This window comes from Streptomyces laurentii, from assembly GCF_040635425.1.
GTDB classification, from domain to species: Bacteria; Actinomycetota; Actinomycetes; order Streptomycetales; family Streptomycetaceae; genus Streptomyces; species Streptomyces laurentii.
Map to the genome: position 1 here is coordinate 1 of NZ_JBEYHT010000018.1, position 55,646 is coordinate 55,646.

Genomic DNA, 55,646 nt, shown 5'->3' on the forward strand with positions numbered 1-55,646 from the left:
GCGGCGGCGTCGGGTGCAGTCGGGGGACATCGAGGGTGGCACGCGCCTACGGATCAGAAGGTTGCAGGTTCGAATCCTGCCGAGTGCACACAGGTGAGAGGCCCGGACGAGAGTCCGGGCCTCTTGCGTTATGGGTCGTACAGCAGTGGAGTACAGCAACCGCCTCGATCGCTGTCGGCCGCTGTCAGCCGGTGGCGCCGCCCATGACGTCGGACAGCTTGCCGAGGGCAGCGCGCAAGTCGTCTTCCCCGGCCGCGGCGTAGACCTCCATCGTCATGGCGATCTGCGAGTGCCGCAGGATCCGCTGTGCCACCTTCGGGTGGACTCCCAGGAGGACAAGGAGGGCGGCGACCGTGTGGCGGGTGTTTCGGAGCGGGATCACGCGGAGGCCGGCCCGACGGGCCCGCAGCGCGAACATCCGGGTGAGGTTCCCCGGCTCGATCGGGGTCCCGTACTTCGTCGTGAAGATGAGCCCGCGGGTGTCCTGCCAGAGCTCACCGACGGCCTTCCGGTCCCCGAGCTGCTGGGCGCGGCGCATCCGGAGCGCCTTGAGGCAGACGGCGGGGAGAGGCAGGAAGTCGTCTGACTCCTCGGTCTTGGTCTCCCGGTGGAGGATCTGCCGCCCGGCCCGCTGGATCTGGTGATCCACGTACAGCTCGCCGGTCTCGAAGTCGATCGACTGCCACGTGAGGCCGAGAACCTCTCCGCGACGGAGACCGAGGCACAACGCGAGCACCCAGGCGGCGAAGAGGTGATCGTCCCGCGCTGCCGCGTCCGCGAGGAACCGTCCTGCCTCGGCGACGGACCACGGCTTGATCCGGCGCCGGCGCGGCTTGGGGACCTTCACGAGGGAGGCGACGTTCTTGCTGATCTCCTCCTCGGCCACGGCGTGCGTCAGCGCGGCACGGAGGGCATCCCGGGCGCCCTGGACGACGCGGCGGGACGGGTACGCCTCACAGCACTCCCCGATGGCGCAGCACTTCTGCCGACGCGGTTCCCGCTTGGTGTCCTTCCCCTGCGCGCAGCACTGGCAGATGCCCGCGAGCTTGGTCAGCCACTCCCGGACGTCCCGGACGGTCAGCTTGTCGAGCCGCTTAGCACCGAGGTGCGGGGCGATGTAGAGCCGGACGTACCCCTCGTACGAGACGTAGGACAGCGGGGCGAGGTTGGGCTTCACGATCGAGTCGAGCCAGTAGGCGAGGAACACGGCGAGGGTGCGGTGCCGGGTGGGCATCGGGCCCTTCTTCGCCTGAGCGTGGAGGTTGAGCCACTTCTCGTGGACTTCCTCGCGCGTCTTGCCGTATGCGTACTTCCGATCACGCTTGCCGTCCGGCTTGGTGACCCAGACGTAGGCCGCGTAGCCGTTCTTGTACGGGTAGATCGACCCCTCACCGTTGCCACGCTTCCCGCTCATGCGGCCCACTCCTCGGCGTTGGTGGCCACGCGCTCGACGTACTCGTCGACCCAGGCCGGCAGGATGCGGCGGTTGTGGCCAACCTTCACGGAGCGGATTTGCCCGGTGAGGACGAGCATCTTCGTCTTGGAGAGCCCGAAGCCGAGCATGGACGCGACCTCGGCGGTCGTGTGCCACTTGGGCTGGATCACGGTCGTGGTCATGCTTCCGTTCCTTCCAGGGGAAGTTGGTCGCGGAGGGCTTCGCGGGCGGTCTCGCGGTTGAGCTGGATGTCCCGGGCGATGGATGCGGCGAGGGCGGCTTCACCGGGGCTGTGGCCCTGGCCGGCGTACGTCCAGGAGGTGAGGACGAGGACGGTGTCCAGCTCGATGTCGTCCAGGCCGTGAGTGGTGCGTTCCTGGGCGGCGCGGTAGTCGGCGCGGGTCTGGCGCAGGTCGGTCAAGGTGGTGGAGTACCGGCGGGACTTGGTGGAGAAGTGGCCGCGGAAGCCGAGCATGTGGGCCCAGGCTCGGAGGCGGCGATCGGGGTAGAGCGGATCGAGGTCGAAGCAGGCTTCGACGAGGCGCCGGGTGTCGTCGGGGACCCCGAGGAGGAGCAGGGCTTCACGGTTGCCGATGCGGCGATCGAGGCTGCCGGTCGTCTCCGCGGCCTTGGTGGCGTACTTGGCGATGTAGGAAGCGACGGCCTGTTCCGTGACGTCGGAGCCGTCGCCGAACGCCTTCACGGGGCGGATGTCGAGTTGGGTGCCCCAGGAGAGGCGGCGGGCGGGGTGCTCGCCGGCGGCGGGGACGGTGACGGTCGTGTACGGGTGCGCGGCGGCGGTACGGATCGCGTCGGTGAGGACTTCGGTGGTGGCCCACGAGGGCGGCGGCGAGTCGGGCCCGTCAGGGCCGTCGATCCGTACGACGGCGTGGAAGTGGACGGCGCCCCGCTTCTGGAACTCGGCGACCTTCCCGTAGGAGATCCGGACGACCGCCTTCAGCTCCCTCTGCGAGAGGCCGGCCGCGGCAGCGATCTCCCGGCGCAGGCGGGTCGTGAACCGCTGCCAGAGCTGCCCGGCGTGGTTGTTGAAGAGAACGGCGGCGGCGTAGTCGTACGAATCGGGGTCGAGCGGCGTGCCGAGGACGGAGTCGTCCTCGCGGTGGTGGGCGCCGCAGCGGCAGGGGCGGGTGCCTGGGCGGTTGTGGACCGGCCCGAAGGACGGGGCGGTGAGGGTGAGGAAGACCCGGGGGTGTTCGCGGACGGCGGCGGGGAGGTCCCGGGCGTTGTCTCCGGCGAGGCCGGCGCGGATGAGGTGGAAGGTGTCGCCCGCGTACGTCCACGCGCAGGCGGGGCAGCGGGAGGCCCGGCGGTTGCCGCAGGCGATGCGGAGCCGTCCGTCCGGCTCGGTGTCCGTGGAGTAGCGGTGCAGGGTCTCGCCGGTGGTCTTGTCCCGGGTGAGGGTCCAGCCGGTGAGGTGGATGGGGTGGGAGCAGCCGCCGGTGCGGTGGATCTGCTCGCGCCAGCGGTCGAAGCCGGGTGAGCCGGCCACCCGGAGCATGTCGCTCAGGGTGGCGGTGTCCCATCCGGCCGACGAGGTGGCCGCGTCGGTCATCATGGAGTGGTTCCTTCTGGTTCTGCGAACTGGGCAGGGGCAGGGCTCCCGGGCGGCGGAGACTTGGCGGTTGAGCCGCCCGGGGCCCGACTAGCGGTGTCGGCGCGGGCCGTTGAGGAGCGAGCGCAGGACGACGGCGCACACGGCGACCGAGGCGGCGCTGATGGCGACGGCGAGGAGCATGGAGACCAGGACCGCGCCGACGACGAGGACCGCTCCGGCGCTGCCGGCGACGACCACGGCCAGGCCGGCCGGGGTGAGGCGCACAGCGGAGGAAGGTGCCGGGACCGGAGCGGGGGCCGGGGTGTGGTGGTGGTCGCAGACCGGTGCGTGAACGGTGTGGTGGGGCTCGATGTCCCCGGTCGGGGTCGGCTGGACGAGCGGGGTGACGATGCCGGTCGGGAGCGGGTTGACCGGGATGCGCGGCTGGAACATGGCGGTTCTCCCTACTTCTTGATCGTGTGGTCGATGAGCGGGGCGAAGACGCTGTCGGCGAGGAGGTAGCCGCCGAGGAGGATCACGGCGACGAGCCACCAGGGCGGGCGGATGAGCTTGACGCCGAGGCCGCCGACGACGATCAGGGCGAGCCAGAGCGGGATGTCCATGACGCGGTCCCCTTCGAGGTCAGCGGGGCTGGCAGCGGTGGGTGCGGGCGGCGAGCTGGGCGGCCGAGGAGCTGGAGTACTCGGAGGACCAGCCGCAGCCGTCGGCCGTGCACACGGCGGCGTGCTTGGTGCGACCGTGGCGGTCGCGGCGGGTGCCGGTCTGGACCGGGCCGATCCGCATCACGGAGTGGAAGTGGTCGCGGGAAGCCACTGTTCAGACCTCCCTGGTGAAGTCGTCGGCGTGGTCGAGGAGCCACTGACGGATCTGGGCCGACTCGAATTCGTCGGCGGACGTGATCACCGGCTCGGCGACGGCGACGGCGTCCACCAGCCGGTTGTTCCGGGTCAGTTCGGCGGCGCGCTCCAGGGCGAGCCGGGTCGAATCGCGCATGGTCGATCTCCTTCTCAGGCGAGTTGGGCGGCGATGGCGTCGGCCAGTTCGGGCGGCACGCCAAGGCGGGTTCGGAGGGTGTCGGTGTCGATTCGGGCGCCGGTGCGGGTGTGGTGGTCGTCGGCGACCTTCCGTGCGTGGGCGACGAGCGCGGCCGGCACGGGCACCTTCGGCGCGGGTTCAGAGGCGGGTTCGAGAGCGGGCGGGGGTGGCACGTCAGGCTCAGCCGTCGGCTCCGCTGGTGTGTCTGGTTCGGCGATTGCCGACGGGGCGGGTGCCGGTTCTTCTTGCGTCGCCGTCGGCACAGTGCTGGGGGAGTGGACGAGGAGGGTGCCGCCGAGGAACGCGAGGGCGGGCCAGCCGGCGACGAGGATGCGCAGCCAGGCGGGTACGTGTCCGAGGTCGAGGAGGCCGGCGGTGGCGACGTTCGCACCGAGGGACGCGACCAGGGCGACCGTGAACCACGTCCAGGCCGAGCGAGACGGTTCGCCCGCCGCCCGCGACGCCCGCAGCCGACGCCAGGCGGCGACAAGCAGGAGGTCGACGGAGACGGGGTAGGCCCAGGCTTTCCATCCGGTCTGTCCGGCAGCGGCGGCCAGGTCGTGGAGGTGGGCGAAGGACAGGGCGCCGGCGATCACGGCTTGTACGAGGACGGCGTCCGGCCGGCCGAGGGGACGCATCGCAGGTCCTCCCTTCTGGTTTCGGGCATGGGTGGGGTAGGGACCTGGCGTGAAACGGTCACGCCGCCGTGGAGCGGGGGGTTCAGGCGGTCACGGGAGCCGTGACGGTCGAGGGCTCCGCGGCTTTGCCCAGCGGCGGCAGGACGGGCCGAAAGGCGTCCAGCGCGGGGATTTCCGGCGTGCGGTGGGCGGAGGAGTTCGCGATGTTCACGGCTCGTCGAAGCGTGAGGTGGGGCGTACGGATGCGGACCCACCCACCGGACGAGTCACCGGTCACGGCGGTGCCGGGGCGGTCGGTGCGGATCTGAATGGTGGCGAGGACGGCGTCCGGGGCGATGTCGCCGAAGGCCATGTTGGCGGAGGTCTCGTCGTTGACGCGGTGGGCGGTGCGGCCGGTGAGCTGGGCGCGAAGCATGGTGATGCCCTTGCCGAGCTCGGAGCCGAAGCGCTGCCCGCAGACCTCCAGGTAGATACCGGCGGCACGGCCGAGCTGAGCGAGCCGGACGAGGGAGGTGACGATCCGGTCGCGGCGCTTCTCCTCATCCTTCGTGGTGTAGAAGGCGAGTTCGGCGACCTCGTCGACGAGGAGCACGATGGGGGTGGGGCGGAGATGCTGTGGGAGATCCCAGATATCGGAAGTGATCTCCGCATCCGGTAGATCAGCGCTCAACCTCTGCTCGTGACGGATGAGTTGATAGATCTCCTCCATGTGCTCGACCAGCACATCGAGCAGATCGGCGGCGGCATCAGGATTGTCGGCGAGGGCAGTGAACCGGCGTGCAAGCGGGGCGAGTTCGACTCCTTGCTTGCAGTCGATTCCGACCAAGGCGACATCGAGTGCGGCGAGGGCAGCGACGAGGTTGCGCTGATAGACGGACTTCCCGGACTGGGTGGCACCGACGTTCAGCGCGTGCGGGGTCTGGCGATAGTCGCGGTAGTAGACCTCTCCGTCCTCCCGCATGGCCACCGGGACTCGCATCACCCCAGCACGGGCAACCGCGGGCATCTGAACCCGCTTGAGGACGTCGTAGCCGGTCATCCGCAGTTCGACGACACCCGAGCGGATCTCCCGGGCGGTGACGTTCTGCATGACGAACGAGTGTCGGAGCCGGTCCGACGCGGCGGAGAAGTCGAACGCGTCCTGGCCGGGACGCAGCTTCACTCGCAGGACCAGTCCGGTACGCGTCGCCCGGAGCCGCAGGATCCGAGGGGCTCGGGAATCGGGGATGGGCCGGCCGGTCACCCGGGCGAGTGCCAGGCGCCAGCGAGGGGGCGGGACGGTCAGTCCGCACGCGTCCATGACCGAGGCGTAGCGGACGAGGACCCGCACCACGGCGAAGACGACGCCGAAGCTCATCCAGTACCAGGCCGGGCGCTGCCACCGAAGCAACAGCGCGACCACGGCGACCAGAGCGAAGGTGGCCGTTAACGCGGTCATGGGTCAGCCCACCCGTGCGGCGGAGAGCGAGGTGACCGCGACGGCGCGGAAGCTGATGCCGTGGCGCTTCTGGCCGTTGAACTCGTTCTCCCACGGCCGGGCGACGACGCCGGTCAGTGCAACCGGGGTGCCCATCGTGAGCTCCTCGGAGATGCCGGGCTTCGGCACGGTGAGGTTCAGGATCTCGGCGTTGCCGTCCATGACGAACATGACGTCGATCGTCATCAGCGGGGCGCCGGTGTCGCGGTCGGTGGCGATCTCGCCGGTCTGGCGGTTCGCGATCTTGGGGGTCGGGGGCTGGGCCACCATCACCATCGCGGCGGAGGTGTCGACGGGAATCTGACGCACAGTGGATCACTCCTCTATACAGGCTGGACTCCTTCACTCATGTACATGAGTGACATGAAGAAGAGTGCCCTACTCCTATACATGAGTCAACCCGCCACGGAGAGAATCCGCAGCGGGCTGGAGGGAGTTGAGCGCGCGTCAGTCGGTCGCGGGGATCCGGTACTGGAAGACGAACTGGTCAGCGGCCATGAGGGTGTCGCAGACCTCCACGACCCGCCCCTTCTTCGTCACGGCGTCGCGCAGCAGGTGCACCACGGGTGCGCCGGGGCTCAGCGCGAGCTCCGACGACTCCGCCTTCGTGGCCGGTCGCGCTTGGAGCGTCTCCACGAACTCGGTGAAGGTGTGGCCGTGGTCTTCGAGCCGGGCGTAGATGCCGCCGGGGCCCGGGTTCTCGGAGAACAGCTCGGGGATGTCCTTCACCACGTCCCACGGCAGATACGAGGAGGCGGTCTCTACGGGCGTCCCGTTTCGGAAGTACAGTCGGCGCCGCGCCAGCACCTGGGTCCCTGCATCAACCCCGAGGCGTGCGGCGATGTCGGCCGGCGCCTCCATGGGCCCGATGTAGAGGACGCTCACCTTGGCCGTGGCACCAGACTGCTCGGACTCGGCGAGGTAGGCGGCCTTGCCACCGCGACGATGCGAGGCGTGGAAGCGGTCGGAGGAGCGGAGCCGTACGGGAGGCCGGTCCTTCACGATGGACCCCTTGCCGTGCCGGGTCTCGACGAGCCCACTGGCCCGCACCTCGACCATGGCCTTACGGATCGTCCCGCCCGCGACGCCGTACCGCTCGACGAGCTCGGACTCACTGGGCACCATGTCGCCGGGCCTCAGCACCCCCGACCGGATCTGCTGGACGATGTCGTCCGCGATCTGCACGTACCGGGGTACGGCCTTGCCGGCGCCTGCTGGAGTTCCCACGGTCTTACTCACTCTCCTATGCTCCTGTACATGAGTAACGGGAGTTCGGGAACCAAGTCAACGCCACTCCACTCGGTCTCCGTGGCCGGGGCGGTAGTACGCGAAGACGGGCGTCTCCTGGCGATCCGCCGAGCGGACAACGGTACGTGGGAGCTCCCGGGCGGAGTCCTCGAACTCACCGAGGCACCCGAAGCCGGTGTTGCCCGCGAGGTCCTGGAGGAGACCGGCATCCACGTCGAGGTGGACGAGCTGACCGGGGTCTACAAGAACACGACGCGCGGCATCGTCGCCCTGGTCTTCCGCTGCAAGCCGTCCGGCGGCACCGAGCGAACCTCGGACGAGTCCACCGCGGTCGACTGGCTCACCCCGGCCGAGGTCGAAGAACGGATGGCAGAGGTCTACGCGGTCCGCCTCCTGGACGCCCTGGACGGAGACGGTCCTCACGTCCGCAGCCACGACGGTCGCCAGCTGATCGCGCAGCGGTGAGCACACAGCCGGCATGGCGTATGACACGTGAGGAGGCCATTCCCCTTGTCCTGCGCCTCATGAACGCAGAGGACTCCGAAGAGGAGTCATCCAAGATCCTTGCCGCCCTCGAACGGGGGTTGGCCTGCCCCCACATCATCGACTACATCTTCTGGAGCTTCGATCCAGATCTGACGCCCGAGAAGGTCGTCGACAGGGCCATGGCCTACAAGCCGATCGCCCTCTGATACCGACGCGGTAAGAGTTTCTCTACTTCATCAAGGCACCCGCCGCGCCCAGCGCGGCGCGCGCGGCCCGCAGCCCGGGCCTGCGCTCCTGTCTCCGCCCCGCTCCAGCCCGCCCGCCGGCCGCACGCCTGACAGCTCGGGTTGATGGACGTCGAACCCGCGGTGGCCGACGCGGTACGCGGGTGCGGCTCAAGGCGATGCCTCCGGCGGGGGCGCTCAGGCTCCGGGATGGAGGGGCGCCGTGCGCGGGTGCCGGCCGGTGGGGTGTGGCGGTGGGGAACTCCCATCCCGTCTGCCGTCGCCCCAGGCAGAGCCGAGCAGACACGGCACCGGGCGTCCAGGTCGTTCGTCCAGTCGGGCGCTCCACCTGGACGCCCGGCACCGCGTCCGCTCCACATACGTGTGGGTCGACGGCAGACGGGATGGGAGTTGGGGTGCGAGTCGTGGGCAATGCCAGCAAAACCACCCCATCCCCTATGGCCGGCGTATAACCTGCCACCCTGGCCTGAGGGGGAACAGTGACATCGCAGCAACACGAAGAGGACTGGGCAGACGCAGAGCCTGTCGAGGACAGCGAGGACATAAAGACTCCTCTACCTCCAGCCGCCGAGACCGCCTCAGAGTCCCGCATGATCCGCAAGCTCGCCGAGCACGACATCGGCCTCCTAAGCACGCGGATCAATTCTTTTAAATTCGGCTCCCATTCAAAATGGGGCTCGCTCAACAGGGAAACACACCTCCCCCGAGAACAGCACGCCACCCTTCTTGCCCAGCTGGAGAGCGGCGTCGAGCATTCCACCAAATGGGCAGGGATTGCAATTCCCTCCGAAGGGTATATTGAGGTACTAGTTGGCCCAAATCAGGCGCCAGTGCAAGGCAGCTTCCTCGCGCGACGACTGGGCCAGCTGGTTTCGGACAACCTTGACGAAGAGTGTGCTCGCCATCCAGAATCCAGCCGCCTGCCATCCCTAGAGTTTCCGGTGATCCGACCTACCGATCGGACACCAAGGATCCACCTGGCGGGCGAAGGTGCCTGCCTGGAGATTTCCGGACCTTCCCCGGCCTGCCACGTGCTCGCCAACATCGGGTTCCGAGAGACCCCCAGATACACACTCTCGGTGCGCGTATTTCATGATAAAAACATGCGTATCGATCAGCTCGAATCAGCGACAGAGCCTCTCTTGAATTCACTGATGTACGAGCTTGATGTGCGAAATCGACTCAACATTCGACCCGCCAAGTGGCCTGGTCAATCCGATCGCAGGCGGCCGACCAACATCGACCAACCGGAGCGGATTGTGCGATTCCCTGAAATTAAAGTGGAATCGGAAGTCTCAGTCCTCTTCGGATTTGCTGGAAGTGCGACAGGGAATTCCCCTCTGTCATTCCTTTCTTACTATCAAGTCCTCGAAAACTATTTCCCCGTCGCAGGCAAGAGAAGCGCACTCAGGAAGATCGAGCTTGAGCTGACAGATCCCCGGTTCGATAAACGCTCAGACAAAGATCTGATGCGACTCCTCAGCGTGGGTGAAAATGCGGCAGCCGCCTCCGAAGCAACCCACTTGAAGACCCTCCTCGAAGAATTCGTACGGAGCGACAATCTCTCACGCTTCTTCACGGAAAATGATTGGGGCAAGCATTTCACCAAGCAAGGCCCCATCAAGGGAATTACGGAGAATATTAATCCGGAAAACCGTCAGACACCTCTGGCCCATCAGGTGGCAGAGCGGGTGTACAGGATTCGGAACCGCATTGTGCACGCGAAGGACGATCCGAAATACCAGAATACGCCGGCGCTCCTCCCTCAAAGCGACGAAGCCGAAGCTCTTTGGCCCGACATCGATCTCGTCCGGTTCCTCGCCTGCGAAGTGATCTTGAGTGCTCAGGTACGTAGCGGGTAGATGTCACCTGACTCCAGGACCGAGCGACGGCGACGTACCAGTACGAAGCGACGCCCAAGCGTAGAAGCGTCCATCTTCCAGCCTTGCAAAGACTCTGGAATGACCCATAGTGGTCGGCATGGCCAGAGCCACGGGTCAAGTGGTTTGGCCATGCATGCCAGATGAGGCGGGGACCGCAGTCAATGGCGAGTGCCAGGGGAAATGCCAGGGTTCGCCCTGACGCCCGTTCCGCCAGGTCACACGTCACTCACCGGAGCTTGCCCGGGCCTTGTTGGAGGCCGCGAACAGCTACGTCGAGGGGTGGCTGACGCGTAGGTCCGGTGACGGTGGGGCGGACTTCGTGGGCCGGCTCGACATCGGTAGCGGGCTCGCTGGCACCAGTCTCGTCGTCCTCGGCCAGGCCAAGTGCGTGAAGCTCGATAGCCTGGTCACCGCCGAGCAGATCGCTCGCGTCGTGGCCCGGCTGCGACGGGGCTGGATCGGTGTGTACGTCACGACCGGGGCCTACTCCGTGCCTGCACAGACCGAGATGGTCGAAGATCAGTACCCGATCGTCCTGGTCAATGGCGTGGAGCTGGCCCGGGAACTTCGAAGCATGGCCCGGGACGACCACGGCGGAGACCTCGAAGCATGCATCGAGCACATACTGACCGGCCGGGAGACCGCGGTCACGAACCGCCGCCCTGAAGAGATCTTGCTTGAGTAGCTGCCCCGTGAGCCGCGGCCTATTTGCGGACAGCGGGGCCGCGGCAAGCCGCCTCTGGACCCCTGAACTGGTAAAACGCGTGGACCACACGGGCCCTCCGGAGCCGTGTGCCAACGATGCCCCGGGCCAAGGCCCGGGGCATCGGTCTGGTCGAGATGATGTCGCTAGCCGAAGGCTGCCGCTGGCAGTTGCGGGCCTTCGCCGCCTCCGCTAGCGGTGACGGTCGGTTCCGGGAGACGGTGGCCGCGGCTCACCGCGATGCGGAGTGCGTCCCGCAAGGCATTCGTGAGGTCTCTCGCCAGAATGTGGAGTTCCTTCGGCTCCGCCTTTGCGTTGGCGAGCACTTCCACGGCCTGCTCCAGAAGAGCGGCTCCGGAGTCGAGTTGGGCGGATTCCGTGCGGTCGGCCAGTCGGGACAGCGGGCCGCCTGCGGTGTCGGTGCTCAGGAAGCAGGGCTTGCCGTTGGAGTCCGACCAGGGGAGGAGCCGGAGTTCATCGTGGAGGGTCATTCGTCTGCGCTCCTCTCATCAGTTGTGAGACGGGTGGTGAAGACGGCGTCGGTGCGGTCGCTGGGGAGGACAAGTAGCGCTGCTTCGATGGCGCGTCCCGTGGTGTCGGTCGCTACGCGAGTGATGGCGAGAACGGGGAGGGTCGGGCTGATGCGGAGCAGCGATGCTTCCAGGGGAGTGGGGAGGCGGACGGAGACTTTCTCCTGGACCTCGGCCAGAGGCGGGAAGGGCTTGGGCAGGAGGTTCGCGACCTCTTGAGGCCAGGGCGGGTCGGCGGGCGCGTCGTCCGGGGCCAGGTCCCGAGGGACGTAGATGTGGGCCAGGCTGTGCGGCGACGTCCCGTCGTGACTCAGACAGCGGAATTCAGTGAGGGGGCTGCCCGTCGCTACTCGCAGGAGGGTGGCCAGGTGCCCCCGGGCCCGAAGCTTCGTAAGGCGGATGCTGACGTGCAGAGCCGCCTGCGAAGGGGTTCGACCGCCGCCGACGTACGTGATTCTGCGGAGGGGGTGGCGGACGAAGTTCCCCGTGCCGTGGATCTTCTCGACGAGTCCTTCGGCCTGGAGCAGGGCGAGGGCATTGCGCAGCGTCGGTGTGCTGACCCCGTAGCGGGCGGCGAGTTGCGCTTCGGAAGGGAGCCGCTCGCCGGCCTTGAAGGAACCCGTCGAAATCTGGCTCCGGAGGTCATCGGCGATGACGTGACGGCGAGAAGCCACGGTGTCGGTCACCCCCTCTCTGCATCCGAAGGGCGATGAGCCTGGTTCGGGAGTGCATGGTCAGCAGTTCGCCCGACTCGAAGTGGAGCTGTTTCGCTCCGCCGGGCAGCTGGACGAGATCGGCGACGCGGCACAGCTGGCCGCCGATCTGGAGGACGTCGCCGCGCTGGACGGTGGCGGAGGTGATCTCGATGTTGACTGCCACCGCGACGCCGGGTGCCAAGTTCCTCATGAGGTGGCCTCCCCCGATGTGTCCGGGGTGACCGGCGGGTGGCAGGGACATGCGCATGCCTCGTAGACCACGGGCATGCCGACCTCAGCCGGCGCGGCGGAAGCATGCGCGCACTTGTCGTGCGTGCCGATCCGGCACGAGCTTGACCAGTACGGAACAGCGCTCGCGCGCATCACACGGACGTGCTGGCGGGGAGGCATCAGTAAGCCTCCGACGCCACGAAGCAGGTGTGCGCGACGAGGTTGTGGAGCACGGCAGCCGAGCGCCGAGACGCGCGTTCCTCGGTAGCCAGTACGTACGGGCGGACGAGGGCGGTGTCCTCGCCGGCAAGGAGATCGGCGCCGGTGCGCTGTCCGGGAGCGGCGGGCGCCAGTCGGGCGGGTGTCGGGGAGAAGCAACGCGCGCCGGTCGGGGCGTGCCGCTCTCTGGTGCGCGTGATGGCGCGGCGGATACGGTTGAGCACGCTGATCAGCTCCTATCGCTGATGGCCAGGTCCCCGGACATCGCCCGTCGCGGGGACCACTTTGCGTACGACGGCCCACAGGGTGCGGCCGCCAAGGCTGGTGGCGAGGAGTCCGAACCGGTCCGCCTGCGCCACCACTTCCAAGACCTCCTGCCACGTCTCGGCAGAGAGGGACTCCGGCACCTCCGCTTCGATCGACGTGTGTCGGGCGTGCTCCTCCACGCGCGCGGTGAGCCCGACAGCGGACAGCCCGGCGGCGATGGCCTCCGCACGTACTTCTGGAGCAGGCACAGGGCAGCCTCCGTCACCGGCGATCACTTTTAGTGAAGCTGGTTAACTAGATTAGGGCTAGTGGACTAGATTTTCCATATGCCTGAGCAGCCGCCTTACCTGCGCATCGCCGAAGAGCTCCGGCGGCGGATCGCGGAGCACGAGTGGACGCCCGGAGACCGACTCCCTTCCAGGGCCCAGATCGCCCAGGGGTACGGGGTGGGCGAGAACGTCGTCCGACGTGCGCAGGAACTCCTGATCTCCCAGGGCGTACTGGAAGGCCGCGCAGGGTCGGGGACTTACGTGTCCGAGCCCCGGGAACGGCTTCGAATGGTGCGTTCCGCGGCGCGCGAGCAGCCCGACGGCTCACCGTTCCGGGCGGACATAAGGGCACTGGGCAAGCGGGGCGGCTGGGAGAGCCGGACCGATGCCAAGGTGCCCGCACCGGCAGAGATCGCCAAGCGGCTCGGCATCTCCGAAGGCGACCTGTGCGTCCGCACCACGTACGAGTTCCTCGCCGACGGCCGGCCCGTGCAGCTGTCGACGAGCTGGGAGCCGTACGACCTGACCGCCGGCACCCTCATCGTGCTCCCGGAAGGCGGACCCCACGCCGGGGTGGGCGTCGTGAACCGGATGGCCGCGATCGGCGTCACGATCAGCCACGCCGTCGAGCAGCCGGAGCCGAGGCGGGCGACCGCCGAAGAGGCGTCGCTCCTCGGGGTCCAGAAGGGCGCGCTCGTCACGCACATCCGGCGGACGTACTACAGCGACGACGGGCGACCTGTGGAGACAGCAGACATCGTCGTGCCCGCAGCGCTCTGCGAGATCGTCTACGAGGTACCCATCAGTCGGTAGTGGCTCTGGCGAACAAGTCCGACGAGCAGGCGCTGGGAGTTCTGGTTCGCGGATTGTGAAACATGGGTGCCACGCGCTTGGGGCGTCTGTCTGTGACTACTTCCGCCGCGCTTCTATCAGCGAGCCCACGACAAGATGGGGTACGCGACGGAGGTGGACATCGAGGTGCTGGGTGCCACGAGGTACGGGCAACGAGGCCCTGTGCGCCACGACATGAAGGGCTCTGGTCGTAACTGCCCTACCGGCTGCGCCCCTTAGGAGTCGGCGCGGAACCTTAGGATGAGTGCTGCGCCTCTAGCTCTTCCCCTTGTGCGTCGTCGATCTGTTCGCAGGAGGTGACGGCCTCACCCTGGCGGTCAGGGTGTTGGAAGGGAAGGAGGTGCCCGGTGATGAGCTCGGACATGAGTAAGTCCCGCAGGAAGTGGTCCGGCCCCGAGAGGTGGCAGGTGGGTCTCTCCCTGATGGGGGTGCTTGTGGCGATCATCGCCTTGGCGGTGCAGGTCATGCAGTAGCTGCACCGTGACCGCTGAGAATGGCTGTGGAGCTGGGTGCAGTTGAGCCCAGCCGAATGAAGGACGGCTGGGCTCAGTACTGCGTGGCGGGGGTCCGACCTGGGTGGTGCCGGGCCGGACCCCGGCCATCCACAAATGTGGACTTCTCTTGTTGAGGCGAATAGTACACCCATGGAAATGCCCAGGTCAGAGACGTGATCGAAGGGGCAAGAGGTGTGCGCTCGGCCGAGATCAAGGTGCTCGAACTGCTCACAACCTAGACATGCCGGAGAGATGAAGCATCCCCCAGAGGCCGGGATTCTCTGGCACGAGGGACGGCCGTCGTGCGGTACAGCAGCGGCGTACAGCAACCGCAGCAACCGCACCTGACCAAGGGCGTCCCAGAGGGGTTCCTCTCCGGCCGGTATGACCACCCCTGACCGATCCGGCTAGAGCTACGGATCAGAAGGTTGCAGGTTCGAATCCTGCCGAGTGCACAGAGTCAAGAGGCCCGGACGAAAGTCCGGGCCTCTTGCGTTGTCGCGTCGCATAGCGGCGAAGTGCCGCGACCGGTCAGGCGGCCAAGCCGCGGGCTGAAGACTCCGAGGTGTCCTCCGGGGGCTTCCGCACTTCGGCAGGCTGGGGAGGGCTCAACCGGCCGCGCGGCCCAGGGCACCGGACGGCTTCCGTCGAGCAGCCCGAGCCCGGAGACAAATCCCTGGTGGGTGAGGAATGGGTCGGCCGACAATGACGGCATGACGTTGACGGTCTGGATCGATGATTGGCAGATGCAGTGCTGTGGTGCGGACTTCGCGCCCGGGGATCTCGTCTCGTGGACGCTGCTGGAAGTCGATCCGGAGGACTATGCCGACATCGTCGGTGGCGAACGTGCGGACGAGATCGACTTCCGCGAGGAGCATCACGGCCAGGAGGAGGGGCACGCCCCCACCTCGGTGGAGGTCGTGTCGATCGTCGAAGTGCACTGCCCTTACGAGGTGCTCCCGGGCACCGCGGACAAGGCGAGCTACCCCGTTCCGGGTTCGACCGTGCTGGTTCCGGTCGAGAAAGCGGACGGGTGGGCGGAGGCGCGGAAGGGTGTTCGCTTCGCGGGATACCTGGTGACGGTGCGGCGGACCGCCGAGGCGCCGTAAAGGGGAGGTCACCCCAGCGTGGACGGGTCGATTCCGTAGAGGGCGGCGGCGGCCAGGGCTTCGTCCGCTGTGCAGGTTTTCTGGCCGTTGGCCGGGGCGGGCCACAGCGGGACCAGGGTCGACGCGAGGGATGAGGAATCCATGCGCAGGTAATGGCAGGTGGCGTTGATGCGCAGGGCGAGGACGTACATGCCGGTGGAGTCGGTTTTGCCGGGGGACGGCAGCACCGTGTCCGCGGCGGTGATCAGGCGCTTGTCCTTCAGGAAGTCCAGGGCGCCCTCGGGGGTGTGCGCGTACCCCGTGGTCGCCATCGGCTGGTAGGCGGCCGGGCCGGCGGGCTGCTGGGTGAGGGGCCCGTGCCGATGCCGCTGCGGACGATGTGGACGCCCCTGCGCGACGGCGTGACGTGGCCGGACGGCGCGGTGCGGCTGCGGTCGTATCCGATGTAGGGCGGCCGGCGGCGGTAGCGTCGGGTGGTGTGGATGTCTGGTACGTCGCGTATGGGTCGAACATGCGGGCCGAGCGGCTCGGGCGGTATCTCGCGGCGTGCCGGGATCCGGCGGCGCCCCGGGCGTCGCGGGCGGTCGTGACGGCGGGGACCGTGTACTTCGCGACCGAGTCCCGGCGGTGGGGCGGGGGCCGGGCGCTGTGCGATCCCGGCGCGCCCGGGACGGTGTGGGCGCGGGCGTATCTGCTGACCGCCGGGCAGTTCTCCGACATCGCCGCGCAGGAGATGTACCGGACCGCGGGCGAGGACCTGGACCTGAGCGAGGTGGTGGCGCGCGGGCGGGTGGAGTTCGGGCCCGGGCGATACGAGACGGTCGTGTGCTGCGGGGAGCCGGCGGGGGTGCCGCTGCTGACGTTCACCGCGCCGTGGGCCCTGGGCGAGGTGACGCTGCGCCCGCCCGCCGGGGCGTACCTGTGGCAGATCGCGGCCGGGCTGCGCGAGGCCGGGGCCTGGGACGACGAGGAGATCGTCCGCTATCTCGCCACCCGCCCCGGCGCGGCCGGGCGTTGGGGTGTGGCGGAACTTCGCGGGCTGATTGCCGGGGATTTCCCGAAAACAGGCTGATCCATCACGAAAGACCGTTAACATCCTGATTACGGAGAACCCACACCTTCGGGTGAACCGAACTGATATCCATGTCAGTTGAATATGCCTTCGGCCTAGCTTGTGCGTGGAGGTGATGACCGGTGAAGGCCACCGATGCCATCGATGTCGACGACTTCGTGTACGCCGCCACGGGGACGCGGCTCAGGAGGCTGACGCTCCCGGACGGGACGCACTGGTTCCCCGCCGTGGACGCGGCCCGTCAGCTCGGGTACGCCAGCGCCCGGCAGGCTCTCCGGGCGCATGTCGCCCCGGCCATGCACACCACGGTCGGGGAACTGCCCTGGAAGCGCGACGCCCAGGAGTCCGCCGACTCCGACCGGAAGACCCAGGACATCCCCAAGGGACTCAAGGAGTCGACCCGGGTCGTGTGCCTCGAAGGGCTCGTGCAACTCGTCACCGCCTCCGGCCGCGTCGAGGCCGGGCCCTTCAAGTCGTGGGTCGCCGAGGTGGTGATGGGCATTCAGCGGGACGGTTCGTACGGTCTGGAGCTCTCGCCCCTGCGCGCCGCCGGGTTCGTGCTGCCGCAGCACCTGCTCGACGTCCTCGTACGACTGGAGGAGGGCAACATCGAACTCGACGCCGAGCAGAGCGCGCTGCTGCGCGAGGCCGGCCGGGATCTGCACCGGATCGCCGACCGGATCTCGGAGTCCCTGGACCGGTTCGCGTTCCCGCAGATCCCGGCCCAGCGCACCCTCGGCACGCCCCCCGCGGGCCCTGCCGCGCCCCCGTCCGCCGACGGCGCCGACGAGGGCACGGACCCCGGCACCGCCCTCACCCCGCAGGAACTGCTCGACTCCTGGTCCGCGCGGAACGTCGTGGTCAGCGACGACATCCACGCCGTCGCCTCCTACCTCGCCCCCGCCCTCGTCCGCGGCGGGGTCCGCTACCGCCTGGAGGAGGTTGCCCGCCGCACCGGGCTCACCTCCGACCGGGTCCGCGACTGCGTCCGCATACTCGTCGAGCGCGGCTGCATGCGGCACGCGGGCGGCACCGGCGCCGACGGCGGACTGCTCTACGTCCTGCCCTGATCCCTGCCCCTGATCCCTGCCCCTGATCCCTGCCCCCTGATCCCTGACGGCCGACCCCCGGCCCCTGATCTTGCTGTTCCGCCTTCGCTGTCAGTGGGGCGTACGAGACTGGCCCCATGGTGGTGTGGCGAAGTGCCGGCGTGTCCTGGCAGGGCGGGCGGCCCGCGCTGCGGTGGGAGGGCCGCGGCGGCCGGCTCAGCGCGCTCGGATACGGACGGGACCTGGCCTTCCGGGCCCTCGGCGCGCGGCACTGCTCCGGCGCCCGCGGCAACCCCTGCCCCCTCGCCGCCGTCGTGCCCGGCCGCGCCACCGGCGGGCGGTGCGCCGACTGCGCGCGCCTCGACCGGGCGCACTCGGTGGCCGCCGACACGATCGCCGACGACCCCCGGCCGTACCGCGTCTACCTCGCCTGGTTCGGCCCCGGCATGGTGAAGGTCGGCATCACCGGCGAGGAACGCGGCGACACCCGCCTGCTCGAACAGGGCGCGGTCGCCTTCTCCTGGCTCGGCCGCGGGCCGCTGATGGCCGCCCGGCGTACGGAGGAGGTGCTGCGGCACGCGCTCGGCGTGCCCGACCGCATCCCGTACGCCCGCAAGCGCGCCGCCCGGTACGTCCTGCCCCCGGCCGCCGAGCGGGCGCGCGAGGTCGAGGAGCTGTACGCGCGGGCGGGTGGCGTGCCCGCCTGGAACGAGACCCTTCAGGCGCTGCCCTGCGAGGTCCACGACCACGCCGAGGCCTTCGCCCTGGCCGAGTTGGCCGCAGTCACAGACGGTGCGCCCGGACCTGCCCCCTACGGGCTCGTCGTCGCCGAACTCGTCGACGGCGGGGTCGTCGCCGGGCGGCTGCTCGCCGCCGCCGGGCCCGACCTGCATCTGCTCGACCGCGACGGGCGGGCGGTCGTCCTCGACACCCGGCTCCTCACCGGCTGGGAACTCGCCGCCGCGCCCGCCGGACACCCGGTGACCGTGCCCGTGACCGCCGCCCCGCCACCGGCCGCCGAGAGCCAAGGGAGCCCGCAGGACCCGCTGTTCTGAGGCCGCCCCGCCCTCAAGCCGGGCGGACACCGCCGCCGTACAGTCGCCTCACCTGCCAGGAGAGGAGCCACGATCATGAGCACGGCGAAGGCCGGGGGCAACGGCGCACGCGAGCCCGAGGCCGGCGAGGTCCGGGAGTTCGTACAGAGGCTCGGGATACCCGGACTCGTCGACGTCCACACCCACTTCATGCCGCGCAACGTCCTCGACAAGGTGTGGGCCTACTTCGACTCCGCCGGCCCGCTCGTCGGCCGCCCCTGGCCCATCGCGTACCGCGCCGAGGAGGACGAACGCGTCGCGTTCCTCCGCGAGTTCGGGGTGCTCGCCTTCACCTCGATGCTCTACCCGCACAAGCCCGGTATGGCCGCCTGGCTCAACGACTGGTCCGCCGGCTTCGCCGCGCGCACCCCGGACTGCCTCCACACCGCGACGTTCTTCCCCGAGGCCGGCGCGCCCGGCTACGTCCGGCAGGCCCTCGACCGCGGGGCCCGGGTCTTCAAGGCGCATGTCCAGGTCGGCGGGTACGACCCGAACGACCCGCTCCTCGACGGCGTCTGGCGGCTCCTCGAGGACACCGCGACGCCGGTCGTCGCCCACTGCGCGTCCGGCCCCGTCCCCGGCCCGCACACCGGCCCGGGACCCGTCGGCGCGCTCCTCGCCCGCCACCCCCGCCTGCGGCTGATCGTCGCGCACCTGGGGATGCCGGAGTACGGCGAGTTCCTCGACCTCGCCGAGCGGTACGAGGGCGTCCACCTCGACACCACCATGGCCTTCACCGACTTCAGCGAGGAGACCGCGCCCTTCCCGGCCGCCGAGCTGAAGCGGCTCGCGGGGCTGTCCGACCGGATCCTGCTGGGTACCGACTTCCCCAACATCCCCTATCCGTACGCCCATCAGCTGCACGCCCTCGAACAGCTCGGGCTCGGCGACGACTGGCTGCGCGCCGTCTGCCACGACAACGCGGCACGTCTGTTCGCCCTCCCTTCGCGCAGGTCCTGACCAGGTCCCTCTCCGGTTCTCAGAGAATTCACAGGGAAGCGAAAGGCTCGTCTCAGGCGGCGCGGCGAACGTCTCCCGTATGACTGCGACCACTTTCCGCTCGCGATCCGAAGCACCCCGGTCCGGCAGCACGGGCGGGGCCGTCCGCGTCCTCGTCGTCGATGACGAGGACGCGCTCGGCGAACTGCTGTCGATGTCCCTGCGCTACGAGGGCTGGCAGGTGCGGCGTGAGGCCGACGGAGCCGGGGCGGTACGGGCCGTCCGGGCGTTCCGGCCCGATGTCGTCGTCCTCGGCCTGGCCCTGCCCGACATGGACGGCCTCTCGGTCCTCGCCCGGCTGCGGAGCGAACTGCCCGAGGTGCCGGTGTTGTTCCTGGCGGAGAAGAGCGCGAGGACGACCGTCAGGACCGGCCGGGACGGCAAGGCCGTGAAGGAGGCCCCCGAGGACCGGGTCGCCGGGCTCACGGCCGGCGGGGACGACTACGTCACCAAGCCGTTCGGCATGGAGGAGGTGGTGGCCCGGCTGCGCGCGCTGATCCGCCGCTCCGGGGCCGCGCGGGCGCGCGCCGGCCGGCCGCTGCTCACCGTCGGCGACCTGACCCTGGACGAGGACAGCCACGAGGTGACGCGGTGCGGCGAGTCCGTCCACCTCACGGCCACCGAGTTCGAGCTGCTGCGCTATCTGATGCGCAACCCGCGCCGGGTGCTCAGCAAGGCGCAGATCCTGGACCGGGTCTGGTCGTACGACTTCGGCGGCAAGGCCAACGTCGTCGAGCTCTACATCTCGTACCTGCGGCGGAAGATCGACGCCGGGCGCACCCCGATGATCCACACCCGCCGTGGCGCCGGCTATCTGATCAAGCCGGCGGAGTGACGACGCGCCTTCCGAAACCGCCACCGCCACCGCCACGCCGGCCACCACGAAATCCTTCGCCACGACCACCTTCGCCACGACCACCCCCACTACGCCGCCGGAGCCGCACTTTCCTTATTTGCTATACAGCGTAAGAGGACTCCTCTACGGTGTACGAGAACCGCGCCTCGTACACCGTATAAGGAGTTGCCCATGACGGCGTCGTCGACCGCCGCGAGCGGATCCGTAGCGACAGGCGGCCATCCCCAGCGCTGGCTGATCCTCGGCGTCATCTGCCTCGCCCAGCTCACCGTGCTGCTGGACAACACCGTCCTCAGCGTCGCGATCCCCTCCCTCACCAGCGAGCTCCACGCGTCCACCAGCGACATCCAGTGGATGATCAACGCGTACTCGCTCGTCCAGTCCGGCCTGCTCCTCACCGCGGGCAACGCCGCCGACCGCTACGGCCGCAAGAAGCTCCTCGCGCTCGGCCTCGCGCTCTTCGGCATCGGCTCGCTCACCGCCGGCCTCGCCGGTTCGACCGCCCAGCTGATCGCCGCCCGCGCCGGCATGGGTGTCGGCGGCGCGCTCCTGATGACCACGACCCTCGCCGTCGTCATGCAGATCTTCGACGACTCCCAGCGGGTCAAGGCCATCGCCATCTGGGCCACCGTCGGCTCCCTCGGCTTCGCCGCCGGCCCGCTGATCGGCGGCGTGATCCTGAACCACTTCTGGTGGGGAATGATCTTCCTGATCAACATCCCGGTCGCCGTGATCGGCCTCGTCGCCGTCCTCAAACTGGTACCGGAGTCCAAGAACCCGAACGGCGAGCGCCCCGACCCGCTCGGCGCGCTGCTCTCCACCATCGGCATGACCGCGCTCGTCTACGCGATCATCACCGGCCCCGGCAGCGGCTGGACCTCCGCCGAGACACTGGTCTCGGCCGCGGTCGGCCTCGCCGTCCTCGGCGCCTTCGCGGCCTGGGAGCTGCACATCCCGTACCCGATGCTCGACATGCACTTCTTCCGCAACCAGAAGTTCGTCGGCGCCGTCGCCGGCGCGATCCTGGTGATGCTGGGCATGGGCGGTTCACTCTTCCTGCTGACGCAGCACCTGCAGTTCGTCCTCGGGTACGAGCCGCTGGAGGCGGGCCTGCGGATGACGCCGCTCGCCCTGACGATCGTCGTCCTCAACCTCTCCGGTCTCGGCCCGAGGTTCGTCATGAAGGTCGGTACGGCATCGGCCGTGGCCGTCGGCCTGTCCCTGGTCGCCGCCGGTCTGACCTCGATCGCCCTGCTCGGCGGCGGTACGGACGGCAGCTACGGCGGCATGCTGCTCGGCCTGGTCCTGATGGGCGCGGGCATCGCGCTCTCCAACCCGGCCATGGCCAACGCCATCATGAGCGCGATCCCGCCGGAGAAGGCGGGTGTCGGCGCCGGCGTCAACGGCACGCTCGCCGAGTTCGGCAACGGCCTCGGCGTCGCCATCCTCGGCGCCGTCCTCAACGCCCGCTTCGCCGCGCTCGTCACCGTCACCGCCACCTCGCTCCCGGCCGCCCTGGCCGCGGCGGGCAGCGACGCCGAGCGGCAGAAGATCTCCGACGCCTTCGCCGGCGGCCTGCAGACCAGCCAGCTGGTCGGCGCGGTCGCCGTCTTCGCCGGCGGTCTGCTGGCGGCGGCGCTGCTCAGCCGGGCCGAGCGCGCGGAGCGGCGGGCGGCGGCCGAGGCGGCCGGTGAGGGAGCGGAGGACCAGGTGTCCGCTGCTTAGCATGGGCGTGAGCCACGGACAGACGGAGGAACGCGATGGCCAAGGCAGCGGACAGGGCCAAGAACCCGGCGCGTTCCAGCGTCTGGCTGGAGACGAACAAACGCAGCCGGGCAGCCCGTGGCGGCAGCGGCCCGGCCGGGCTCGACCGTGACCGCATCGTCGTCACGTCGATCCGGATGCTGGACGAGGAGGGCCTGGCCAAGCTCTCGATGCGCAGGCTCGCGACCGAGCTGAACGTCACCGCGATGTCCCTGTACTGGTACGTGGACACCAAGGACGACATCATCGAGTACGCCCTCGACTCCTGCTACGGGGAGGTCGACCTGGCCGCGGTGCTGGCGGCCGACGGCTGGCGGGAGCGGGTCCGGGTGCTCGCGCTCGAGTACCGGCGGATGCTGGTGCGGCACCCGTGGATGTCGGCGGTCGCGGGCCAGTACCTCAACGTCGGACCGCACGCGATCGCCGTCGGCGGCGAGATCCACAAGGCCATCCGGGACAGCGGTCTGCCGGTCTCGCGCACGCCGAGCGCGACGTCCGCCGTCTTCCAGTTCGTGTACGGCTACGGGACGATCGAGGGCCAGTTCAGCCGGGTCGCGCAGCAGGCCGGCATGTCGCAGGACGACTTCTACACGGACTCGATCGCGGCGTTCCGTGAGGAGGATCAGTTCACGGGGACCCTGGAGGAGATGAGCGAGGTCCTCGACGAGCGGCTCTCGCACGGCTCCGTCGACGAGATCTGGGACCGGGACTTCGACTACGCCCTGGACGTGCTGATCGCCGGCATCGAGGTCATGGTCGAGCGCGGCCGCGCGGAGGCGGCGGCGGAGCGGGGCGCGCAAGGGTGACCGTATGACCGTACATACGGAATGACCGTACATACGTAGAAATGACGAAGCGGCGGGCCGTCCCCTGCCCGCCGCTTCGTACGTACCCGGCCGCGCCTCCGCTCGAAGCGCGGCCGGGAGCTTTTCTACTTGGCCGCGTCGGCCGGAACGGCGTCCGCCGGGGCGTCCTGCGGCTCCGGCGCGTCGGCCTTCTTCACCGCGTTGCTCTTCAGCGCGACTTCCTTGATGAAGAGCGTCACGAGGAAGGCGACGAACGCGAACGGCGCCGAGTAGAGGAAGACATCGGCCACACCGTGGCCGTACGCCGCCTCCATGACCGTACGGATCGGGGCGGGCAGCTTGTCCATGTCCGGGATGCCGCTGCCGCCGCCCTGGCCCATGGCCGCCGCGGCCTTCGGGCCGAGCTCGGTCAGGCCCTCATTGACGTACTGCGTGACCCGGTGGGCCATGATCGCGCCGAGCGCCGAGACACCCATCGCTCCGCCGAGGGAGCGGAAGAAGGTGACGACGGAGGACGCGACGCCGAGGTCGGCGGGCGCGACCTGGTTCTGGGTGCACAGGACCAGGTTCTGCATCATCATGCCGAGGCCGAGGCCGAGGACCGCCATGAAGAGGGCGATGTGCCAGTACGGGGTGTCGTACCGCAGCGTGCCGAGCAGACCGAGGCCGGCCGTGGCGAAGGCGCCACCGCTGACCAGCCAGGCCTTCCAGCGGCCGGTCTTGGTGATGATCTGGCCGGAGACCGTGGAGGAGACGAAGAGTCCGGCGATCATCGGGATCGTGAGGACACCGGACATCGTCGGCGACTCGTTGCGGGCCAGCTGGAAGTACTGGCTGAAGAAGACCGTGCCGGCGAACATCGCGACACCCACGAAGAGCGAGGCGAGCGAGGCGAGGGTGATCGTCCGGTTGCGGAACAGACGCAGCGGGATGATCGGCTCGGAGGCGCGGGACTCGACCAGGACGAAGACGAGACCCAGCAGGATCGAACCGCCGACCATGGCGGCCGTCTGCCAGGACATCCAGTCGTACTTGTCACCGGCGAAGGTGACCCAGACGAGGAGCAGGGAGACGGCGGCGCTGATGAAGAAGGCGCCGGACCAGTCGACCTTGACGTCGCGCTTCACGACGGGGAGCTTCAGGGTCTTCTGGAGCACCACCAGGGCGATGATCGCGAAGGGCACGCCGACGTAGAAGCACCAGCGCCAGCCGAGCCAGTCGGTGTCGGTGATGACGCCGCCGAGCAGCGGGCCGCCGACGGTGGCGACGGCGAACGTGGCGCCGAGGTAACCGCTGTACCGGCCGCGCTCACGCGGGGAGATCATGGCGGCCAGGATGATCTGGGAGAGGGCGGTCAGACCGCCGACGCCGATGCCCTGGACGACGCGGACCGTGATGAGCATGCCGGGGCTCTGGGACAGACCCGCCACGATCGAGCCCGCGACGTAGATGGTCAGGGCTATCTGGACCAGCAGCTTCTTCGAGAAGAGGTCGGCCAGCTTGCCCCAGAGCGGGGTGGTCGCGGTCATCGCCAGGAGCGAGGCGGTGACGACCCAGGTGTAGGCGGACTGGCCGCCGCCCAGGTCGGTGATGATCTGCGGGAGGGCGTTGGAGACGATCGTGGAGGACAGGATCGCGACGAACATGCCGAGCAGAAGCCCGGACAGCGCCTCCATGATCTGCCGGTGTGTCATCGGGGCGGTGGAGCTGTCGCCCCGGTCCCCCTGTGCACCCTTGGCAGGTGCGGTGGTAGCCATGAATGTCCTTTGCGTGAAGTCTGGCCGCGTGGTCTGGCTGGGTGAAGCCTTGGCAGGTCAGGCGTGGTGGGCCCGGCAGTCCCCGAAGTCGTCACGGAGGCGGGCGAGCAGGGTGGTGAGCAGTGCGACGTCTTCGTCGGACCACTCCGCGAGATGGCGGGCGAGGAAGACGTTCAGTCGTCGGTCGAGTTCGGCGAGCATCGCCTCACCCCCCGGGGTGAGGCGCAGGATGCGAGAACGCCGGTCCGCCGGGTCGGGCAGTCGTTCGACCCAGCCGTACTCCACCGTGTGGGCGACGTGCCGGCTGCTGACCGACATGTCGACCGACATCAGCTCGGAGACCCGGCTCATGCGCATGTCGCCGTGATGGTTGAGCAGTGCGAGGACGATCGCGGAACCGCCCGGGCATTCGGCCGGCAGGGTACGGGCGAGGCCGCGCTTGACGGCTCCGATCGCACTCACCTGCCGGCTGAGCGCCTCGTACCGGTTCAGCTGGTCCATCGGGCACCCCTCCATCTTGTTGCTTAGAGCAACGATAGAGATGGATGGTTGCTTCAGGCAAACTAAATCGGTCAAAGAGGGCTAAAGAATCGGTAAAGGCGGGGGTGTCGTGCGGGTCACGGCCGGAGGCGGGGGGAACGGCGGGGCAGGGCTTGGGGGCGTCCGTCCGACTTCGCTAGGGTCCGGGCCATGGCACACAACCCCCAAGCACCGTACGGCCAGGGCGGTCAGCCCCCCGAGGGCTCCCACGACCCCGCCGGCAGCACCCAGATGTTCCGCGCCTTCGTCGACGAGGGCGTCCCGCAGGGTCAGCAGCAGTACCAGAACGCGACCGTTCATTCCGCGTCCTCCGGCCCGCGCGTGGGCGTGATCGTCGGCGTCATCGTCGCGATCGCCGTCCTGGCGGGCGTGGCCTGGCTGGCGCTGGGCTGAACCACCGCACGAACCTGATGGCCCCCCTGTACTTCGGTACGCGGGGGCCATCGAGGTAGGTGGGGGAGGAGGGGGTACGGGAGGAGGGGGCCACGCGGAAGCCCGGGTATCGCTCCGGCAGTCGTCGGCCGGCCGCGGGCTCGAAATAACCGTTCGCCGCCCTGAGGCGGATCGGGTTGGTTGGTCGGCATGACAGAGCTGCGAACCGAACGTCTTCTGCTCCGTCGCTGGCGGGAGTCCGATCTGGAGCCGTGGGCGGCGATGAACGCCGACCTCGAAGTCCGGAGGTACCTGGGCGACCTGCTCACGCGGGAAGAGAGCGACGAGACGGTGGCCCGGATGCGGGCCGACTTCGACGCGCGGGGCTTCGGGTGGTGGGCCCTCGAGTCACGGGAGACGGGCGAGTTCCTCGGCCGCGCCGGGCTGGACGAGGTGAAGGGGGTGCCGGTGACGGGCGTGGACGTCGGATGGCGGCTGAAGCCCTCCGTATGGGGGAACGGCTACGCCACCGAAGCCGGCCTGGCCTGCCTGGCCTTCGCCTTCGAGACCCTGGGCCTGCCGGAAGTGGTCGCGATGACGAACGTCGGCAACCTCCGCTCCCAGGCCGTGATGCGCCGGCTCGGCATGACCCGCGATCCGGCCTGCGACTTCGAGGACCCGAGCGCGCCCGAGGGGCCGCTCCGCCCGTGCGTCCTGTTCCGGACCGACCGGATGCCGGCCGTGGCTTCTTAGTCGGCGCTCCGCTTTCTCTTCCAGCCCTGGCGGATCTCGTCCGCCGCGAACACCAGGGCGGCGACACACAGAGCGGCCTCGACCACGCCCCAGGCCCCGGCCCATCCGCCGCCGGAGATCCGTCCGACGGCCCCGGACGCGATGGAAGGGACGAACACGATGAGAAATATGGTCGCCCTGTAGTTCTGCACGAAACCCTCCCTTGTCCGGCGCACAGCTCATATTCGCAGGGGGGAGGGGCAGCCCCGTCGCGGCCCGGTGATCAGTGAGGGGCCTCCAGGAGTCCGCTGATCCGCTCGTGCAGTCCATGGGGGAGGGGGACGGCCCAGCGGTCCGCCGCCTCGGCGGCGAGGTCCCGGCTCCAGCGCCAACTGTCGCGGGCGGCGGCCCGTACCTCCGCGTCGCGGGCGGCGGAGGTGGTGGTGGAGACGTACCGGTCGAGGTCGGCGGCGGGCAGGTCCCGCTCCATGGCCCGGCTGGGGGTGAGCCAGTGGGCGGTGCTGTCCCGCAGGAGCCGGCAGAGCCGCAGTTGTTGAGGTGCGACGACGGTGTGCAGCAGGGCGTGGGCGCGGCCGGTCTCACCGCGGGCCAGGACGTGCGCGAGCATCAGCGTCCAGTTGGCCAGTTCGTCGGTCAGCTGCCGGGCGGTGGCCACCGCCTCGGGCGGACGGAAGCGCGCCAGCTGCCGGGCGGCCTCGGTGAGGCGCCCGGTGCGGTCCAGCAGGACGGCGTCCTCGGGGCGGGGCAGGTGCACCATCCCGGCCCAGGCCGGGACTTCGTCGATACCGGGCTTGGCGGCGACGATGTGGAACTCGCCGCGCATGAGGTCGTCGAAGACGACCGCGAGGACCCCGTACATGTTGGTGTAGGCGAGCGTGAGAGGTGCGAGGCGCGCCAGGAACGCGGGCCCGTCGAAGTCGTCGACGTGCCGGTCCTGGACGTAGAGGTACGCCTCGATGTCGGAGTGGGCGTCGGCCTCGCCCAGGGTCCAGGACCCGTAGAGAAGGACGCCTTCAAGACGGGGTTCGGATTCGGCGAGCTGCCGCAGCCGGGCGATGCGGGCATCGAGCGCGGGGCAGGCGGAAGGGTGGGACATGGGAAGCGGGAGTCTCCTGATGCGAGCGTGAGGGCACGCTGACGGCACCCGGCGGACGCCGGGTCGAGGTCTGGAACGTGCTCGCCGGTTCAGGAGAAATTGCCCATGCCCGGGATTCTACGGACGCGGTCAACGGGCGTGCCCGCATGGGCGGATGAGGAGGGAGACCGTCCCCAGGACGGCTCCCGAGCGCCCGAACAGGCAGCGTCAGGAGACGAGGAAATACACGCGAACGGAGAGGGCGGAGTCCCAGTTCACCTCTCCCCGGACGTGCACCTGACCGTCGTCCGGAGCGACGTTGTGCACCGTCATCGTGGCGTCCCCGATGAACGGAGCGCCGGTCCGGCCGTCCAGTTCGCACATCGACACCATGACGACGCTGTCACGGGTCACACCGGGGACGCTGAACGCCAAGGTGAAAAGCCCGTTGATCCCTAGGTTGTAGATGTAGGTGAACTGGTTCGGCGACTCGCTTACCGGCGTCACCCGAAGTGGCTCACTCATTGCCCATCGCCTCTCGCGCAGGGAAATCAAACCGAGGACGTGGCACGCTCGACGGCCTTGCCACCAGCGGAGAGACTGACACCGCGTGCACCCCCGAGGCAATGTCCGCCAGGGTTTTTGGTCCATACGGGTGGCCGTTTCGGAGCAATTCCCTCCCGCATTCCGGGCGAGAGGGAATTAAGTCCCTTCGCGAGCGCGCGGAGTGGAAACAGGCCGCCTCTGCGGCCACGCGAGTTCACACCCGCCCCATTCCGGCGCGGGATTCCGACTCATTTCCCTCCGGTGGTGACCAGCGGGGCATGAACCCCGGCCGGCCGACGGCGGTCGGCCGCTGAGCCGTGCCCGGATGCCCCATTCCACTGCCGCGCACCCCGAACCGGCGGACACGGCCCCACCTTCCCAGGCCGCGAACCGAGCCCCACCCCACCGGGCCGCACGTGCCACAGCCGCCGAAAAAGAAGTCCCCGTACCCGGTCACACCCCCCTCCCGCCCGGTGTCAGTGAAGCGAGCGTGCGGGAAACGCCCGCCGCGGGCCGAACGAGGAGACCGAGATGTCCACCACTGCCGCCGTCGTCACCGCTGTCGCCGCGTTCATGGCCGGGTTCTCCGGTGCTGCGATCTTCTTCCGGGCGACGTTCGTCGTCGGGCCTCTGGCCGAGTACGGGGTTCCGCGCGCCACCTGGAACCTGCTCGGCGCGGCCAAGCTGGCCGGCGCCGTCGGGCTGCTGGTCGGCTATGCCGTCCCCGCCGTCGGGGTCGCCGCCGCGATCGGCCTGGTCCTCTACTTCGCGGGCGCTGTCGTCACGGTGCTCCGCGCCCGCGCGTACGGGCACATCCCGTTCCCGCTGATCTACATGGCTCCGGCGGTGGCTGTTCTCGCCCTGGCCTGAGGTGGGACGGGAAACTATTCACAGGCTGTGGATAAAAATCCCCCACGCTTCCCCTTCGAAGAAACGGCCCTGCTTCATCGATTCCGAGGGAGATCCATTCTTCCCCGCCCGGAAGTGGGGTCGGTGCCATCGAGGTGCGGACGGTCAGGAGGAGCTGGTGGGGCCGGCCCGGCGGCTCGTCGAGCTGACCGGGGCCGCGCACGCCGTCTTCCCCGGCGGGCATGTGGGGTGCGTGGAGCGCCCGGAGGAGTTCGCCGTACGGCTGCTCGCCGCCCTGCGCCCGTAGACCAAGGGCCGCGAGGTCACCGCCACTCGGCCGTGACCTCACGGGTGTCGACCCGCATGCCGAGCGGCACCCGCCAGGCGTCCACGCAGACCGTGTACGTACGGGTCTCGGACGCCCCGGCCGCGAGGGGCGCGGGCAGGGGCTGGTCGGATGTGAGCGTGGCCCAGTCGACGCCGAGCGCGCCGATCACGTGCGTGGCGAAGGTGACGCTGCCCGAACGGGTGGCCGTGCCCCCGGTGTTGCGGAAGGTCACCGTCACCTTCTCGCACCAGCGCCGGTCGGCGGCGGACCGTACGGGAGCGGAGAGCGTGACCGCCGCGGGGGCCGGCGGGCCGGTGGGGCCCGGCGTGGTCGTCGGAGGGGTCGGAGGGGCCGGAACGGGCGTCCCGGGCTCTCCCGGCGCTTCCGGGCCCTTCGGCCCGCCCTGCGCGTCTGGTGCGTCCGATCCTCCCGACGCCCCCGGCGCAGCCCCAGCCCCAGGCGTACGAGGCGAGGTCGACGGATCCGCTGTCGCAGCCCCGCCCCCCTTCGGCTCCGCCGAGGGTGACGGCGACGGCAACCGTGAAGGCGGGGGAGAGGAACGGTCAGGCCCCAGCGGGACCATCGTGACCGAACCGGACGGTGGCACGGCGCCCTTGGGGCCTCCCGCGCCGGCGCCGACCGCCGCGTAGCCCTGGCCGTCGTCGTCCGCGCCGCACGCGGTCAGCGCTCCGCCGAGACAGAGCGCGACCACGGACACGAGTACGACTCCCGGCCGTTCCCCACACCCGCGCCACCGTCCCTGGGCTGCCATGGCGGCAGTGTGACTGACGAGGCGTCAGGAAGGAAGTGGTCGGGCGGAAGCGGGAGTTCAGTCAGCGATCAGGCCCTCGCGAAGCTGCGCCAGCGTGCGCGTCAGCAGGCGCGAGACGTGCATCTGCGAGATGCCGACCTCCTCGCCGATCTGCGACTGGGTCATGTTCGCGAAGAACCGCAGCATGATGATCTGCCGTTCGCGGGGCGGGAGTTTGGCGAGCAGCGGCTTCAGCGACTCGCGGTACTCGACGCCCTCCAGAGCCGTGTCCTCGTAGCCGAGACGGTCGGCCAAGGAGCCCTCGCCGCCGTCGTCCTCCGGGGAGGGGGAGTCGAGCGAGGAGGCGGTGTACGCGTTGCCGACGGCCAGGCCGTCGACCACGTCCTCCTCCGACACCCCGAGCACGGCGGCGAGTTCGGGCACGGTCGGGGAGCGGTCGAGCTTCTGCGCGAGCTCGTCGCTGGCCTTGGTGAGGGCGAGCCGCAGCTCCTGGAGGCGGCGCGGGACGCGCACGGACCACGAGGTGTCGCGGAAGAAGCGCTTGATCTCGCCGACGACGGTCGGCATCGCGAACGTCGGGAACTCCACGCCCCGTTCGCAGTCGAACCGGTCGATCGCCTTGATCAGGCCGATGGTGCCGACCTGGACGATGTCCTCCATCGGCTCGTTGCGGGAGCGGAAGCGGGCCGCCGCGTAGCGCACGAGGGGGAGGTTGAGCTCGATCAGGGTGTCGCGGACGTAGGTCCGCTCCGGGCTGTCATCGGCCGCGCCCTCGTCGTCCAGGGCGCGCAGCCGCAGGAAGAGGGAGCGGGAGAGCGTACGGGTGTCGATGGCCTCGGTCGTGACGGCCGTCGGCGTGGCGGCGAGGCCCGCGTCGCCATCGGCGGCGGTCGGCGCCGTCGTCTGCGCGGGCACGGGCATGGGCGTGAGCGTGAGCACCTTCGAGCTGCCCTGTTCTGCGGACATGCCACCCCCTTTGAGGTCGCGGACGGTCGTGGCGGCCACGGCCATCTGAGGAACGCAGCCTCCACCTGAATACCGGAGGTGAGGCCGTGGCAAACGCGGTTTCTGCAGAATGTCACAAGTCGGCAACGCGCTGTAGTGACTTGTCGACACAGCGGAGTCGAGTATCCGCAGGAAACAAGGGGTGTGCGGCTTTTGAGGTGCCTTAAAGGTGCTCCGGAAGGGTCTACCCGATCCGGTTACGCCTCGATCCGATTTGCGGATCTCAGGCGGGCGAAGCTCCGGGCGAGGAGCCTTGACACGTGCATCTGCGAGACCCCGAGCTCCTGACTGATCTGGGACTGCGTCAGGTTGCTGTAGTAGCGGAGCATCAGGATGCGCTGCTCGCGCTCGGGCAGCTGGACGAGCAGATGCCGTACGAGGTCGCGGTGTTCGACGCCGGCGAGCGCGGGGTCCTCGTAGCCGAGGCGGTCGAGCAGGCCGGGCAGGCCGTCGCCCTCCTGGGCGGCCTCCAGGGAGGTGGCGTGGTACGAGCGGCCGGCCTCGATGCAGGCGAGCACCTCGTCCTCGCCGATCTTGAGGCGTTCGGCGATCTCGGCGGTGGTCGGGGAGCGGCCGTGGGCGGTGGTGAGGTCCTCGGTGGCGCCGTTGACCTGGACCCACAGTTCGTGGAGGCGGCGGGGGACGTGGACCGTGCGGACGTTGTCGCGGAAGTAGCGCTTGATCTCGCCGACGACGGTCGGCATGGCGAAGGTCGGGAACTGCACGCCCCGGTCCGGGTCGAAGCGGTCGATGGCGTTGATCAGGCCGATGGTGCCGACCTGGACCACGTCCTCCATCGGCTCGTTGCGGCTGCGGAAGCGGGCGGCGGCGTAGCGGACGAGGGGGAGGTTCGCCTCGATCAGGGCGCCGCGGACGTGCTGGTGTTCCGGGGTGCCCGGCTCCAGGTTCTTGAGCCGCGCGAAGAGCACCTGGGTGAGGGCGCGGGTGTCGGCGCCGCGGGTGCCGGGGCGGTGGCCGGTGCGCGCGCCGGGGGTGCCGTCGGCGGTCTCGGGCGTGTCGGAGTCGCCGGGGTGACCGGAGTCGCCGGGGTGACCGGAGTCGCCGGACTCTTCGGTGCCTCCGGAGTCGTCGGAAGCGCTCGGGATGTCGGCGGCGGCGGCGTCGGTGTCGGGGGCACCGGCGGTGCCGGGCGTACGGGGGGCGCCGGGCGTGGTCGGGGTTCCGGGCTCGTTCTGGGGAGGGACCTGAGGCGCTGCACTGGCCGGCACGTTCACGCCACCCCTTCACGTCAACTTCGGTCGACTCATTCGTCAAAAGCGGTCATAGCATCACAAGACATGTCCACTGTGTGCAAGCACCGCATAACCACGTGTTGAGTGAGCGTCGGGCGGGTAAGAATCCGGGCCCTCCGCCGTCGACGGCGAAGGGCCCGGAAGGGTGGTGACGCGTGCGCGCCGCGGAGGACGAGGCGGGGGATCAGGCCTCGAACGGGTAGTCGGCGATCACCCAGGTGGAGAACTCGCGCCAGAGCGCGACGCCCGCCTGGTGCGCCGGGTGGTCCAGATAGCGCTGGAGCGCGTCCCGGTCGGCGACGGCGGAGTTGATGGCGAAGTCGTACGCGATCGGCCGGTCGCTGATGTTCCAGGCGCATTCCCAGAACGTCAGCTCGGGGATCCGCGAACCGAGGGCGCGGAACGCCTCGGCGCCCGCGATCACGCGGGGGTCGTCGCGCCGGACGCCGTCGTCGAGCTTGAAGAGGACCAGATGGCGGATCACTGCCGTCTCCCGTGGGCGAGTCCGGTGCGAGTCGGTCGACTCAGTTGACGAGCTCCGTCATGAACTGGCCGACGCTCTGAGCGGCGCTCGATATGCCCTCGAACCCTACCTGGACGAGGTCCGCCGCCCGGGCCGGGGACGTGATGATCGTGTACAGCACGAAAACCCCGACCGCATAGAGCGCGACCTTCTTCACCTGCGCCATTCGTCCGCTCTCCCCAGTCGCCCCTGAAACCCCTGTCACCACCGCTGCCGCCGCCGTCACCGCTCCCGGCGCCGCGTTTACGCGGTCGCCGAGTCTAACCGAGCGCCTTCCGGCCGGGTCTTTATGGACCAATGGCCCAGTGAACGGGGCCTTTCGCCGACCCCCGGAGCGGCGGGCGAACGAGCAGGATGGGTCTCGAGCCCAGCGGATCTGGCAGGAATCCGCAGGGCTTTGGAACCGGCCCTCACTGCGGGGTCCGCGCCGAGTGCGTCCCCTGATCACGGCGCTGGACTGGCAGGTCCGGTTCTCATCGGGGGGAACGGCTGTCCCCCCGATGCCGTTCCCCCCGGCCAAGCCTTTCCCCGGCCGGCCCTTCCCGGCCCGGCCACCGCACGTCACCCGCGCGCCTTCACGCTTCCTCCGCTCTCCCTTCCCGCTTGTTCCCCGCTTGTCCCTTCGCTTCCGCCTTCCCCGGCCGTCCGGGGCGCCGCTAGCCTGGCGGCACGTCATGTGCACGGCGGGCAGCGAGTCCCGAGGGGGCCGAGCGGTGAGCACTCCCGACGAGGAACGTCGGCCCGGCCGGCCGCGCGAGCGGCCAGGCGACCGGCCGGACGAGGGGCCCACCGACCCGTTGTCCGACATCCCGGGGCCGGCGTCTTCGCACGCGTTCGCCTCGGGGCGGGACATGTACGTCGCCGAGCAGGGCGACGTCCATCTCCACATCGACTACACCGAGACCGCCGACGGCCGCGAGCACCACACCGTCGGCCCGGTCACCGACGACTGCCCCTATCCCGGTCTCTCCGCCTTCACCGCCGACCAGGCCGACCGCTTCTTCGGCCGCCGCCGGCTCCTCACCGAACTCGGCGAACGGCTCGCCGACTGCCATGCCGGCCGCACCCCGCTGGTCGTCGTCGCCCCGTCCGGCGCGGGCAAGACCTCGCTGCTCCAGGCCGGGCTCTGGCAGGACCTCGACCAGGCCCGGGTGCCGGTGCCCGGATCGCGGCACTGGCCGCGGCTGCTGCTCACCCCGACGGCCCGCCCCCTCGCCGAACTGACCGCCCGTCTCGCCCGGCTCGCCGACGAGGAGCCGGACCGGATGGCGCACTGGTGGACCGCCGACCGGACGCGCTTCGCGCGGCGGCTGCGCGAGGCCGTGCCCGCACGGACGCTCGTGGTGGTCGACCAGGCCGAGGAACTCTTCACCCTCTGCGCCGACCCCGCCGAACGGCAGGGCTTCACCGAACTGCTGGCCTGGCTGGCGGACCCGGGCGCGGGCAGCGGCGACGCCCCGCTCGCCGTCGTCGTCCTCGCCCTGCGCGCCGACTTCTACGCCCGCTGCGCCGAACTTCCCTGGCTGCGGACCGCCGTACAGAACGGCCAGCTGCTCCTCCCCGCCCTGACCCGCGCCGAACTCGCCGACGCGATACGCCGGCCCGCCCGCGCCGCCGGACTGCGCCTCGAACCGGGGCTCGTCGAACTCCTCCTCGCCGACTTCTCCGCCACCGAGCCCGCGGCCGGCCCGGAAGGCCGCGGAGCGGGCTCCGGCGGCGACCGGAGCGGCGACCACCCCGAGACGGGAGCGCTGCCGCTGCTCGCCCACGCCCTGCGCGCCACCTGGCAGAACCGGCAGGGCCGCCTGCTCACCGTCGACGGCTACACGGGCACGGGTGGTGTCGCCCACGCCGTCGGGAACACCGCCGAACGGGTCTTCGACCGCCTCGACGCCGCCGAACGGCGGATCGCCCGGCGGCTGTTCCTCGGTCTGGTGACGGTCGGCGAGGACACCGCCGACAGCCGCCGCCGGGTCCGCCGCGAACAGCTTCTCGACGCCATCCCCGACCGGGCGCGCGCCGAGGCGGTGCTCGCCGCGTTCACCACCAAGCGCCTGCTCGTCCAGGACCGCGACACCGTCGCCATCACGCACGAGGCGCTGCTGACCGCCTGGCCCCGGCTGCGCGGCTGGATCGACGACGACCGGCCCCGCAACCTGATCCTCCAGGACCTGGACGCCGCCGCCCGCGCCTGGGCCGCCGCCGGACACGAGCACGACGCCCTCTACCGGGGAGCCCCGCTCGCCCGCGCCCTCGACGCGGCGCCCCCGCCCGACGACCCGGACGAGGACGACCCGCTGCGGCGCGCCTTCCTCGACACGTCCGTGCGGCGCGCCAAGCGGGCGGTACGGATCCGGCACCGGCTCACGGCCGTCCTCGTCGTGCTCGTGGTCGTCGCCGCCGCGGCCTCGTTCGCGGCCCTGCGGCAGAGTGGCTCGGCCCGCGCCGAGCAGCGCCAGGCGCTGGCCGCCCGGATCGTCTCGCAGGCCGCCGGGGTGCGCGCGACGGACCCGGCGCTCGCGGCCCAGCTGGACCTGGTGGCCCACCGCCTCGCACCGCGCCCCGAGACCACCCTGAACGTGCTCGCCGACGGCAACTCGATCCTTCCGCGCACGAGGGCGGCCCATCGGCAGAACATGGTCCACGAGACCGTCTACCGCCCCGACGGACGCGTCCTCGCCAGTACGGGTGAGGACGGCAAGCTGCGGCTGTGGGACGCCGCCGATCCGGCCCGCCTCCGGCCGCTCGGCGCACCGGTCGACGACTCCGCCTTGAGCACCAACATGGTCTTCAGCCCGAACGGCCGGCTCCTGGCCAGCGGCCGGAGCTTCAACACCCCGGCCCGGCTGTGGGACGTCACCGACCCCGCCAAGCCCGTCGTGCTTCCGCTGCCCTCGGCTGTCGCGACCAGCTACGTCGTGGCGTTCGGTCCGGACGGCCGCACCCTGGCGGGCGTCGGCCCGGACCGCCGGATGGTCCTCGTGGACCTCGGCACCCCGGCCGCCGGCCCGGACGGTCCCGCCCGGCCCGCCCCGCCCCGCCGGCTCGCCGGCGCCTACGGCTTCCCGGAGAGCCTGCGCTTCGGGGCCGACGGCCGCACGCTCACCGGGGCCTGGCGCAACGGCCCCGTACGGGTGTGGGATCTGGCCCATCCGGACCGGGCACCCGTGGAACCGGTCCCGCCGTTGCCCAGCGCGAGCGGTTACCGGATCGCCTACAGCCCCGACGGGCGGACCCTCGCGATGGGCAACGACGCCCGGGTCTGGCTGTGGGACCTCGCCGACCCGGCCCGCCCCGTCCGGCTCCGGTTCTATCTGCCGGCGGCGGGCGATGTGCTCTCCCTGGCCTTCAGCGCCGACGGCCAGACCCTGGCCGTCTCGGACCGGGGCCGGACCGTGCGGCTGTGGAACGTCACCGACCCGGCCCAGTCCCCGGCCGGTACCGCCGTCCCCGCCCCTCCCTCCAACGTCCGGGGCCTGGCCTTCAGCCCCGACGGCCGCACCCTCGTCGGCGGTACCCAGGCCGGACAGCTCCAGCTGTGGAGCCTGCCCGGGCGGGTGCTTCCCGCCGCCGCGTACGGCGCGTTGTCGCTCGCCTTCGCCCCGGACGGCCGGACTCTCGCCACCGGCGGGTCCGACGGGACGGTCCGGCTGTGGAACCTCGCCTCGCCGGCCGGCGCCCCCCGCCCGCTCGGCACGCTGAACACCGGGACGACGAAGCAAGTGACCGTCCTCGGCTTCGGCCGGGACGGCCGGACGCTCGCCACGGGCGGCGACGGCCCTCTCGTGCTGTGGGACCTCGCCGATCCGGCCCGACCCCGGGAACTCTCCCGTACGCCCGGGGCGAGCCAGGGCTCCGGTGACGACGCGAGGCTGAGCGGGGACGGCCGGACGCTGGTCTTCGAGGACGGGGCCACCGTGCGGGTCTGGGGTCTCACCCCGCCGGACCGGCCCGCCGCGACCGGAAGCCTGCCGGGCAAGGAGGACGGCATCGAGGGGCTGACGGTCAGTGCGGACGGGCGGATGATCGGCGTCGGGCGCCACGGCGGGAGCGCCGAGCTGTGGGACCGGGCGGCGTCGCACCGTACGGCCACGCTGCCCGGGCCTTCCAAACAGGACAAACTCCAGGCGCTGGCGCTCAGCGGCGACGGCCGGACGCTGGCCCGGGCCGACCAGGACGGCGAACTGACCCTCTGGGACCTCGCGGACCCGGCGCGGCCGGTCGCACGCGGCTCCTCGGACCCGCGCGGCACGACCACCGCCCTGGCGGCGACCGCGCGCGGAGACCTGGTGGCGGTGGGCAGCGGCGAAGGCGGCATCCGCTTCACGGGTGCCGACCGTGCGTCCTTCCTCAGCCGCGCCATCGCCGGCAGCGCGCAGAAGATGGTCGCTCTCGCCTTCGCCCCGGACGGGCGCACTCTGGCGAGCACCGCGGAGGACCAGCCCGTACGTATCTGGACCACCGACCCGGAGGCCGCGGCCCGCACCGTCTGCGCGGCCACCGGGAACGTCCTCACCCCGGCCCTGTGGGCGCAGTACGTCCCCGGGCAGGACTACGACCCGCCGTGCCGGGACGCCCCGTGAGCCGGACGAGACCGGGCCGGTCAGGAGTTCTTGACGCTGATGCTCCCGTTGCTGGTCTTCAGCGTGAGCCGGTGCGGGCCCGCCGGGTCGTCGGTCAGACCGATCCGCTTGTCGCCGTTGGCCGTCTGCGCGTCTATCCGGTAGCCCGTGCCCGGCACCTTCAGGGCGATGGTGCCGTTGGTCGTCGTCGCCTGGACGTCCAGGTCCGCGGCCAGGTTCAGCTCGATGCCCCCGTTGGACGTCCGGGCCTTGATCCCGCCGCCCTTGACGTCCGATCCGGTGATGCGGCCGTTGGTGGTCCTCACGTCGACCGCGCCGTTCACCCCGGTCATCTCGATCCGGCCGGACGTGGTGGTCACCTGGACCGCGCCCACCTTCGTCAGCTTGACCGTGCCGTTGGTGACCTTGCCGCTCACCGGGATGCCGGCGGGGACGTCGACGCTGTACCCGACCGAGCAGAAGTCGATGTCGTCACCGCAGTCGCCGAGGATCAGCACCCCGTTCTCGACCCGGTGGGTGGGGCCGTCGGGCTTCTTGTCCTGGTACGAGACCGTGCGGCGCAGCGACAGGGGCCCGCCGGCCTTGGTGCCGTTGACGGTGACGCGGCCCGAGCCGTTCTCCAGCCGGACCGAGGTGATCTTCTCGGGCAGCGAACTGCTGTCCTCGTACATCTCGTTCACCACCATGCCGCACCCGGAGAGCGCGCCGACGGCCAGTCCGGCCGCCGCCACGGAGACGCCGAGTAGACGGATGTTCTTGCGCATGCGAGATCCCCCTGTTGCGAACGGTCGCCCGGCCCCGGGCCGGGCCGGCGTGGCCCGACGGCGACGCCGGGCCACGACCAGACCCCCGTGGTGCCCGACGTCTGCCGTCTGACGCTCCACGACGCTAACGGCCCCGCCGGCACGCCGACATCAGGGAAACCCCCGAAGAGAACCCCTGGATTGCCCCAGGGTTCGATCAGGGTTCCGGCCCGAGGACCGGCCCGAGGACCGGCCGAGGTCCGGCCCGAGGCCGGCCCGGGTCCCGGCCGGATTCCGGTCCGGCCCCGCGGTCCGCTCCGCACTCGTCCTCGCAGGTGGTGCCGTCAGACGGCGAGCCGCCGTTCGCTCAGTAACGCGTCGAAGTCGTCGGCGCCCACGTGGAGGAAGCGGCCGGCGAGGGGGTCGAGGTCGCCGTGGGCCACGCGGAGTATCGCCGCGAGGAACAGGGCGGGGTCCGTCCAGTCGTCGCGGCCCGCGCAGACGGCCATCGACAGGGTCATGTCGGTGCGCACCATGCCCGGACTGATGTCGAACAGATGGACCCCGCGGTCCCGGAGCGGTTCCGCCGCGACCGCGTCCAGGGCGAGCAGCGTCGCCTTGGAGCCGCAGTAGGCGGAGTAGCGGGGGTCTCCCTGGACGGCGAGGCGGGAGTTGACGTTGACGACGCGGCCCGATCCGCGGCGGGTCATCTCCGGCAGCACGGCCCGGCAGGTGTTGACGGTGCCGCGGACGTTCGTCTCGAAGACCTCCCACCACCGCTCCGGATCGGCTTCCCAGAAGGGGAGTTCGCCCTGGTCCACCAGGCCGGCGTTGTTCACCAGGAGGTCGACGGGGCCGAGCGCGGCCCGTACCGCCTCGGCGGCCTCCCGGATCTCGGCGGGCGCGCGGACATCCGCCACCGCCACGGCGACACCGGCTTCCGGACCGCCTCCGGAGCCGCCTCCGGAGCCGTCCCCGGAGCCGTCCCCGGAGGCGGCTTCGCGGGCGGCGGCGCAGGCGCGCGCGGTGACGTCGAGGAGCCGCCGGTTCCGGCCGACCAGTCCGACGGCCATGCCCGCCTCGGCGAGGGCGACCGCGACCATCCGCCCGATGCCGCGGCCGGCCCCGGTGACCAGCGCGACCTGCCCGGCGAGCGGGAGCGCGGGGGCGGTCACCGGACGGCCTCCGCGAGCTCCCCGAGCGGGAGCGCGGCGCCGCTCATGATCGCCTCGCGGTCGCGCCAATGGGCCCAGAAAGCGCCCGTGTATCCCTTCCTGTTCAGGCTGGTGAGGAAGGGGTTGTCGGCGTAGTTGTTGTCGTTCTCGCTGCTGCCGGAGAGGGTCGGCAGCATCACCCGGTACTGCTCGGACTTCGGGATGCGGTCCCAGAGGAAGTCGACCGAGGCCCGCCAGATCCCGTCGGGGCTGTCCGCCGTCCCCGGAGCCTCGGGGAGGTCGGGGGAGAAGTAACAGACGAGCCGGAAGTCGCCGGACTCGTCGAACATGAACTGCCGTTCGTACTCGATGGGTCCGTCGCACTGGTGCAGCTGCTTCAGGACGATCGGCCCCGACGCGTTGTTGGACTGGAGCCCGCGGACCGTGCGTACCCCGTCGCACTGCTCGGCCAGGGACTTGGCCAGGCCCATGTAGGGGAGGAGCCGGAGGCCGAGGCTGAACCCGGTGACCGTGGCGTCGAGTTCCATCATCCGGTCGACGCAGTCGCGCATGGTCTCCAGGGTCTCCCCCGGCATGCCGAAGAGCGCCTCGACCATCGTCAGCATGCCGTTGCGGTGGCACAGCTGCACCAGCCGCTCGGTGTCGGCGAAGTCGTAGTATCGGGTGCCCTTCGCGGTCACCTTCCACCCGTCGAGCATCTCGGGACGGGTGTGGTCGGCGCCGATGTTCACGCCCGCGCAGCCGGCGGCGGCCAGCAGCTCCGCGAACTCCTCGTCGAACGGGGAAGGTTGACAGTAGACCCAGAGCCGGAGGTCGCGCAGCGGGCTGGTCGCGTCGTGGTCGCGGCGCCGCACGATCTCCCGCAGCAGGTTCTTGCTGTGCGCGATCGAGAGGTTGAACTCGCTGTCCGTGGTGTGCAGATCATGGATGCCCTGGGCGGTCAGCGCCTCCATCTCGTCCACCACCGCCGTGATGCCGCGCCGCGCGAACTGCGTTCCCTTGGCGTCCGGTTCGACGCAGAAGCTGCATTTGTAGACGCAGCCGTTCTTGGTCAGGATGCTGCCCAGGCCGCCCTCGCGGTAGTAGCGCAGGTTGTCGACCTTGTACGGCTCGCCCGACCGCCGGGTGTAGGGGAGTTCGGTCTCCGCCTGCCAGGCCCGGCTCTCGTGGTGGCCGACGGCCGCGAACGACAGCGGGACGGGGACCGGGGCGGACGAGGAAGAGGGCGCGGGCGAGGGCGAGGAAGAAGGCGCGGGGGCCGCGCGGGGATCCAGCGCGGGCGGGGCCACTCTGGTGACGTTCCCGGGGCCGCGGTTGACCAGCAGTCCAGGGATGTGGATGCGGTCGGCGGACCGTCCCTCCGCGAGCGCCCGCGCCAGATCGCAGATGATCTTCTCGCCCGGCCCCTTCACCCCGTACTCGATGCCGAAGTAGTCGACCAGGGCGAAGGGCATGGTGGAGAAGCCCACTCCGCCCGCGACGACCGGCGCGGCGGTGAGCCGCCGTACCTCGTCGATGACCGCCTTGTACCCGTCCACGAAGGGGCGTTGCTCAAGCGCGTACACCGTGTCGGTGTTGCGGCAGGTCACGCCGACGAGCAGCGGGCGCTCCGCCCGGAAGTAGTCCCGGAGGGTCTGCCGCCAGTCGTCCAGGTGGAAGGTGAGGTCCAGGACGTGCGCCTCGAAGCCGGAGGCCTCCAGCGCGGTGGTGAGCACGTCCAGCGCGTACGGCGCGATCGGGGGGTGGATCTGGTTGGGGTTGATCAGAGCGACGGTGCCTTTACGGAGCATGATCTCGTCTTCCTGCTTACGGCCGTGTGGCGGCGGCGCAGCCCTCGGTCGCTCGTGCGCGCGGAGGCTGCGAGGTCTCCAGGACGTACTCGGTGACGCGGCTGCCGGGTGCGGCGGCGGTGGTGCCGCCGGCGGGATCCGGCAGCGGTTCGGTGAAGGTCAGCGTGTCCCCGGGCGCGGGCGCCAGGGCCGGCCAGCACAGCGGCTGGGAGAAGTCGACGTAGAGGGGCTTGCGGAGGGCCGCGCCGCCGGAGGTGGAGCGGGCGGCGTCCACCGGGCGTCTGTCGGCCAGGCCGCGGACGACGTCCCAGGGGTCCGGGAGCGTCGTGCCGCGCAGGAACGAGCGGCGGGGCACGCCCGTACGCGCGCACCAGCGGTACCAGGCCAGGGCCTCCCGCGCGGTTCCGCCGGCTCCCGCCGCGCCCGGGAGGGCTTCCGCGGGCAGCGCCGCCGCGGGCACCTTCCAGGTGCGCCGGCTCAGCACGAGCCGCCCCAGGGTCAGCCGCGGATAGTGCCGTACGGCCTCCGGGTCCCGGGGCGCCGCGAGGGCGTCCACGTGATCCCACAGGGCGAGCGTCGCCCCGGATCCCGGCCCGAGGCGGCTCAGCCACCGGTACAGGCCGGGGGCCACGGTCGGCAGGGTCGCGTTGTGCGGTACGGGGAACAGCGGGCGTCCCGCGAAGCGGCCGGCACCGGCACCGGGGCCAGGGCCAGGGCCGGTGCCCGGGGCGTCGTCGCCCTCGCCGCCGAAGAGCAGCAGCCGCCCGCCCGCCACGCGCACCGCGCAGGAGGACAGGTCGACCCGGGCCCCGGGGGTCTCGGGGGCGCACTCCAGGGCGCGGCCCGGATAGCCGAGCGCGGCGGGCAGCAGCAGGGGCCGCTCGTTGACGGTGGCGCCGAGCGACGCGGCGATGTCGACCGGGACCCCGTGCTCGTGAGGGGTGGCGGCGGTCGCCGCCCAGTCGCGCAGCACGGCGAGCCGGGCCGGGTCCAGGCCGGCGGCGACGCGGGCGGCGAAGCGGCCGTAGCCGGTGCCGACCCCGTTCACCACCACGCGGTCCCCGGCGAGTTGGACCGGCCAGGCCGCGCAGGAGAGGTCCATGACCGCGTCCGGCAGATCGGCCGCCACCGCGTCGAGGAGACCGGGATCGCACGCGGCCTCCGGCGCGCCCGGGTTCCGGTCCGCCGCCGCGCGGAGCCCGTCGAAGAGCCGGTGGCGCAGGGCGAGGACCGTGGCGAGTTCCTCGGCCTGACAGTCGGCGAGCAACGCGTCGGATTCCCGGCGGCCCTCGTCGAGGAACCACGCGTAGGCGGTCAGGACGGGCACCGGATCGGTGCCGAAGCGGCGCCGGAACGCGAGGGCCGTGGCCAGCTGGAAGGGCAGCTCGAAGCCGAGCAGCGGCACGACGCGCTGGACGCGGCCGAGGTCGGCGAGGACCTCGGGGCCGAAGGGGCCCGTGCCGTCGGCGCGCGGAACGTCGTCGTCGGCACGGACGCCCATGACGCCCACGACGTCCTCGCCGACCGCCGAACGGTCGCCGCCGCCCGCCCGGACGCCGATCCCCAGCGCGGTGGCGACGGCGGCGATGCCGTCCTTCGCGTCGCGCCGGGCGCCCGCGTGTGCCGGATCGGCGGCGAGGGCGTCCTCGGCGTCACGCAACACGCCCAGCGCGTCGTGGAGTTGACGGGCCTGCCGGGCCTCGGTCGCGTCCGGGTCCAGGTCCAGGTCCAGGTCCGGTGCCGGCGCCGTCGCGTCGGCCGCCGCGTGCAGCGTCCGCCGGCCGTGGGAGGGAAGACGTGGACCGATCTCCAGGAGCCCGCGCGCGACGAGGCGCGCGAGGCCGTCGGGCAGGGTGCCGCCCGGCGCGACGGTGTCCAGGCGGACCGGTTCCCGCAGCCGGGCGAGGGTGCCGGCGAGCGCGGCGCCGCATGGCGCGGACAGCACCCGTTCGGTGCCGTCCGCCCTGCTCAGGAGCCAGGTCACGCGCGTCCCGGAGGCGTCCTGGCGGACGGCCGCGGTGGGGTTGGCGGTGAGCCACAGCCGCTCCGGCCGCAGGCTCCGGTGGCCGCCCGCGGCGATCCACTGCCGTACCCACTCGATCACCGCGCGGTCGATCCGCACATGGCTGCGCGAGGGGAGGTCCGAAGCGGCCGGTGCCGTGTTCTCGAAGAGCACGTGCGTGGTGGCGAAGCCGGCGAACGGGGTCGGCTTCGACGCGGCGCGCTGCATGAGGCGGAGCAGGGTGAGGGCCCGGCGCCGGGTCTTCTTCGCGGCGGCCGGGTCCAGTGCGCCGACGGGGCCGGCGGCCAGGAGGCCGGGTACGGAGAGCTCGACGGACCGGGCGAGGTGCGGGTCGCGCAGCAGGGCGTCGACGGTCGCGCCGGACGTACGGGCCAAGTCCGCGAGGGCCAGGTCTAGTTCGTGACGGTTCGTGTCGCGCGCGGTCAGGGCGCGCGTGTACTCCTCCGCGAGGGCGGCGGCCGGGCCCCCGAGCACGGCGCCGGAAACGGCGGGCAGCGGGCGGGAGTTGAACGCGGCCCGGCGTACCCGCAGCAGATCGCGGCGCTCCTCCTGCCGTACGGTCGGCACCGACTCCCCGACCTGGTCGGCGAGTCGGGTGCCGGTGCGCTGGACGGCGTCCTCCGCGTACGCCCAGGCCGCGGCCGCGCCCCACACCCGGTCGCTGCCCAGGTCCGCCAGGACGGAACCCGGGACGCGGCACCGGCGGCGTACCACCACCGGCCCCGGGACGACGCGGTCGCCAGCCACGGGGGCCGTCTCGTGTACGGGCCCGCTCGTCACCGCCATGCGATCTCCAGCGGCAGGCGGTCCAGGCCCCGGTGCAGGAAGTGCGGCGTCCACGCCGGGTCGTCCGCGAGCCGCAGCCCGGACCATCGCCGGCTCACGGCGTCGAGCATCACCCGGCCCTCGGTGCGCGCCAGGTGCGCGCCGAGGCACACATGGCGGCCCTCGCCGAAACTGACGCCGGTGTTGCCGTCCTTGGCGTCGCCGCTGGTGAGCAGCTCGTGGTTGGCGGCGCCGAGCATCACCCGGATGCGGTCGCCGGGCTGGATGCGCCGCGACGCCAGCTCGCACTCCTCCCGCGCCACGCGGACGGTGAACGTGAGCGGGGACTCGCCGAGCAGCAGCAGGTCGACCTCCGCCTGGGCGTCCACCGTGCCGTCGGCCAGGCCCGCGAGGAGTCCGGGGTGGGTGGCGAGGCGCAGCAGCAGGCCGCTGAGCATGTTGCGGGAGGTATCGTGCCCGGCGATGTAAAGGCTGAAGACGTTGGCGAGGACCTCGGTACGGGTCAGCGCGTCCGGGGTGTCGCGCGCCTCGTCGGCGAGCGCCAGCACGGAGTCGGGCACGAGCAGTTCCGGAGTCCGCGTCCAGCGGTCGACGAGCCTGCCCAGCGCGTCCACGTGGGTCAGCGCGCGGTCGACGTCGTCCTCGGCGGGCTTCCCGGACGCCACGCCGCCGCCCCTGCTGATCACCCGGCACAGTTCGCTGACCTCGTCGCGGTCGGCGTCGGGGATGCCGACGAGGTCGCCGATGACGCTCACGGGCAGCCGGGCGGCGAGCTCCGCGACCCCGTCCAGGGAGGAGCGCTGCTCCGCCTCGTCCAGGAGCGCCGCCATCGCGGCCTCGATCCGCACGGTGCGGGCGCGGATCGCCCGCGGGGTGAACAGCCGTCCGAGGAACCGGCGCAGGCGCGCGTGCCGCTCTCCCTCGCAGGCCAGCAGCATGCTCTGGAAGAACCCGGCGTGGCTGCCGTCGTCCGACCACTGCGATCCCGGCGGCGGGCCGGGCAGGCTGAAGCGGGGGTCGCGCAGCACCAGCCGGGCGAGCTCGTAGCCGGTCACCACCCAGGTGCGGTCGGGACGGCTCCATACGAGGGGGCCCTGGCGGCGCATCCGCTCGTAGAGGGGGGCCGGGCACTTGAGCAGTGCCTCGGTGACCGCCGCGCGGGAGGGTCCGGTCGTCGTCATCTCGTCATCACGCTCTTTCTCAACGGACTCGGCGGGCTCGGCTCGTCGGCTTCGACGGCTGGGTGACCTCGGCGTCTCGGCGTCTCGGCGCCTGGGCGGCTCGACGCGCTCAGCGCAGCACCTTGCCGCGGGCGTCGTAGGCGGTCTCGTCGGCCGGTCTGCACAGGACCCGGTGCGGGGTGACCGGGACGGGCAGGCGGGCGCAGGCGTCGCGGACCCGGTCCTCGGTCACGGCGTCGGTCCCCATGACGATCACGGTGAGGCGGTCGCCTGTCCGGGAACGGTCGACGGACACCGAGGCGTCCCGGACACCGGGCAGCGCCCGGACGGCGGCCGTGATCTCGCGCGGGTAGACGCTGACGCCGTCGACCTTGACCAGGTCGTCCGCGCGGCCGTCCAGCACGAACCCCCCGCCGCCGTCGGCCCGGTGGGCGAGATCGCCGGTGGTCACGGCGCCGTCCGGCCCGGTGGTGAGCCGGCCCCCGGTCACCGCGAACCGGGTGTCGGGCCCCCTGGTCCACAGGGTGCCGACACCGTCCGGCCCGACGTCCTCCAGCCAGACGGGTTTGCCCGGCAGGGGCGCGCCGACATGGCCGTCGGCGCGCACCGTACGCCCGACCGTGACGAGTCCCGTCTCGGTGGAGCCGAGCATGGTCAGGAAGTCGCAGCCGGGGAACCCCGCGCGGATCCGGCCCGCCCGCTCGGGGGTGAGGCCGCCGCCGGCGGGGACGAAGGAGGTGCCGCGGAAGTCGTGCCGTCCGGCCGCCGTACGGGCGCCCAGCGCGGCGAGCGCGGGCGGCGCCAGGCACACGCCGGGGCGGCCGGCCAGCTCGGGGACGGCCGTCGCCCAGGAGCCGGGCCGGAACAGGACGAGGTCGCGGCCGAGCGTCATCGCCGGGGCGGCCACCATGTAGAAGGCCGCCGCGAAGTCGATGGCGGAGCAGGTGGCGAACACCTCGGCCGCCGCGTACTCCGGCATGCCGTCGGCGTACAGCCGTACCGCCGAGGGGATCGCGTGCGGCCGGCCGAAGAGCAGTTTCGGCTGCCCGGTGGTGCCCGAGGAGGCGGTGGCGTACGTGGGGCCGGCGACCTCGGGCGGAGGCGCCGCCTGGGGCCCGGCCGCCGTCAACTCCCCGTCGCCCAGCGGCTTGTGGCCGTCCGCGGCCCAGGCCGCGGGGTCGCCGAGCACCCAGCGGGGGGCGGGGCCGAGCAGCCCGAGCGCGAGCAGCCCCACGATCGACCGCTCGCCGCCGTCCGCCGGGACGACCCAGCCGTACGGGGCGTCGGGCAGCCCCGCCGCCAGCCGCTCCGCCCGGGCGAGGAGCGACGGCCACGGATGACGTCCGCGCTCGGTCACCACCCCGGCGCGCGAACGCCGCAGCACCGGTTCGGCCTGCTTCAGCCACGCGCCGAGGCCGCCCATGTCACCCACTCCCGGATCGTCGTGGGACCGCGCAGGTCCTCGGGGACGGTCACCCCGTTCTCGGTCAGGACGACGTACGTCACCTCGCGCTCCAGCGAGGTCAACGGCCGGTCCACGTCGTCCTCTTCGAGTGCTTCCGTCAGGACGTCGGTGAGCACGTCGGTGGGTACCTCGGTGGGTACCTCGGTGTGCGCGTCGGGGAGCACACCGGATGGCGGCGGGGCGGCCTCGGCGACGGGCGGGGCGCACCGCACGGGGAGGCGGCGCGGCATGTCGAAGCGGATGTGCCGGACCCGCTCGACCGCGGCGCCGGCGTCGGCGTACGTGGCGTCCGGCGCGGCGCGGTGCAGCGCCTGGAACAGTTCCCGCGCCTGGTGGCGGGCGAGCCGCGCGCCGAGACAGCGGTACGCGCCCCAGCCGAAGGAGAACAGCGCGCGGCCGGCCACCGGCGCGTCGTCCAGCCGGTTGGCGTCCGCGACCCGGACGGAGACGACCTGGCCGGCCCGGAACTCCCGCCCGGCCAGCCGGAACGGCTCCCTGACCACCCGCTCCAGCGTCTTGAGCGGCGGCTCCGCGCGCAGGGCCGCGTCGATCCGCTCCTCCAGGAGTACGGGGTCGGCGAGCGCCCCCGGGGTGTCCAGGACCCGTACGGCGGTGTTCCCGAGCATGCCGGCGACGGTCTCCAGCGACGCCTGCACCAGCATGACGGCGTTGGCCTCGACGTCCGCGTCCGGCAGGCCGATCTCCCCGGCGTGCCAGGCGCCGAGCACCGAGTCGCGGGGCGCGACCGCCCGGGCGTCCGCGAGGATCTCCCGGACCCGGACCAGCGCGGCGTGGCCCGCCCGGACCGCCTCCGCCGGGTCCTCGACCCGGGCGGCGTAGGCGACGAGCGCGACCTGCTGGCTCAGCTTGTGCAGCAGCCGGTACTCCGCGTCGGTGAAGCCGATGAGCCGCGCGCCGGTGCGCACCGCGTACGGGAAGGCGACCGCCGTCATGAACTCGCCGCCCCCGGCCGCGGCGAAGGGCCGCACGATCTCCTCGGCCGCCTGCCGCAGCCGCGGAGCGCGGGCCTCGACCGCGTCGGCGTCGAAGAATCCGCCGAACGCCCTGCGCAGCTCCTGGTGCCGGTCGTGGCCGGTCTGGAGCATGACGCGTTCGGCGAACGAGGAGATCTCGTCGATCAGCGGGCGCAGGCCCGGATCGACCTTGGTGGCGAGGTGCTCCATGACCGGGCGCGGTTCCAGCACGCCGAGGCGCTGGTCACCGAGCAGCCGGACCGCCAGGGCGCGGCTGCCGACGACCCAGCCCATGCCGTGGGGCAGGGCGGTCAGGCCGTCGTCCGCGGTGACGGGCGTCGCGGGAGCGGGAGTCGTCGTCTCAGGGGAACGGGTGTGGCTCATGCCGTACTTCCTCGGGGGAGAACTCGACGGGGCCGTCGGTGTGCCGGGCCCGGAACGCGCGGAGCGTCGCGGGCGGCGGCAGCCGGCGGTGCCGGTGGCCGAAGGTCATCGGCACCGTGCCGGGCACGATCGCCTTCACACAGCGCAGGCCCAGGCGGTCCAGCTCGCTGGTGGTGTGGTCCACGACGACGACGTCCTGCCCGTCGCGCCGCGCGGCCGCGAGCATCGCGGCGAGATCGGCGGCGACGTCGCCGGACGGCGTGAGGCCGTCCGGGGCGGCCGGGCCGGGCACGCCCGGCGGGGTGCCGTCGAGGAGGAAGGAGAACCACGGGCGCGCCTCGGGCAGGGCGCCCACCAGCGCGTGGTCCTCCATCCGGCGGACCAGCCCGGGATCGTCCAGTGCCGCCTCCAACTCGGCCCGGCGGCGCTGGAATTCGACCGTGTTCACGGGTGCGGAGGCGGCCATCTCGTGGACGGCGCCGAGCAGCGCCCGTTCCACCGTGAGGCCCGAGCCGGCGGTGACCAGGGTCGCCGGCAGGTCCGGATCCTCCGCTGTCGACACGAGGAGGGCCACGGGGACGTCGAAGGCGCCCAGCGCCCGGAAGGCCCGCAGTTCGCGGCCGGTGCGGTGGCGCACCGTTCGTACCGCCCGCGCCGCCTCGCCGGTCAGCCGGCCGAGGTCGATCTCCGGCAGCGGCGTCCCGGAGAGCCACGCGCACAGGAAGGCGTCGCGCTCGGACACCTCCAACAGGGCGGCCAGGAGCGCCTCTTCGGTGCCGGAGCCGAGGGCGCAGCCGTTGGAGTTCTCGTAGACGAAGCGCGGGCCGGTCTCGGGGCGGCGGGTCGCGCCGTAGTACGCGACGTGGAACGGCACGAGGGTCCGCCGGCCCGTGAGCGCGGAGTACGCCTCCGCCCATCCGGTCGGGATCTCCGGGGCGTACGGCGTGTACTCGAACCCCGGTTGTCCATACGCCTCTTCGGGGTGCAGGAGCAGGGAGCGGGGATCGACGACGGCGTCGGAGGCGGCGGGTCGGTCCGGCCCGCCGGGTCCGCCGGAGGGCTCAGCGGCGTCGGCGGAGGCGAGTTCGGCGTAGGAGGCGAAGCGGACGGGGTCGCGGCCGCCGCAGTGCCAGCCGGCGTACCGTTCCAGCCCCTCCAGGATCGCCGCCGGGCGCGCGCCCGCGTAGTCCTCGGCGCGGCCGATCGCGATCTCGTCGAACCCCCAGACCGTGGGCACCCGCACCTGCGTCGACGGCAGGACGGCCCGGTCGCCGACGGCGGCGGAGCGGGTGACGCCCGACCAGCCGTCGAGGTACTCCCGCTCCAGCCGTTCGGCGAACCGGGCGGCCGGGAAGCGGCGGGCCGAGCCCACACCGGTCGCGGGCAGCGGCGTGGCCAGGTCGGGGAGCGGGGGCGGCAGCGGGCGGCGGGCGCCCCGGCAGTGCGGCGTGTCGCACAGGGTGTGCGGCAGCGCCGGATGCCAGTCGCCGGCCAGCCGGGCGGGCCCGACCGTGTAGGCGGCCTCGGTGCCGAGCGGCGGCTCACCGGCGGCGAGCCGGGCCAGTTCGGCGCGGACGACGGCCGCCACCAGGCGCGCGGTCCCTGGCGGCAGCCACGCGTCGGGCCGCGCGGACAGCCGGCGGGGGACGGCCGGCTCGCCCCGGGGGACGCCCTCGGGGCGGTCCGTGGCGCGCACGCGCAGCCCCAGACAGTGGGGGCAGCCGGGCAGTCCGGGCCGGGTCACCGGGCCGACGACGACGCGGCCGCGGAGCCCGTACACGGGCAGCACGGTGGTGCCCGCGGCGGGCAGGCCGGACAGGTCGGCGTCCCAGCCGAGGTTCACCAGGACGACCGGGCGGCCGTCCCCCTCGGCGGGGAGGCCGGCGTGGAGAGGGGCGGCGGCGGTGATCGCGGCCGGGGTGTCGACGACCCGGGCGACGTCGTCGAGCAGACGGCGCAGCTCGGCCGCCGTGTCGTCGACGCCCTCGGGCGCGTGGGGTGCCGTCGTCGGCGGCGCGCTCATCCGGTGGACTCCCCGGTCAGGACGATCGCGGTCAGATCGGCGGCGACCAGCGGCGGCAGGACGGCCTCGCGCCAGGTCAGGCCGAGCGCGGACGCGACCTCGCCGGCCCGCTCCCGGGACGGGACCGGGCCCGGCCACGCGGCCACGACCGGTGCTCCATCGGGCCGCGGTCCCAGCTGCCGGCGGGCCAGCAGGGCGGTGAGCGCGCGCTCCGCCGCCTGGTCGGGGTCGAACCCGGTCCGGACGACGGCACCCGTGCCGTCGTCGGCCCGGGCCCGCCACAAGCCGCTCGGCAGGTGCGTGACGCCGACGGCGACGTCCGTGTCGGCGAGGGCGGCCAGCTCCGCGAGGGCGGGCGCCGTGCCCGTCCCCTCGGTGCGGACGGGTTCCATGCCGCCTTCCGCGCGGGCGTCCTCCGGCGTCCGGTCGGCCCACCGGAGCAGGGCGCGCGCCAGCGCCTCGGCGTGGTCCCGGCCCACGCCCGCGACGGCTGCCTCGTCCGCCGCGGGGAGCGTCGCCTCGACGGCGGTCAGGGCCGCCTCGGCGCGCGCGTCGACCATGGACCGCGCCACGACGACCGGGCCGTCGAGCGCCCCCGTCGGCGCGGTGCGCCCCGGCGGGTTGACCCGCACCCGCAGCGCGGTGAGCGGGAACTGGGGCAGTTCCTCGGGGGTGCACGAGAACAGCGGGCCGAAGCAGCGGGCGCCGAAGACGGCGTCGGGGTACGCGGACGTCCGGCGGTGCGCCGGCGCCGGTACGCCGGACGGGCGGGCCGCGGAGCAGGCCGGGCAGTCCGGGTCCGGGTCGACGTCCGTACGCCAGACGCTGAGCCGGGTCAGGTCCACCACGACGCCCTCGCCGAGTACGGAGTCGTCGGCCCCGGCGACGTACTGGAACAGCTCCTGGGCGAGCACGGTCGCCGCCACCGACACCGGTACATGGCCCAGCGTGTCGGAGTGCGGCAGCGCGACGGCCTTGTGGGCCAGCCGCCGCCAGGCACACCGTACGCAGGCCCGGCCGGAGCCCGGCACCTGTCCCTTGAGGAGCATCGCCTGGCCGCTGACCAGGCCCGCCCAGGCGCCGCCGCCGAGCGCGCCGGCCCGGTCGAGGAACCGCCGGGCGTCGGCCTCGCCGTCCGTCCCGGGGTCGAACACCCCGATGAGCGTGCGGTCGTGGGGATCACCGTCCGGCCCGGACAGGCGTACGGGTGCGCCGCGCCGCTCGAAGTCGGCGGCCAGGTCCCGGAGTTCGGCGCTCGGCTCGGCGTCCAGGAGGGCGAAGTCGCCGAACCCGGCCTCCATGAGCGTCGTGACGAGGACGTCCGCGCGTCCTGCGGGTCCCGCGACCGCCACCCGGTGCCGCCGTACGCGGTCGAACGCCTCGGCGGGCCGCGAGGCGAAGTGGCCGAGGAACGCGGCCTGTTGGGGGAAGAGCCGGGCCAGGTCCGGGCCGAATCCGTCGGCGGCGGCCTCCCGGCGTACCACTCCCCGCTTCTCCAGCAGGGTCAGGAGCTGTTCCACGAACCCGGCCTGCTCGGGCCGGAGCGCCCCGAGGAGCCGGGCGGGTACCACCCCCTCGTCCAGGAGGGGCGCGAGCCGCTCGACCCAGGTCGCGACCGCCTTGCCGTTGAGGGTGAACGAGCCGTCCGTCGTCCGGATCCACACCCCGTTCGGCACGGGTACGTAGTAGGCGTCGGCGCGCAGCCGCAGAACGGTGCCGGTCGCGTCGCTCGTCCCGGTCGCGTCGCTCGTCCCGGCCGCCTCGCTGGTCCCGGCCGCCTCGCTGGTCCCGGCCGCCTCGCTCGTCCCGGTCGTCGTGTCGGTCGGCGCTGTCATATTCCACTCCCGTCGCCCGCCCGCGTGGCGAGCGGACTCAGACTGTTCTCGAGATAGAGGCCCCGGCGGTAACCGCCCACGGGGACGAGGAGCAGGGACGTCAGGCCCCGGGCCCGCAGCCCGAACGCGTCGTCGAGGACGCCGCTGACGAAGCCGAGCACCGGGTGCGCCGATCTGCCGTCGCGCGCCGCGCACGCGGCGAGACGCTGGGCGAGGACGCCCGCGAGGAGATGCTGGGTGCGGTAGCCGATCGGGCCGGCCGGACCGCGATGCGGATCGGCGGCGCCGATCATGACGGCGGTCAGCGGCGCCTGCCCGACGTTCATGTAGTCGGCGAACATGCTGCGCTGGACCTCGGGCCCGAAGTCCCCGGCGGCGAGCCGGGTGAGCCGGCGCCCGTCCGGGTGTGGCAGATAGGCGCCCGGAGGCACGCCGGGCACGGACCGCGCGATCAGCAGGCAGCGGGCGTGCGTCGGGGCGGCCTCGCCGGTGACGGTCCCGGTGCCGGGGCGGCCGGCCCGCTCTCCGGTGTCGGTGTCGGCGCGGCCGGCTTGCTCTCCGGTGACGTCGCAGTCCAGCGGGGCCAGCACCGTGGTCAGCCAGTCCGCCAGGACCTCGGCGGGCAGCGGCGTGCCCCGGAACTGCTCGCCGAGCGCCGACCGGGACCAGGTGTCCGCGACCGACACCGGCCGCCCGGCCGGCCGGGGCAGCTCCACGTCCGCCTGCCCGGCCAGGTCGGGCAGGACGACCGGCGGGAGGTCGACGGGCCGGCCGGGGCGGCCGGCGGCCAGGCACGCGGCGTGCATCCGGCGGGTGCCGGTGGCGGGGCCGGGCGGGACGGACTCGCCCAGCCAGCGGGGCCGCCCGACCGGGGGCGCGGTCTCGGCCGCGGATGCCGCCGGTCCCACCGGGTCTCCCAGGGAGACGTCCAGCACGGCCGGGACGGCCTCGTGTTCCGGATCGAGCCCGAGCAGGTCCGCGATCCGCCGCTCGTCCACCCCGAACGTCACCCGGCAGCGCAGTTCCCAGGACCGGGCGGCGAGCGCGAACTGGCCGACGACGGCACCGGTGTCCATGGCGCCGAGCCGGTAGGAGAAGTCGCCGTACTTGAAGTAGTTCTTCCACAGCGGCTGGGTGACGACGATCCGGACACCGCCCTCCGGCGGCGTCAGCTCCGCAGGCGGCCGGCCGGCGGACAGCACGGCCAGTGCGTGGCGTACCGCGTCGTAGTGGTACACCCCGGCGTCGAGACCGTCCTCTTCCTCCGTGCCCTCCGTGCCCGCCGTGCCCGCCGTGACGACGTAGCACTCGGCGGGGTACGTCACGCCTCCCGAGGGCACTGCGCGGCGCAGCTGGTAGTGCGGGTTGCGGTGGACGGGGGTGGGCTCGGCGGGGCTGCTCTTGGCGATGCCCTCGGGGTACCACCGCACGCCGGTCAGTCCGTAGGCGCCCTGGAGCAGCATGCCGAGCCGGCCGAGCGGCCCGGCCGCGGCGAACGTGGCCGCCGCGGCGGGCCCGCCGGCCGCGGCCGCGCGCGACAGCGCGGGCAGATCGCGCCGGGGCAGGTCGACGTACCAGCGGAAGGGGCTGGGGATGCTGCGCCAGTCGATCTGCCACTGGTCCGGGTGGACTTCGTCGAAGTCGCCCCGGAGCCGGCGGACGAAGCCGTCCACTCCGGCGGCGTCGAAGGGCCCGGTTCCGGCGGCCTCGGCGGGGGCGGCGGCCTCGACCGGAGCGGTGGCCTCGGCGGTCCCCGGGGCCGTCATCCGGCGACCTCTGCTTCCGGCCGTACCGACCGGATCAGCGCCGCCGCGTCGAGGTCGTACTCCTCCTCGAAGGCGCGGGCGATCAGGTAGAAGAGCGTGTACCGGTCGGCGAGCAGGAAGCCCAGCCGGTACAGATGCCAGTTGGTGTACGCCTGCGCCAGCCGCGAGGCCAGGAAGCGGCGGTCCTCGCGGATCATGCCCTGGTAGTACGTGTTGTCGGCGATCGCCCGGTGGATGCCGGCCACCGGGGGCTCCGGCAGGTCGGACAGCCACTCCACGTCGGGCCTGCGGTAGAGGCCGTCGGGCGACGGCGTGAGCTTGGCCGTCTCGGCCTTGCGCGGCGTGGCGTAGAGGTAGAAGCGGCCCTCGTCGAAGCCCTTCTGGAGGGCGGGGACGTAGTCGCGCAGCCGGACCAGCCACTCGCGGGCCAGCTCGGGCACGTCGGTCAGCTCGCCGTCCGGCTCGCTCATCTGCTCGACGAGCGTGCGAAGGCGTGGCCGCAGCAACTCCCGGTTCTTCTCGTACCGTTGGGCGTGCTTGGCCCGGGTGCCCTCGGGGTCCCGGATCAGCAGCATGTAGCCCTCGAACGTGGCCAGGTAGGAGAGATAGCCGGCCTTGTAGCCGAACTTGGCGATGGACGGCGGCAGATGGGGCGCGAGCATGACGCCGGTGCACACGAGGAAGTCGAAGGCCACGGCGAGCCGCAGGGCCCGGTTGCCGCGGGTGGCGCGCAGGGTGTCCAGCGCCAGCGGGGTGGTCTCGGTCCAGAAGTGCTCGGCGAGCCCGAGCCCGGCGGTGCCGCCCAGCCAGTCGTGTTCGTGGTTGTACGGCTGGTACGTGAAGACGTCGCCGGCGTCGATCGTCGGCCCGACGTGCGCCAGGATCCGTGATTTCAGGCGGCGTTCGACCGACGGGCTGCGGCTCGCGAAGCGCAGCCGCAGGAACGGCCGCCCGCCGTGGTTCTCGCGGAGGTAGAACCACGAGTCCGTCTCCCCGAGTTCCACCGACTCGTCGAGCAGGGGCGCGGCCACGTCGAGAAGGAGGTCCTCCTGCACCGACCACGGGACGCTGACGGTGAGATCCTTCTGTTCACTGGTGGACATGACGCTCATCCCTCTCGTGTGCCGTCTGGGCGGGGTCGGCCGTCGGGGCGGTGCCGGACCGGGCGGCGCGCTGGTCCTCGGCCGCGCGCGAGGCCAGGTAGGCGACGAAGCACTCGCCCTGCGGGCGGACGTTCATCCGGTTGTTGGTGGTGTGCAGGAACTGGCTGACGAGGGCCGCGAGCGCGACCACCGGCGGTGCCGCGGGGTCGGTCTCCGCCGGCCACACCCGGCCCGTCCCGACGAGCGGGCGCAGCCGCTCCAGGGCCTGGACGAGGGTCCGTTCCCAGTACGCGCCGAGCCCCTTCCCGACGGGGTCGCCGGCGTCGAGGCCGTCGAGCAGGGCCGCGTACTGCTCCCGCTGCAGCTGGTACTGCCGGTCCCAGGAGGCGAGGACGCGGGGGTCCGTGACGTATCCGGACCAGCGTTCCTGGTAGGTACGGAGGAAGACGGCGCGTTCGTCGGGACCGAAGCCCAGCGCGCGCGAGGCGAGCAGCAGCAGCTGGAGCGCGATGCCCATCCGGGCGCGGTCGTTGTCGACCAGCCGGAGGACCTGGCCGGTCAGCACCGAGCCGGCGTGGAAGACGTCCTCCGCGATCGCCACGCCTTCGGGCCCGCCGTACTTGGCCAGCTCGGGCTGATAGTCGATCCAGCGAAGGGAGTTGGGCGGCTCCGGGGTGCGCACGGCGACATCGGAGGCGTCGCCGTGCTCCAGTTCGCTGAGCCGGCGCAGCGCGTCCCGCAGCCGTGCCGGATCGGTGTCGACGGGGCCGGGGCGCCGCCCGAGGTAGTCGAGGACGCGCCGCTCGGTCTCCGCGCGTACCGCGTCGTGGTGCTCCGCCGGCACCCGCATCCGGAGCCGGACGTGCGGGCCGCGTTCCCAGTGCCGCAGATAGAAGTGGCGTTCCACGCGTCCCGCCCGGCGCAGGTCGTCGACCAGGGGGAGCAGGCACTCCGCGATCAGCGGATCGGTGTCGCCGTGGTGGAAGACATGACAGGACAGCCAGGGGTGT

The 55,646-nt window shown here is 71.8% G+C and carries 56 protein-coding genes and 1 pseudogene (1 of these 57 running past the window's edge); 18 read left to right on the plus strand and 39 right to left on the minus strand.

What is annotated here, in order from left to right:
* Positions 1-184: 184 nt before the first annotated feature.
* From ABZ693_RS14030 to ABZ693_RS14080, 11 genes are all read right to left on the minus strand, one after another.
* The gene (locus tag ABZ693_RS14030) at positions 185-1,414 is read right to left on the minus strand and encodes a site-specific integrase (RefSeq protein WP_435842422.1); all 1,230 of its coding nucleotides are present in this window, start codon (positions 1,412-1,414) and stop codon (positions 185-187) included.
* The gene (locus ABZ693_RS14035; protein WP_359876205.1) at positions 1,411-1,617 is read right to left on the minus strand and encodes an excisionase family DNA-binding protein; all 207 of its coding nucleotides are present in this window, start codon (positions 1,615-1,617) and stop codon (positions 1,411-1,413) included. The genes ABZ693_RS14030 and ABZ693_RS14035 overlap by 4 nt, the downstream gene beginning before the upstream one ends.
* The gene (repSA, locus tag ABZ693_RS14040; RefSeq protein ID WP_359876366.1) at positions 1,614-3,008 is read right to left on the minus strand and encodes a replication initiator protein RepSA; all 1,395 of its coding nucleotides are present in this window, start codon (positions 3,006-3,008) and stop codon (positions 1,614-1,616) included. Before repSA ends, ABZ693_RS14035 begins: the two co-directional genes overlap by 4 nt.
* 90 nt (positions 3,009-3,098) lie before the next feature.
* Positions 3,099-3,443, minus strand: a complete 345-nt coding sequence (locus ABZ693_RS14045; protein WP_359876206.1) for a SpdD-like protein — start codon at positions 3,441-3,443, stop codon at positions 3,099-3,101.
* A gap of 11 nt (positions 3,444-3,454) precedes the next feature.
* Complete coding sequence (locus tag ABZ693_RS14050) at positions 3,455-3,613, minus strand: hypothetical protein (protein ID WP_359876208.1); 159 nt, start codon at positions 3,611-3,613, stop codon at positions 3,455-3,457.
* Positions 3,614-3,632: 19 nt separating this feature from the next.
* Positions 3,633-3,824: a mobile element transfer protein gene (locus ABZ693_RS14055; protein ID WP_359876209.1), complete on the minus strand. Its 192-nt coding sequence runs from the start codon at positions 3,822-3,824 to the stop codon at positions 3,633-3,635.
* Positions 3,825-3,827: 3 nt separating this feature from the next.
* Positions 3,828-4,004 carry a hypothetical protein gene (locus ABZ693_RS14060; RefSeq protein ID WP_359876210.1) on the minus strand — a complete coding sequence of 59 codons (177 nt, stop codon included), beginning with the start codon at positions 4,002-4,004 and terminating at the stop codon, positions 3,828-3,830.
* Positions 4,005-4,018: 14 nt separating this feature from the next.
* Positions 4,019-4,684: a DUF2637 domain-containing protein gene (locus ABZ693_RS14065; protein ID WP_359876211.1), complete on the minus strand. Its 666-nt coding sequence runs from the start codon at positions 4,682-4,684 to the stop codon at positions 4,019-4,021.
* 82 nt (positions 4,685-4,766) lie between these two features.
* Positions 4,767-6,122: an FtsK/SpoIIIE domain-containing protein gene (locus tag ABZ693_RS14070; RefSeq protein ID WP_359876213.1), complete on the minus strand. Its 1,356-nt coding sequence runs from the start codon at positions 6,120-6,122 to the stop codon at positions 4,767-4,769.
* Positions 6,123-6,125: 3 nt separating this feature from the next.
* Positions 6,126-6,470 carry an SCO3933 family regulatory protein gene (locus ABZ693_RS14075; protein ID WP_359876215.1) on the minus strand — a complete coding sequence of 115 codons (345 nt, stop codon included), beginning with the start codon at positions 6,468-6,470 and terminating at the stop codon, positions 6,126-6,128.
* 138 nt (positions 6,471-6,608) lie between these two features.
* Positions 6,609-7,388: a GntR family transcriptional regulator gene (locus tag ABZ693_RS14080; RefSeq protein WP_359876368.1), complete on the minus strand. Its 780-nt coding sequence runs from the start codon at positions 7,386-7,388 to the stop codon at positions 6,609-6,611.
* Positions 7,389-7,406: 18 nt separating this feature from the next.
* Here ABZ693_RS14080 and ABZ693_RS14085 point away from each other — a divergent pair, with 18 nt between their 5' ends.
* From ABZ693_RS14085 to ABZ693_RS14100, 4 genes are all read left to right on the plus strand, one after another.
* On the plus strand, positions 7,407-7,874 hold the full coding sequence (locus tag ABZ693_RS14085) for an NUDIX hydrolase (protein WP_359876217.1): 468 nt from the start codon (positions 7,407-7,409) through the stop codon (positions 7,872-7,874).
* A 20-nt stretch (positions 7,875-7,894) separates the two neighbouring features.
* A complete protein-coding gene (locus tag ABZ693_RS14090; RefSeq protein WP_494485950.1) occupies positions 7,895-8,101 on the plus strand; it encodes a bacteriocin immunity protein in 207 nt (68 codons plus the stop codon).
* 629 nt (positions 8,102-8,730) lie between these two features.
* Positions 8,731-10,002, plus strand: coding sequence for a hypothetical protein (locus tag ABZ693_RS14095; RefSeq protein ID WP_359876221.1), 1,272 nt, complete (start codon positions 8,731-8,733; stop codon positions 10,000-10,002).
* A gap of 268 nt (positions 10,003-10,270) precedes the next feature.
* Positions 10,271-10,708 (plus strand): restriction endonuclease, encoded by a 438-nt coding sequence (locus ABZ693_RS14100; protein ID WP_494485951.1) that lies wholly within the window; start codon positions 10,271-10,273, stop codon positions 10,706-10,708.
* A 164-nt stretch (positions 10,709-10,872) separates the two neighbouring features.
* Here the strand turns inward: ABZ693_RS14100 and ABZ693_RS14105 are convergent, their stop codons facing one another.
* From ABZ693_RS14105 to ABZ693_RS14125, 5 genes are all read right to left on the minus strand, one after another.
* Complete coding sequence (locus ABZ693_RS14105; protein WP_359876223.1) at positions 10,873-11,217, minus strand: hypothetical protein; 345 nt, start codon at positions 11,215-11,217, stop codon at positions 10,873-10,875.
* Positions 11,214-11,942 (minus strand): GntR family transcriptional regulator, encoded by a 729-nt coding sequence (locus ABZ693_RS14110; protein WP_359876224.1) that lies wholly within the window; start codon positions 11,940-11,942, stop codon positions 11,214-11,216. Before ABZ693_RS14110 ends, ABZ693_RS14105 begins: the two co-directional genes overlap by 4 nt.
* On the minus strand, positions 11,899-12,162 hold the full coding sequence (locus ABZ693_RS14115; RefSeq protein WP_359876226.1) for a hypothetical protein: 264 nt from the start codon (positions 12,160-12,162) through the stop codon (positions 11,899-11,901). Before ABZ693_RS14115 ends, ABZ693_RS14110 begins: the two co-directional genes overlap by 44 nt.
* Before the next feature lie 199 nt (positions 12,163-12,361).
* Positions 12,362-12,625, minus strand: a complete 264-nt coding sequence (locus ABZ693_RS14120; RefSeq protein WP_359876227.1) for a hypothetical protein — start codon at positions 12,623-12,625, stop codon at positions 12,362-12,364.
* A gap of 12 nt (positions 12,626-12,637) precedes the next feature.
* Entirely contained in the window at positions 12,638-12,916 is a 279-nt protein-coding gene (locus ABZ693_RS14125; protein WP_359876228.1) for a hypothetical protein, read from the minus strand.
* A 78-nt stretch (positions 12,917-12,994) separates the two neighbouring features.
* Here ABZ693_RS14125 and ABZ693_RS14130 point away from each other — a divergent pair, with 78 nt between their 5' ends.
* Together ABZ693_RS14130 and ABZ693_RS14135 are read left to right on the plus strand one after the other, a co-directional pair.
* Positions 12,995-13,750: a GntR family transcriptional regulator gene (locus ABZ693_RS14130; RefSeq protein WP_359876230.1), complete on the plus strand. Its 756-nt coding sequence runs from the start codon at positions 12,995-12,997 to the stop codon at positions 13,748-13,750.
* A gap of 1,246 nt (positions 13,751-14,996) precedes the next feature.
* The gene (locus ABZ693_RS14135; protein WP_359876232.1) at positions 14,997-15,392 is read left to right on the plus strand and encodes a DUF6578 domain-containing protein; all 396 of its coding nucleotides are present in this window, start codon (positions 14,997-14,999) and stop codon (positions 15,390-15,392) included.
* Positions 15,393-15,400: 8 nt separating this feature from the next.
* Here the strand turns inward: ABZ693_RS14135 and ABZ693_RS14140 are convergent, their stop codons facing one another.
* Positions 15,401-15,703 (minus strand): hypothetical protein, encoded by a 303-nt coding sequence (locus ABZ693_RS14140; RefSeq protein ID WP_359876234.1) that lies wholly within the window; start codon positions 15,701-15,703, stop codon positions 15,401-15,403.
* Between the two features lie 167 nt (positions 15,704-15,870).
* On the opposite strand from ABZ693_RS14140, the gene ABZ693_RS14150 reads away from it, so the two are divergent.
* The 7 genes from ABZ693_RS14150 to ABZ693_RS14180 all read left to right on the plus strand — a co-directional run bounded on the left by ABZ693_RS14150 (position 15,871) and on the right by ABZ693_RS14180 (position 23,032).
* A complete protein-coding gene (locus tag ABZ693_RS14150; RefSeq protein WP_359876235.1) occupies positions 15,871-16,464 on the plus strand; it encodes a histone deacetylase in 594 nt (197 codons plus the stop codon).
* A 122-nt stretch (positions 16,465-16,586) separates the two neighbouring features.
* Complete coding sequence (locus ABZ693_RS14155) at positions 16,587-17,534, plus strand: BRO family protein (RefSeq protein WP_359876236.1); 948 nt, start codon at positions 16,587-16,589, stop codon at positions 17,532-17,534.
* A gap of 116 nt (positions 17,535-17,650) precedes the next feature.
* Positions 17,651-18,568 carry a DUF2797 domain-containing protein gene (locus ABZ693_RS14160; protein WP_359876237.1) on the plus strand — a complete coding sequence of 306 codons (918 nt, stop codon included), beginning with the start codon at positions 17,651-17,653 and terminating at the stop codon, positions 18,566-18,568.
* 75 nt (positions 18,569-18,643) lie between these two features.
* Positions 18,644-19,567 (plus strand): amidohydrolase family protein, encoded by a 924-nt coding sequence (locus tag ABZ693_RS14165; protein WP_359876239.1) that lies wholly within the window; start codon positions 18,644-18,646, stop codon positions 19,565-19,567.
* 79 nt (positions 19,568-19,646) lie between these two features.
* Positions 19,647-20,441 carry a response regulator transcription factor gene (locus ABZ693_RS14170; RefSeq protein WP_359876240.1) on the plus strand — a complete coding sequence of 265 codons (795 nt, stop codon included), beginning with the start codon at positions 19,647-19,649 and terminating at the stop codon, positions 20,439-20,441.
* A gap of 192 nt (positions 20,442-20,633) precedes the next feature.
* Positions 20,634-22,187: an MFS transporter gene (locus ABZ693_RS14175; RefSeq protein WP_359876241.1), complete on the plus strand. Its 1,554-nt coding sequence runs from the start codon at positions 20,634-20,636 to the stop codon at positions 22,185-22,187.
* A 35-nt stretch (positions 22,188-22,222) separates the two neighbouring features.
* A complete protein-coding gene (locus tag ABZ693_RS14180) occupies positions 22,223-23,032 on the plus strand; it encodes a TetR/AcrR family transcriptional regulator (protein WP_359876243.1) in 810 nt (269 codons plus the stop codon).
* A 149-nt stretch (positions 23,033-23,181) separates the two neighbouring features.
* Here ABZ693_RS14180 and ABZ693_RS14185 read toward each other — a convergent pair.
* Positions 23,182-24,726 (minus strand): annotated as a pseudogene (locus ABZ693_RS14185) (MDR family MFS transporter); the annotation flags it as partial.
* Positions 24,727-24,846: 120 nt separating this feature from the next.
* A complete protein-coding gene (locus ABZ693_RS14190; protein WP_359876246.1) occupies positions 24,847-25,290 on the minus strand; it encodes a MarR family winged helix-turn-helix transcriptional regulator in 444 nt (147 codons plus the stop codon).
* 189 nt (positions 25,291-25,479) lie between these two features.
* Here ABZ693_RS14190 and ABZ693_RS14195 point away from each other — a divergent pair, with 189 nt between their 5' ends.
* Positions 25,480-25,722, plus strand: a complete 243-nt coding sequence (locus tag ABZ693_RS14195) for a hypothetical protein (protein WP_359876248.1) — start codon at positions 25,480-25,482, stop codon at positions 25,720-25,722.
* A 189-nt stretch (positions 25,723-25,911) separates the two neighbouring features.
* Positions 25,912-26,454 (plus strand): GNAT family N-acetyltransferase, encoded by a 543-nt coding sequence (locus tag ABZ693_RS14200; RefSeq protein WP_359876249.1) that lies wholly within the window; start codon positions 25,912-25,914, stop codon positions 26,452-26,454.
* Here the strand turns inward: ABZ693_RS14200 and ABZ693_RS14205 are convergent.
* The 3 genes from ABZ693_RS14205 to ABZ693_RS14215 form a co-directional block, all read right to left on the minus strand.
* Positions 26,451-26,612, minus strand: coding sequence for a hypothetical protein (locus tag ABZ693_RS14205; protein WP_359876251.1), 162 nt, complete (start codon positions 26,610-26,612; stop codon positions 26,451-26,453). The genes ABZ693_RS14200 and ABZ693_RS14205 overlap by 4 nt on opposite strands.
* A 104-nt stretch (positions 26,613-26,716) precedes the next feature.
* Entirely contained in the window at positions 26,717-27,550 is an 834-nt protein-coding gene (locus ABZ693_RS14210; protein ID WP_359876253.1) for a nucleotidyltransferase domain-containing protein, read from the minus strand.
* Between the two features lie 207 nt (positions 27,551-27,757).
* Positions 27,758-28,054, minus strand: coding sequence for a hypothetical protein (locus ABZ693_RS14215; RefSeq protein ID WP_359876255.1), 297 nt, complete (start codon positions 28,052-28,054; stop codon positions 27,758-27,760).
* 552 nt (positions 28,055-28,606) lie between these two features.
* On the opposite strand from ABZ693_RS14215, the gene ABZ693_RS14220 reads away from it, so the two are divergent.
* Both ABZ693_RS14220 and ABZ693_RS14225 read left to right on the plus strand, forming a co-directional pair.
* A complete protein-coding gene (locus ABZ693_RS14220; RefSeq protein ID WP_359876257.1) occupies positions 28,607-28,945 on the plus strand; it encodes a DoxX family protein in 339 nt (112 codons plus the stop codon).
* Positions 28,946-29,102: 157 nt separating this feature from the next.
* Positions 29,103-29,231, plus strand: a complete 129-nt coding sequence (locus ABZ693_RS14225) for a hypothetical protein (protein ID WP_359876259.1) — start codon at positions 29,103-29,105, stop codon at positions 29,229-29,231.
* Positions 29,232-29,247: 16 nt separating this feature from the next.
* On the opposite strand, the gene ABZ693_RS14230 is transcribed toward ABZ693_RS14225, so the two are convergent.
* From ABZ693_RS14230 to ABZ693_RS14250, 5 genes are all read right to left on the minus strand, one after another.
* Entirely contained in the window at positions 29,248-29,484 is a 237-nt protein-coding gene (locus tag ABZ693_RS14230) for a hypothetical protein (protein WP_359876260.1), read from the minus strand.
* 597 nt (positions 29,485-30,081) lie between these two features.
* Positions 30,082-30,990 carry an RNA polymerase sigma factor SigF gene (locus tag ABZ693_RS14235; RefSeq protein ID WP_359876262.1) on the minus strand — a complete coding sequence of 303 codons (909 nt, stop codon included), beginning with the start codon at positions 30,988-30,990 and terminating at the stop codon, positions 30,082-30,084.
* Positions 30,991-31,226: 236 nt separating this feature from the next.
* Positions 31,227-32,264, minus strand: a complete 1,038-nt coding sequence (locus tag ABZ693_RS14240) for an RNA polymerase sigma factor SigF (protein WP_435842423.1) — start codon at positions 32,262-32,264, stop codon at positions 31,227-31,229.
* 202 nt (positions 32,265-32,466) lie between these two features.
* Positions 32,467-32,766, minus strand: a complete 300-nt coding sequence (locus ABZ693_RS14245; protein WP_359876266.1) for a Dabb family protein — start codon at positions 32,764-32,766, stop codon at positions 32,467-32,469.
* A 40-nt stretch (positions 32,767-32,806) separates the two neighbouring features.
* Positions 32,807-32,971, minus strand: a complete 165-nt coding sequence (locus tag ABZ693_RS14250) for a hypothetical protein (RefSeq protein WP_359876268.1) — start codon at positions 32,969-32,971, stop codon at positions 32,807-32,809.
* A 547-nt stretch (positions 32,972-33,518) separates the two neighbouring features.
* Here ABZ693_RS14250 and ABZ693_RS14255 point away from each other — a divergent pair.
* Positions 33,519-37,388, plus strand: coding sequence for an nSTAND1 domain-containing NTPase (locus tag ABZ693_RS14255; RefSeq protein ID WP_359876270.1), 3,870 nt, complete (start codon positions 33,519-33,521; stop codon positions 37,386-37,388).
* Between the two features lie 20 nt (positions 37,389-37,408).
* Here the strand turns inward: ABZ693_RS14255 and ABZ693_RS14260 are convergent, their stop codons facing one another.
* The 12 genes from ABZ693_RS14260 to ABZ693_RS14315 form a co-directional block, all read right to left on the minus strand.
* Entirely contained in the window at positions 37,409-38,152 is a 744-nt protein-coding gene (locus tag ABZ693_RS14260; RefSeq protein WP_359876272.1) for a DUF4097 family beta strand repeat-containing protein, read from the minus strand.
* Positions 38,153-38,475: 323 nt separating this feature from the next.
* Positions 38,476-39,306 carry an SDR family NAD(P)-dependent oxidoreductase gene (locus ABZ693_RS14265; protein ID WP_359876273.1) on the minus strand — a complete coding sequence of 277 codons (831 nt, stop codon included), beginning with the start codon at positions 39,304-39,306 and terminating at the stop codon, positions 38,476-38,478.
* Complete coding sequence (gene tsrM, locus ABZ693_RS14270; RefSeq protein WP_359876274.1) at positions 39,303-41,096, minus strand: thiostrepton biosynthesis tryptophan 2-C-methyltransferase TsrM; 1,794 nt, start codon at positions 41,094-41,096, stop codon at positions 39,303-39,305. The genes ABZ693_RS14265 and tsrM overlap by 4 nt, the downstream gene beginning before the upstream one ends.
* A gap of 16 nt (positions 41,097-41,112) precedes the next feature.
* Positions 41,113-43,866 carry a lantibiotic dehydratase gene (locus tag ABZ693_RS14275; RefSeq protein WP_359876276.1) on the minus strand — a complete coding sequence of 918 codons (2,754 nt, stop codon included), beginning with the start codon at positions 43,864-43,866 and terminating at the stop codon, positions 41,113-41,115.
* A 29-nt stretch (positions 43,867-43,895) separates the two neighbouring features.
* Entirely contained in the window at positions 43,896-45,086 is a 1,191-nt protein-coding gene (locus ABZ693_RS14280; protein ID WP_359876278.1) for a cytochrome P450, read from the minus strand.
* Positions 45,087-45,195: 109 nt separating this feature from the next.
* A complete protein-coding gene (locus ABZ693_RS14285; protein ID WP_359876372.1) occupies positions 45,196-46,509 on the minus strand; it encodes an AMP-binding protein in 1,314 nt (437 codons plus the stop codon).
* Entirely contained in the window at positions 46,485-47,909 is a 1,425-nt protein-coding gene (locus ABZ693_RS14290) for a cytochrome P450 (protein ID WP_359876279.1), read from the minus strand. Before ABZ693_RS14290 ends, ABZ693_RS14285 begins: the two co-directional genes overlap by 25 nt.
* Positions 47,887-49,932, minus strand: a complete 2,046-nt coding sequence (locus ABZ693_RS14295; protein WP_359876281.1) for a TOMM precursor leader peptide-binding protein — start codon at positions 49,930-49,932, stop codon at positions 47,887-47,889. The genes ABZ693_RS14290 and ABZ693_RS14295 overlap by 23 nt, the downstream gene beginning before the upstream one ends.
* Positions 49,929-51,767, minus strand: a complete 1,839-nt coding sequence (locus tag ABZ693_RS14300; RefSeq protein ID WP_359876282.1) for a hypothetical protein — start codon at positions 51,765-51,767, stop codon at positions 49,929-49,931. The genes ABZ693_RS14295 and ABZ693_RS14300 overlap by 4 nt, the downstream gene beginning before the upstream one ends.
* Positions 51,764-53,533 (minus strand): SagB family peptide dehydrogenase, encoded by a 1,770-nt coding sequence (locus tag ABZ693_RS14305; RefSeq protein WP_359876283.1) that lies wholly within the window; start codon positions 53,531-53,533, stop codon positions 51,764-51,766. The genes ABZ693_RS14300 and ABZ693_RS14305 overlap by 4 nt, the downstream gene beginning before the upstream one ends.
* The gene (locus tag ABZ693_RS14310) at positions 53,530-54,636 is read right to left on the minus strand and encodes a thiopeptide-type bacteriocin biosynthesis protein (RefSeq protein WP_359876285.1); all 1,107 of its coding nucleotides are present in this window, start codon (positions 54,634-54,636) and stop codon (positions 53,530-53,532) included. The genes ABZ693_RS14305 and ABZ693_RS14310 overlap by 4 nt, the downstream gene beginning before the upstream one ends.
* Positions 54,623-55,646: the 3' portion of a lantibiotic dehydratase C-terminal domain-containing protein gene (locus tag ABZ693_RS14315; RefSeq protein ID WP_359876287.1), read on the minus strand. It continues 17 nt past the right edge of the window; 1,024 of the gene's 1,041 nt are visible here — the last part of the coding sequence; its start codon lies off the right edge, out of view; its stop codon occupies positions 54,623-54,625. Before ABZ693_RS14315 ends, ABZ693_RS14310 begins: the two co-directional genes overlap by 14 nt.

Bases quoted from the DNA above. Each gene is read 5' to 3' on its own strand.
- ABZ693_RS14030 (WP_435842422.1), bottom strand. From the start codon at position 1,414: ATGAGCGGGAAGCGTGGCAACGGTGAGGGGTCGATCTACCCGTACAAG.
- ABZ693_RS14035 (WP_359876205.1), bottom strand. From the start codon at position 1,617: ATGACCACGACCGTGATCCAGCCCAAGTGGCACACGACCGCCGAGGTC.
- repSA (WP_359876366.1), bottom strand. From the start codon at position 3,008: ATGACCGACGCGGCCACCTCGTCGGCCGGATGGGACACCGCCACCCTG.
- ABZ693_RS14045 (WP_359876206.1), bottom strand. From the start codon at position 3,443: ATGTTCCAGCCGCGCATCCCGGTCAACCCGCTCCCGACCGGCATCGTC.
- ABZ693_RS14050 (WP_359876208.1), bottom strand. From the start codon at position 3,613: ATGGACATCCCGCTCTGGCTCGCCCTGATCGTCGTCGGCGGCCTCGGC.
- ABZ693_RS14060 (WP_359876210.1), bottom strand. From the start codon at position 4,004: ATGCGCGATTCGACCCGGCTCGCCCTGGAGCGCGCCGCCGAACTGACC.
- ABZ693_RS14065 (WP_359876211.1), bottom strand. From the start codon at position 4,684: ATGCGTCCCCTCGGCCGGCCGGACGCCGTCCTCGTACAAGCCGTGATC.
- ABZ693_RS14070 (WP_359876213.1), bottom strand. From the start codon at position 6,122: ATGACCGCGTTAACGGCCACCTTCGCTCTGGTCGCCGTGGTCGCGCTG.
- ABZ693_RS14085 (WP_359876217.1), top strand. From the start codon at position 7,407: ATGCTCCTGTACATGAGTAACGGGAGTTCGGGAACCAAGTCAACGCCA.
- ABZ693_RS14090 (WP_494485950.1), top strand. From the start codon at position 7,895: ATGACACGTGAGGAGGCCATTCCCCTTGTCCTGCGCCTCATGAACGCA.
- ABZ693_RS14095 (WP_359876221.1), top strand. From the start codon at position 8,731: ATGATCCGCAAGCTCGCCGAGCACGACATCGGCCTCCTAAGCACGCGG.
- ABZ693_RS14105 (WP_359876223.1), bottom strand. From the start codon at position 11,217: ATGACCCTCCACGATGAACTCCGGCTCCTCCCCTGGTCGGACTCCAAC.
- ABZ693_RS14115 (WP_359876226.1), bottom strand. From the start codon at position 12,162: ATGAGGAACTTGGCACCCGGCGTCGCGGTGGCAGTCAACATCGAGATC.
- ABZ693_RS14130 (WP_359876230.1), top strand. From the start codon at position 12,995: ATGCCTGAGCAGCCGCCTTACCTGCGCATCGCCGAAGAGCTCCGGCGG.
- ABZ693_RS14135 (WP_359876232.1), top strand. From the start codon at position 14,997: ATGACGTTGACGGTCTGGATCGATGATTGGCAGATGCAGTGCTGTGGT.
- ABZ693_RS14140 (WP_359876234.1), bottom strand. From the start codon at position 15,703: ATGGCGACCACGGGGTACGCGCACACCCCCGAGGGCGCCCTGGACTTC.
- ABZ693_RS14160 (WP_359876237.1), top strand. From the start codon at position 17,651: ATGGTGGTGTGGCGAAGTGCCGGCGTGTCCTGGCAGGGCGGGCGGCCC.
- ABZ693_RS14165 (WP_359876239.1), top strand. From the start codon at position 18,644: ATGAGCACGGCGAAGGCCGGGGGCAACGGCGCACGCGAGCCCGAGGCC.
- ABZ693_RS14170 (WP_359876240.1), top strand. From the start codon at position 19,647: ATGACTGCGACCACTTTCCGCTCGCGATCCGAAGCACCCCGGTCCGGC.
- ABZ693_RS14175 (WP_359876241.1), top strand. From the start codon at position 20,634: ATGACGGCGTCGTCGACCGCCGCGAGCGGATCCGTAGCGACAGGCGGC.
- ABZ693_RS14180 (WP_359876243.1), top strand. From the start codon at position 22,223: ATGGCCAAGGCAGCGGACAGGGCCAAGAACCCGGCGCGTTCCAGCGTC.
- ABZ693_RS14190 (WP_359876246.1), bottom strand. From the start codon at position 25,290: ATGGACCAGCTGAACCGGTACGAGGCGCTCAGCCGGCAGGTGAGTGCG.
- ABZ693_RS14195 (WP_359876248.1), top strand. From the start codon at position 25,480: ATGGCACACAACCCCCAAGCACCGTACGGCCAGGGCGGTCAGCCCCCC.
- ABZ693_RS14200 (WP_359876249.1), top strand. From the start codon at position 25,912: ATGACAGAGCTGCGAACCGAACGTCTTCTGCTCCGTCGCTGGCGGGAG.
- ABZ693_RS14210 (WP_359876253.1), bottom strand. From the start codon at position 27,550: ATGTCCCACCCTTCCGCCTGCCCCGCGCTCGATGCCCGCATCGCCCGG.
- ABZ693_RS14215 (WP_359876255.1), bottom strand. From the start codon at position 28,054: ATGAGTGAGCCACTTCGGGTGACGCCGGTAAGCGAGTCGCCGAACCAG.
- ABZ693_RS14220 (WP_359876257.1), top strand. From the start codon at position 28,607: ATGTCCACCACTGCCGCCGTCGTCACCGCTGTCGCCGCGTTCATGGCC.
- ABZ693_RS14235 (WP_359876262.1), bottom strand. From the start codon at position 30,990: ATGTCCGCAGAACAGGGCAGCTCGAAGGTGCTCACGCTCACGCCCATG.
- ABZ693_RS14250 (WP_359876268.1), bottom strand. From the start codon at position 32,971: ATGGCGCAGGTGAAGAAGGTCGCGCTCTATGCGGTCGGGGTTTTCGTG.
- ABZ693_RS14260 (WP_359876272.1), bottom strand. From the start codon at position 38,152: ATGCGCAAGAACATCCGTCTACTCGGCGTCTCCGTGGCGGCGGCCGGA.
- tsrM (WP_359876274.1), bottom strand. From the start codon at position 41,096: ATGCTCCGTAAAGGCACCGTCGCTCTGATCAACCCCAACCAGATCCAC.
- ABZ693_RS14280 (WP_359876278.1), bottom strand. From the start codon at position 45,086: ATGACGACGACCGGACCCTCCCGCGCGGCGGTCACCGAGGCACTGCTC.
- ABZ693_RS14285 (WP_359876372.1), bottom strand. From the start codon at position 46,509: ATGGGCGGCCTCGGCGCGTGGCTGAAGCAGGCCGAACCGGTGCTGCGG.
- ABZ693_RS14290 (WP_359876279.1), bottom strand. From the start codon at position 47,909: ATGAGCCACACCCGTTCCCCTGAGACGACGACTCCCGCTCCCGCGACG.
- ABZ693_RS14295 (WP_359876281.1), bottom strand. From the start codon at position 49,932: ATGAGCGCGCCGCCGACGACGGCACCCCACGCGCCCGAGGGCGTCGAC.
- ABZ693_RS14300 (WP_359876282.1), bottom strand. From the start codon at position 51,767: ATGACAGCGCCGACCGACACGACGACCGGGACGAGCGAGGCGGCCGGG.
- ABZ693_RS14305 (WP_359876283.1), bottom strand. From the start codon at position 53,533: ATGACGGCCCCGGGGACCGCCGAGGCCACCGCTCCGGTCGAGGCCGCC.
- ABZ693_RS14310 (WP_359876285.1), bottom strand. From the start codon at position 54,636: ATGTCCACCAGTGAACAGAAGGATCTCACCGTCAGCGTCCCGTGGTCG.